Below are 57,671 nucleotides of genomic sequence, written 5' to 3' on the forward strand. Positions count from 1 at the left end.
GACGAACGTACCCGAGGACGCCGTCGACCGCGACGCGCTGCTGACCAACGTCATGCTCTACTGGCTCACCGGAACCGCCGGATCATCGGCCCGGTACTACAAGGAGGGCATGGACACCTGGGGCGAGCCGGAACCGGACTCGCCGGTGCCGACCGCGGTCGGGGTGTTCCCGCACGACATCGCCCTGCCGATCCGCAGGCTCGCCGAGCGGAACCACAACATCGTCCGGTGGACCGAGTTCGACCGCGGCGGCCACTTCGGCGCGATGGAGGAACCCGCCCTCTTCACCGCCGACATCCGCGCCGCCTTCCGCGCGTTCCGTGAACCCCGAGGGGCCTGGGCGCCTGCGCTCTGAGGAGCGAGGTGCCCAGGCCCGGGGAGGGAGGTCGGGTTCAGCCGCGGATGACGGCCTTGGTGCGCATCAGGAACTCCGCGAGGTAGCGGTCGTGCGGGATGCCCGGTTCGAGCCAGTGGGTGGGGTGGTCGCCCAGGTAGACGTTGCTGATGGTCGGCTCCTCGACCAGCCGGTCGACCAGCTCCTCGGGTGCCCCGATGGCCGTGAGCACCAGGGTGTTCCGCAGCGGCGCGACACCGTCGGAGGGCGACCACGGGGCCACCCACACGCACGGGAAGCCGAGTTCCACGGCGAGCTGCGGGGCGTCGGGGCGGTCCACCTGGAAGACCGCGGGGCGGAGCACGGCGCTGCCGTCGCCGAGGTCGTCGGCGACACCGTCCCCGCCGAGCACCGCCCGGGCACCCGCCGCCCGGTCGAACAGGTACTTCTCGATGTTCGCGGCGGTCTCCGCGGGCTGTACCGGCAGTGCGGCGTCCGCGGACTCCGGGCGTCGGCTCGGGATCGAGGCGAGCCGCTCGGCCAGCGCCTCGGCGACCGGCGCCGGGTCGCCGTCGACGAACACGGCGGTGGTGTTGATGCAGCCGGTCCCGCCGTGCAGGGCGACCGAGTCGACGACGGTGTCGAGGTGGGAGCGCCAGTCGCCGCCGCTGAGCAGGATCTTCGATCGGCCCGGCCCTTGGGGCAGCACGGTCGGGTCGGCGGCGTACTTCGCGACGACGTCGTCTCCGCCGTAGACCATGGTCAGGTCGGCCCCGGCGACGATGTCGTCGGCGCCGGTGTGGTCGGTGGGCAGCAGGGCCACCGCGTCGGCTCCGAAGGCCGTCTCGCGCAGGGCGGCCACCAGGCGGTGCGGCGTGAACGGCTCGCGGCGCGAGGGGCGCACGGCGACGCGGTACCCCAGCGCCAGTGCCTCCAGCCACAGCGAGTGGACCCCGGGGTGGTTGGCGGGGGCGAGGACCGCGAAGACGTCGCCGCGGCGGGTCCACAGCGCCCGGCCCCGGCGGGTGAGCGGGTCGCGCCAGTTCTCGACCGCGGCCTCAGGGCGGGCGCAGCGCGTCGACCGGTGGGCCTCGGCCGCGGCCTGGGCGGTCCGCAGGGTCGCGGCGCGCACACCCGGCAGCGGCATCCCGGAGACCCGGCTGACCAGGCGCTCGTACTCTTCGACCGTCGTTCCCGCGACGGTGGCGGTGGCGAAGGCACGGCCGGCTTCGGCGAGCGCCGCAGCGCGCTCGTCGGCGGTGAGGGCAGGGGCCGCGCGCAGCGCGCCGATCGCCCGGTTGACGTACAGGCGCGGCACCTGGCTGAGCTCGGCCACGGGCGTTCCGGCGACGTCGGTGACGGTGAGCCGGTTGCGCGCCCGGTAGGGGCCGGTGGGCGACAGGGCGTCGAGCTGGACGGGTTCGGTGGTCGGGTCGGCCATCAGTACACCCCCTCGATGACGGGCTGGTCGCCGAAGACGGCGACCGGTGCGACGTCGGCGACCGAGTCCCCCACGTGGCCGGCGGGCGGCTCGACGCGCACGGCGGTGTCGCGCTCCAGGTTGTTGGGCAGCAGCATCGCCCGGCTGACGTGGTTCATGACGACCTGCCCGCGCTCGCCGTAGGCGACCGGCTTCCCGGTGCCGGGGTCGACGACGGAGAAGGTGACGTGCGGGGAGAAGGTGTCGAACGTGCACAGGTCCTCGTCGGCGAGGCCGGCCCGCTCGACGGTCCCCGACAGGATCATGGTGCTGCCGTAGTTGCCCCACACGTCGACGTCGGGCAGGACTTCGGTGCGCAGCAGGTGGCGGGTGTCGGCGTCCATGTGGGCGCCGCCCCACATGACGACCTGGACCCGGTCGTTGACGAGCTTGGCGACGCGGTCGTCGCGGACGAGCCGTTCGAGCAGCGGGGGCGTGGTGATCAGGGTGCCGACGGACTGGGTTTCCAGCACGTCGCGGGCCTGGGCGACGAGGTGGTCGGCGTAGCGGTCGGCCTCGTCGTGGCGGCCGTCGGCGATGCACTTCTTCACCCAGCGCGGGTCGAGGTCGACGAGGTACGGCACGCCCCCGCGGCGCCGCGCCATGCGTCGTGTCCACTCCCCGAACATGTGCGGGCCGGTGGGGACGACACCCAGCCAGTTGACGCCGCGGGGGTGTCCGCGGGCCTCCATGTGGAGCTCCTGCCAGTCCTCGGTGCGGGCCATCCATTCGTCGAAGAAGGGGAGCCGCTTGGGGGTGCCGGTGGTGCCGCCGCTCTCGAAGACGCCGACGAACGTGGCCGCGCCCTCGTAGCCTTTGGGCACCAGGTCCCCGGTGGGGACGTGGCGGAACTCGTCGACGACGTTGGGGAAGAGCCGCAGGTCGTCGAAGGTGTGGACGTCGCGGATCGGGTCGAAGTCCAGCGTCTTGGCCCGTTGCAGCCAGTAGGGGGACCCGGTGCGGGGGCTGAAGTGCCAGCGCATGGCGGCTTCGATGAACTCGGTGGGGTCCGGGGGGTCGGCGAGTGGGAAGTCCAGGACGGGGTCCGGTGCGAGTGCCATGATCATCCTCTCGACGGGCGGGTCCGCGCGCGGCGAGCCTGGGGGTGGACGCACGCGAGCGGGCGAGCCGATGATGTACGTCGAGAATATGTTTACAAGTCTGGAAAGTAAAGAAAATGAGCCCGACGGATTCCGCCCGACCTGAAGGGGGAGCCCTGAGACCCGACGACCGATCAGCGACCGGGCGCGACGACGCCCCCGGCCGACACGGAGGCGCGACCGAGGCGGCGTCGAGCCGCGACCGCGGCCGCCCGCGCGACCCGGCGATCGAGGCGGCGGTGCTGAAGGCCGTCCGCCACCGCCTCGCCCTGGACGGCTACGCGCGCATGAGCATCGCCGACGTCGCCGCCGACGCCGGAGTCACCCGCCCCACGATCTACCGGCGCTGGCCGACCAAGCTCGAACTGGTGACGGCCGCCGTCGACTACGCCCTCACCCGGTTCGCCCCGCTTCTTCCGCCCCCCGACGACGACCGCTCGGCCTTCGACGACCTCGTCGGCCTGCTGCGCATCCTCAACGAGGCGATGACCAGCCCCGACGGCGGCTTCGACATGATCAGCGCGGTTCTGGCCGAACGCCGCCAGACCCCGGAGCTGACCGCGATGATGCGCGAACACGGCATCGAACCCCGCCACGCCCTGCTCGAATCGGCACTCCGCCGCGGCCGGGAACGCGGCGAACTGCGCGCCGACCTCGACACCGACATGCTCGCCACCATGCTCCAGGGCAGCCTGCTCCAGTCCTACCTGCGCACCGGCGAGTTCGACCCCGACCTCCCGCACCGCATCGTCACGACGATCCGGCCGGCCATCGCCGCCTCCTGACGCCCCCTCCGCGCCGACCTCGGCGAGGTGCACCGGATACCTGCGAATATTCGGTGCACGTCGCCGAGATCGAAACGCCCCACCTCGGCCTGGAGCTGCGCTGGGACCGCATCCGGCGGCTCCCTTCCGGGTCCGGCGCGCGGTGGGCGGGGGAGGTGGGTCGGACGGGTCACGGCACGGCACGGCACGGCACGGCGCGTGGGCCGACGGCCCGCGGTCGAGGGCAGAGCGCCGGACTAGACCCGGATGACGCAGAGGGAGAGCAGGAGGCGGGTTCCGCTTCGAGGGCGTAGCCGTCGCCGCAGGAACCGGTTGAGCGGTCCGGTCCGCGGAGGAACCGCCCAGGCCGCCGGGATCAGCGCCGCGCCGAGGGCGAACCACAGGAGTGCGGAGGACGGGCCGATGCGGTTGTCCCCGCCCAGCGCCGCGCCGCCATCGCAATGGGGGCCTTCGGCGTGCTCATGCCCGTCGCCCGCGGGGGCACCCGCGGACTCGGCCGACTCCGCGGTGGCGTGCGCGCCCTGCGTGGAGGGTGCGCCGACCGCGGCCTCGGCGTGGCACGTGGACTAGAGCAGTGCGACGGAGACCAGCAGCGCCGACAGCAGCCCTCGGGCCAAGGGCCGCCGTAGCACTGTCACGGTCTGCGCGAACACGAGGCGAAGAATACACAACGGACATGTGGGGCGCGTGTGTCCTACGGGACTTTCGTCGGAGACCACAACGCCCAGCGGCGTCCCCTCTCACCCCGGTCACCCCCGTCACCGCAGGTCCGCGCGGCCGGGATACTGGGGGACCAATGGTCCGATCAGGGATGGGCGAGCGCGGGTCGTCGGCGATGACGACCCGGCCCGGAGTGCGCGCGGCGGCGTTCGCGGCCTTCCTGGCGGCCGCCGTCGTGATCGGCCTGCATGACCCGGATCTCGCCGTACTGACGGAGTGGATCGATGCGGCGGGCGCGGCCGCGCCGCTGCTGTATCTCGTCGGATATGTCGCGGCCGCGCTGGTCTTCGTCCCGCGCCCGCTGCTGAACGCGATGGCGGGAGTCCTCTTCCCCGCGTGGCTGGGCGTGGTGGTGGCGCTCGCCGGTGGCGTCGTCGCCGCCTCGGCGCAGTTCGCACTGGCCCGCCTGCTGGCCGCGGACGCCATCGCTGCGCGCCTACCGCCCACCGTCGTCGCGCGGCTCGACCGCCTCATCGACCGCAACGGCCTGCTCGCGGTGGTCCAGTTGCGCCTGCTCCCCGTCGTCCCCTTCGCGGCGGTCAACTACGGTTTCGGGCTCACCGGGATCGGATCCGCGGTCTTCGTCCTCGGCACCGCGCTGGGAAGCCTTCCGGCGACCGTCGCCTTGGTCCTGCTCGGTGACACGGCCACGGACCCGCTGTCGCCGGGCTTCCTGATCTGCGTGGTGCTCTTCGCGGTGCTCCTGGTCGCGAGTCGGGTCGTCGGCAGGGTGGCCGACGGTCCGCGCCGCAATTCCCCAGATCAACAGGCTGTGGAAGGGGAACGGCCCCAGCCAGGAGGCAAAGGCGACAAAGCGCCGTAGTGCCGCGGCTCTGGCGGATTCAATAACTTATCGGCAACCCTGTTACTCGCGGGTACATTTCGGTGCTGCGGCGACGCTAGGATCATTCCACCTTCTCCCCGGGACGCGCCGCATGGGATGAGGACCCCGCGAAACTCCTCCCCATACCCCGCACGGCCGTGCCCTGGGATTTTTCCCCACGTTCCCCGTTACGGGATCCGAATGTCCCTGGGATGGAATCAATGCGTTCACACCCCCTTCGGTGGCTCGCCGCCGCCGTGGCCCTGAGCCTGCTCGCGAGCGCCTGTTCGCCGGATGACGGCTCCGCGGACTCCCCCACATCCCCCGAACTCACCGAGGTCAGCTCCCGCGCCGACGAGGAGCTGCCCGTCGCCCCTGGCCACGCGGCGCTCGCCCGCACCACCGACGAGGAGACCTCCTTCGCCGGCGAGGTCGCGGTCGACGCCTACGACCCGGACGGCCGGACCGCCACCATCGCCGCCCCCGACGGCACCGTCGACCTCAAGGAAGGCGACGTGGTGGCGCTCACCCCCACCGCGAACCTCCCCGACGGCGCGCTGTTCAAGATCGCCGAGGACGCCGCAGCCACCGCCGGCGGGACGCAGGTCGCCACGGAGGAGGCGACCATCGTCGACCTGCTCGGCGACGCCGAGGCAAGCGTCCGCGGCGAAGTGGACAACATCGAGGTCACGCCGCTCGTCGGCGGCGTCGCAGCGCACACCGACGGCGGATTCGACCCGCCGGAGGAGCCGAAGGGCGAAGCGACCTCGGCCGACGAGCTGATCCCCGAGGCGGCGGCGGGTTCCGGCAGCGGCTCCGGCGCCGGGTCGGAGTCCGAAGGGGAGTCCGGCGGTGACACCGCGCCCGACACCGGCGAACCCCGGTCCGGGCCGAGCGCAAAGCCCGAGGCCGACGAGGCCGACAAGTCCGAGTCCACGGAGGAAGCGCCGGAGCCCGGCGCGGCCACCGACGACAACTCGGGCGCCGAGGACGCGGCCAAGGACAAGGAAGAGGGAGCGGCCTCCGAGGAGAAGTCTCCGGACGAGGAGAAGAAGGACGACGAGGCGAAGGAAGAGAAGAACGCAGCGGAGAAGAACAAGGAGGACGACACCGGCGCCGACGCGGCCGGGAACGGCGACGAGAACGACGACAAGAACGACGGGAAGAAGGCCGACGACGCGCAGCACGAGGCCGCGGACGACTCCGGTGCCGATGACACGTCGGACAAGGCGGACAAACCGACCAAGGGCGGCGACGGCAACGGGCGGCTGACCGTCCCGTCCCCCGCCGAGCACTCCCTCGTGCGCCCCGAGGCGCGGCACGACTGGCAGACCCTCGCGCTCGAACTCGACCTGGAACTGCCGGACTGGGTGAAGGCCACCGACCAGAGCGAACCCACCCTCAAGGGCTGGGTCGAATACACCCCCGAACTCCTCTTCGAGTACCAGCGGCGCAGCTGGATCGACCCGCGCCCGGAGCGGGCCACCATCGGCCTCGGCGGCGCCTACGACTACGGCTGGCAGGTCCACGGCGAGATCTCGGGCACCCACCGGGCACAGAAGGTGCCGTTCGCGGAGGTCCGCCTCGACCGCACCCTGGTGGTCGCGGGCTTCCCGATCGTGGTGTCGGCGGACATGACGTACTACTACACGATCACCGCCGACGGCGCCGTCACCATCGACGTCGACGCCCGCACCGTCGGCTCCTGGGCCGCGGCCGGAGTCTACGAGAAGAGCGCCGGCTGGGACACCGTCAACGAGGTCGTGCAGAACGCGGCCGACTCCACCCACATCAACGGCGCGGCCGACCTCAACGCGGGCGTCGGGGTCGACGCCGAGATCGCGCTCTACGGCTCGGCCGGTGTCGGCGCGGAGTTCAACCCCTACATCCGGGCCGATGTCGCCGCCGAGATCGACGACCGCAAGGCCGACTACGACGTGGCCCTGTACGGCGGCCTGGACCTGCGGGTGCAGCTCTTCCTCACCCTGCGGATCCTGGGCATCACCCTGATCGACGAGCACCTCGACATGGTGCGCCTCCACCGCGAATGGGTCCTGGTCCACACCTCCGACCTGGTCTCCCTGGACGCCTCAGCCTGACCGACCGGTGGGCGGGCCCACCATCGCCCGCCCACCACGCGAATCCCCCCGGCCGGACCGCCCCCAGCGGCCCGGCCGGGGGCGCGATCCGCACGGCCGAGCGAGTCCCGAAAAGCGGCGAGCGGCGGCGTCCGCATCGGGTAACAATGGGTGGTGATGTCCGCCGCAGCAGACCCCAGGACGGCCACCCCGGACGACGCCCCGGAGCAGCCGTCCCGCCATCGCCCCTTCAGCTACCTCACCGCCCCCAACGCCCCCCTGTACCGGGCGGTCATGGGCGTGTTCGTGCGCGAGAAGGAGCGCTACACCGTCCACCTGCGCCCCGAGGAAGTGCACCGGCTCCTGCCCGACGCGCACCGCCCCGACGAGCCGGACACCGTGGTCGACGCGCTCGACCGGCTCACCGAGTGGGGCAACCTGCGGCCCGACCCCGACACCACCCGGGTCACCGCCGTCGAGGACTTCTACCGGCGCCGCTACATCTACCAGCTCACCCGTGAGGGCGAGGCCGTCGAGGAGGCCCTGGCCGCCTACGACGCCGGACTCGGCCGGCGGGGCGCGCTCCAGGCCGTCGCCCTCGCCGACATCGAAGCGCGGCTGCGCGAGCTCCTCGCCCACACCCGGCAGGAATCCCCCGACGCGGCCGTGGTCCACCTCGCCCTGCGCGACCTCGCCGGCCGGTTCGGCGACCTGGCGGACAACGCCCGCGCCTTCATGGGCTCGCTCCAGCGCACCATCGACCTGCACGACGCCGACGTGGCCGCGTTCCTCGCGTACAAGGACCGGCTGATCGGCTACCTCGAACGGTTCATCGGCGACCTGGTCGTCACCGGGTCCGCCGTCGCCCGCCTCCTAACCGAGCTGGAGCGGCCCGGCCTCGACGGCGACCCGGCCGTCGACCGGCTCCTGCGCATCGCGGCCGAGCGCGACGCCGAGGACGCCGCACCGGACGGCCCCGGCACCACCGACCCGGCGGCCCGTCCGGACAGCACCGCACTCGCCGCCGCCCTCGACCTGTGGCGGGGACGCTGGGACGGCCTGCGCGGCTGGTTCCTCCACTCCTCCGGCCACGAACCCCAGGCCAAGCTGCTGCGCTCGGCCGCCCACAGCGCCATCCCGCAGCTGCTCGCCGTCGTCTCCGCCCTCAACGAACGCCGTTCCGGCCGCTCCGACCGCTCGGCGGACTTCCGCGCGCTCGCCCGCTGGTTCGCCGCAGCCCCCGACGACGCCTCCCGGCACCGCCTGTGGCGCACCGCCTTCGGCCTCTACCCCGCCCGCCACCTCACCGTCGACGCAACCACCCTCGACGCCCGGCAGGCCGACCCGGTGCCGCCGAATACCCCCTGGGCCGAGGCGGAACCCCTTCGGATCAGCCCCCAACTGCGCAAGACCGGCACCTACGAGCGCCGCGGCAAGCCCAACAGGATCACCGACCGCACCGCAGAGCGGCGCCACCTCGCCGAGCTCAACCGCAAGCAGGCCGAGGAGATCGCCGCCGCACGCGCCCGCCTCGACACCGGCGGCCCGATCCGCCTCTCCGACATCGGAGAGCTCGACCCCGCTGCCTTCGGCCTGTTCCTCGGGCTGCTCGGCGACGCCCTGTCCACGTGGCGGCCCGGCACGACCCACACCGTCGCCACCAGCAACGACGGCGGAATGGCGATCCGCATGCGCGTCCTGGACAGCGGGGGGACCGCCGAGATCCGCACCCCGCACGGCGTGTTCCGCGGCCCCGACCACCTCGTCGAGATCACCGACGTGGACGGGCGCGCGGCCGAGGAAGCCTATGGGCAGGAGGCCCCGGGGACATGAGCCCGACACGCGCCCCGCTGGAGGAGCGCAACCGCGAACAGCGCCGCGCCGAGATCCGCCGCGCCGCCCGCGCCCTGCTGCGCGAACCGCTGCTGCGCGGCGAGGGCCGCACCGCCGACGACTTCCGGCTGGTCCGGCAGTACGCCCGCGAGCTGCGCGAATGGTTCGACCGCAACACCGGCTGGCCGCTGCAGGTCGACAGCGAGATCGCCCGCCTGCGCAAGTCCCCCGGCGACGTCCACGTCTCCACCCACGCCGCCCGCGAGACCGGCGGAGCCAAACTGCCCTTCACGCGCCGCCGCTACGTCCTGTTCTGCCTGGCACTGGCGGTTCTGGAGCGGTCCGAGAAGCAGATCGCCCTCGGTCGGCTCGCCTCGAACATCGTGCTGGAGGCCGCGGAACCCTCCCTCGCCGGAACCGGCATCGCCTTCACCCTCGAAGACCGCGGCGAGCGCACCGACCTCGTGGCCGTCGTCCGGCTCCTCATCGAGCTGGGCGTACTCGGCCGCGTCGCCGGACACGAGGAGGACTACGTCCGCGACACCGGCGACGTCCTCTACGACGTGCGGCGCCGCGTCCTGGCCGGGCTGCTCACCGGCCGCACCGGGCCCTCCATGATCACCGCCGAACCGTTCGAGGAGCGGCTGGCCGCCCTGGCCGCCGACCCGGCGCTCGACGCCATGGACAGCGACGACCTGCGCAACCGCTCCCTGCGGCATGCGCTGACCCGCCGCCTCCTCGACGACCCCGTCCTCTACCACGCCACCCTCACCGAGGCGGAGGCGCACTACCTGACCAGCCAGCGCGCCGCGATCACCACCCGGATCACCGAGCTGACCGGCCTGGTCGCCGAGGTCCGCGCGGAGGGGATCGCCATGGTCGACCCCGACGACGACCTCACCGACGTCCGGATGCCGGAGCAGGGCACCCACGGCCACATCACCCTCCTGCTCGCCGAGCGCCTGGCCGCCGACGGCACCGCGCCCGTCCCGCTGGCCCGCCTCGAAGCCGACATCCGCGAACTCGCCCGAACGTACGGCGGCTACTGGTCGAAGACCGCCAGAGAACCGGGCGCCGAACGCGAACTCGTGGCGCGCGCCGTCGAGAAGCTCGCGGCGCTGTCCCTCGCGGAGACCGGCACCGACCCGGCGACCGGAGAACCCACCATCGCCCCGCTCCCGGCCCTGGCCCGGTACGCGGTCGGCGAGCCCGTGGTCCGCACGGCAGGGACATCGCGACCATGATCCCATTCCCCCACCGCAGCCCCCACCCTTCCGATGATCTCGGAGATATTGGGGTCTCACGGCCGATTTTTACCCCAATATCTCCGAGATCATCGGAAGGGTGGGCGGACGTGGAACCACCAGCGCAACGACGGCGGCACGACAGGGAGCAGCGGCGATGACGGAGACTCGGACCGACTCGGCGCAGACGGGACCGGCGCCGACACCGCACGCCCTCGCCCCCGCGCCCGGCCTCCCGCACCCGGCCCTGGACCGCTGGCAGCCGCTGCGGATCGGCCTGGTCGACATGTTCTACTACGAGACCGAGGAGTTCTGGTTCCGCGACGGCCGCCTGCTGCTGCGCGGCAACAACGGCACCGGAAAGTCCAAGGTCCTCGCCCTCTCACTGCCGTTCCTCCTCGACGGCGACCTCGCGGCGCGCCGGGTCGAGCCCGACGGCGACCCCAAGAAGCGCATGGAGTGGAACCTGCTGCTCGGCGGCGAGCACCCGCACCCCGAGCGCCTCGGCTACACCTGGATCGAGTTCGGCCGCCTCACGGACAACGGCACCCCGGAGTTCCGCACGCTCGGCTGCGGACTCAAGGCGGTGAACGGCCGCGGCATCGCCCGCAACTGGTTCTTCGTCACCCGCCAGCGCGTCGGCGGGCCGGGCGAGACCGGGCTCCGGCTCGTCAACGACGCCCGCACCGCGCTGACCCGGGACCGCCTCGCCGACGCCCTCGGCGAGCACGGCAGGCTGTACGACGCCGCCCGCGACTACCGCAGGGCCGTCGACGAGGAGCTCTTCGGCCTCGGAGAGGACCGCTACAAAGCCCTGGTCGACCTGCTGATCCAGCTCCGCCAGCCGCAGCTGTCCAAGCGCCCCGACGAGGCGGCGCTGTCCCGCGCCCTGACCGAGGCGCTGCCGCCCATGGACCAGGCCGTCGTGGCCGACGCCGCCGACGCGTTCCGCAGCCTCGACGAGGAACGCGACGAACTCAGAGCCATGCAAGACGCAAAGGATGCCGCCGCGCGGTTTCTGCGGCACTACCGGGCTTATGCCCGCGTGGCGGCGCGCCGCAGGGCGCGGGCGCCCCGCGAACGGAATTCCGAGTACGAGCGGCTGCGTGAGGAGCTGCGCGGTGCCGAGTCGCGGCGCGAGCAGGCGCAGCAGTTGGTGGCCGAGGCGGAGACCGAGCTCACGGAGCAGCGCGAGCGCAGCCTCCGCCTCGGCGCGGAGAAGGAGGCCCTGCGCGCGGGGCCGGAGGCGCGCAGCGCCCGCGAACTGGAGCAGGCCGCCGAGACGGCGCGCCGCACCGCGGGGCACCGGGACTCGGCCGCCAAGGACGCCGAGCGTGCCACGGGCGAGCTCGCCCGCGTCGAGCGGGGTCTGCGGGCGGCGGAGGCACGCAGCGCCACCGCCGCCACCGCCCTGGACACGGTGCTGGGTACGACCCGGGAGCGGGCGCGGTCCGCCGGGATCGACGAGCACCGCGTCGAGGTCGAGGGCCCCGTTCACGCTCTCGTCGCCGCCGACGCCCCCGACGGCGCCCCCGCTGCACCGGGTGGCGGATCGGACCAGGTCCGGCGCGCCGCCGAGGCCCTCGCCGACCGCCGCGAGCGCGCCCTGTGCCACGTCGAAGAACTCCTCGCCGCACTCGACGGGGCCGAGCGGAGCCGGCTGTCCGCGGAGGAACGGCTGACCGAGGCCGAGGAGCAGCTGACCGACCGCGAAGAGCAGAGAACCCACGCCGAACAGGCCCTGGAACAGGCCTCCACCGGGCTGGTCGCGGCCGTGCGCGACCACCTGGCCGTGTGCTCGGAGCTGCGCCCGGCCGACCCCGAGGGCCTGCTCGACCGGCTCCAGGACTGGACCGGTCGGCTCGACGGGCCGAACCCGGCGCGCGCCGCCGCCGAGGAGGCGGTCCGCCAGGCGCACGGCGTCCTGGCCGACTCCGCCGCACAGCTCCGCGTCGAGCGTGGCCGCCTCGTCCGGTCCCGTGACGAGCTGCGCGCCGAACACGACCGGTTGCGCGAGGGCGGACAGTCCGCCCCGCCCGCGCCCTACACCCGCGACACGGCCGCGCGCGACGGGCGCCCGGGGGCGCCGCTGTGGAAGCTGGTCGACTTCCGTGACGGTGTCCCCGAAGCCGAGCGCGGCGGGCTGGAAGCCGCGCTGGAGGCATCGGGGCTGCTCGACGCCTGGGTGGCGCCGGACGGCACCGTCGAGCACGCCGACACCCACGACGCCCTCGTGGTGCCGGGGGATCCCGTCGGCGGGACCTCGCTGCGCACCGCCCTGCGGCCCGCCATCGACCCGGGCGACCCCCAGGCGTCGGCCGTCGCCCAGGAGGCCGTCGAGCGTGTCCTGGCCGCCATCGGACTGGGGGAGGCCGACGGCAGTCCGGGAGCCCCCGCCGCCACCTGGGTGACGCCGACCGGCGCCTTCCGCATCGGCGCGCTGCGCGGCCAGTGGACCAAGGAGCACGCCGAATACCTCGGCGAAGGTGCCCGCGAAGCCGCCCGCCGGGCGCGGATCACCCAGATCGAGGCCGAGCTCGCCGACCTCGGCGCGCAGATCGCCGAGCTCGACTCCGACCTGCACCGGATCGCCCGGCGCACCGACGCCCTCGACCGCGAGTTCGCGGAGTTCCCGCGCGACGACGAGCTGAGCGCGGCGCACGCCCGCCTCGCCGAGGCCCAGCGGCAGTTCGAGGGGATGCGGCAACGCCGCGAAGAACTGGCCGGCACCGCGGCCCGCCGCGCCCAGGAGGCGCGCCAGGCCCAGGGCCGACTCCACCAGGAAGCCGAGGACCTGCGGCTCCCGACCGACGCCGACGTGCTGGGTCGGCTGCGCGGGGCGCTGGTCGACTACCGGATCTCCCTGGCCGACCTGTGGCCGGCGGTGCGCGAGCGCCGCGACGCCGAGGCCGACGAACGGGAGCGGCGCGCAGACGCCGAGCGCCACCGCGACCATGCCCAGGACCTCGCCGAACGCGCCGAGACCGCGCGCGAAGAGGCGGCCGGTGCGGCCGAGCACTTCGAGACGCTGCGCGCCACCGTCGGCGCCGCCGTGGCCGAACTCCAGCGCCGACTGGAGGAGAACGACGTCGCGCAGAAGGACTGCCGGGAACGCCAGGACACGGCGCGCAAGCGGCACACCGCCGCCATCGAGGACCGGGGGCGCGCCGAGGGCCGCATCGAACAGCTCCAGGACGACATCCGGACCGCGGAGGCGTCGCGCGCCGACGCCATCGCGGCGCTGCGGCGCTTCGCCGCGACCGGGCTGCTCGGTGTCGCCCTCCCCGACCTGGAGGCGCCGTCGGTGGACACGGAGTGGGCGGCGCGGCCGGCCGTGGAACTCGCCCGCGCGATCGACGCGGGCCTCGCCGAGACGGACGACGCCGACAACGCGTGGGAGCGGGTGCAGAAGCGGCTTTCCGAGGAGCTGAACACGCTGCGGGACACCCTTTCGGCCCGCGGCCACCAGGCCACCGCGCAGTCGATGGAGGACGGCATGGTCGTCCGGGTGGTCTTCCAGGGGCGCGAGCGCGAGGTGCCGGGGCTCGTGGACGACCTGGCCCGGGAGGTCGAGGAGCGCGAGCGCATCCTGTCGGCGCGGGAACGCGAGATCCTGGAGAACCACCTCATCACCGAGGTCGCCGGGACCCTGCAGGAACTCATCCTGGCGGCCGAGCGGCAGGTCGCGGACATGAACACGGAACTGGAGCACCGGCCCACCAGCACCGGGATGCGGCTGCGGCTCGTGTGGCGCCCCTCGAAGAAGAACGCCCCGCCGGGGCTGGAGGCGGCCACCGCCCGGCTGCGCCAGGACCGGGAGGCGTGGGCGCCCGACGAGCGGGAGGCCATGGGGGCGTTCCTCCAGGCCCAAATCGAGCGGGTGCGCTCCGGCGACCAGAGCGGCGGCACCTGGCTGGAGCACCTGACCGAGGCGCTCGACTACCGGTCGTGGCACGAGTTCGGCGTCGAGCGGCACCGCAACGGGGAGTGGAAGAGCGCGACCGGCCCGGCGTCCGGCGGCGAGCGGGTGCTGTCGATGTCGGTCCCGCTGTTCGCCGCGGCGTCCTCCCACTACGCCAGCGCGGGCAACCCGCACGCGCCCCGGCTGATCACCCTCGACGAGGCGTTCGCGGGCGTGGACGACGACGCCCGGGCCAAGTGCCTGGGGCTGCTGGCCAAGTTCGACCTGGACGTGGTCATGACCAGTGAGCGCGAGTGGGGGTGCTACCCGGAGGTGCCGGGGCTGTCCATCGCCCAGCTGTCCCGGGTGGACGGCGTCCCGGCCGTCCTCGTCACACGCTGGGAGTGGGACGGCCACCGGCGGACCCGGGCCGAGGAGCCGGCGCCGACCCTCGACGCAGCAGCGGCCGAAGTCACGGCAACGCCCGTGCCCGGTGGCGACGACGAGCAGGCGGCACTGTGGCCATGAACCGACCACCGTCTCCCGACGGCTCCCCGGCTACCTCTGCCGCCGGGGACCTGTCGGCGCCCGCCGACACCGCCGCGGACCCGATCCCCGCCACCGGCGCTGGGGAATCGGCCGCGGACCCGACTCGTGCCGACGGCGTTGGGGAAACGGTTGCGGACTCACTCCTCGCCACCGGCGCCACTGGGGAGTCGAACGCGAGCCCCGCCCCCGCCGTCCACACCGCTGTGGATACAGCCTCGGCCGTCGACCGCCCCCGGCTCGATCGCCTCCTCGGCCATCCCGACCTGCGTTGGCTGGTCGACCGCGTACGTCTCCGTCTGGAGCGGGGGGAAGAGCCCACAGGGGTCATCGCCCTCTCCACCGCCACCCCCGACCAGCGCGCCGCTGCCCAGCGCCTGCTCGGGCGGCCGCAGAAACCGGGGCGCTCGCTGCGCGTCTCCCTCGACGCGGTGGACGAGGTGCTCCGGCGGTCCGGGATCAGCCCGAACGGCCTGGCAGCGGCGATCGAAGCCCTCACCGGCCCGATCCAGGTCCGCGCCGATGCCGAGGAGGCCGAAGCGCGGGCATGGGAAGAGGCATTCACCCCGCTGGCCAAGGCCTGCGCACCGCGCCCCGAACTGACCTCCTGGTACCAGGAACTACGCTCCTCGGGCCTGGTCCGCCGCCTGCTCGGCGATGCGGCGTCGGCGGCCCCACAGCTGGCCGTCCTGGCCGGGGTCGTCAGCTCCCTACCGGCCGACGGGATCGGCCTGGGCACCTTCGCGGCCCGAACCTGCGGCGACGCCCACGCCCTCGACGACGGCCGCCCGCTGAGCACACTCGCTCTCGGTGCCGCCCGCGCCCTCACAGGCACACCGGCGGGCAGCGGCGCGGAGTGGCGCCGCGAGGCATGGGCGGCCGTCGGCCTACTCAAGGACGACCTGTCAACCACAGTCCTGACCATCGGCCTTCCGGGCGACACGTCCACGGCAACGGGCCGGGCCTTGGCCGCACTGCACGAGACCGGCCAGCCGTCGGTCCTCACCCTCCGCCAACTGGCCAATGACCCACCACACCCGCTCCCCGCCGGGACACCCGTCCACATCTGCGAAAACCCGGCCGTGGTCGCCGCGGCAGCCGATCACCTCGGCTCGAATTGCCCGCCCTTGGTCTGCACCCAGGGCCAGCCCAGTGCCGCAGCCGTCACCCTGCTCCGCCTCCTCGCGGACAACGGCGCCGACCTCCGCTACCACGGCGACTTCGACTGGGGCGGCATCCGCATCGCCAACACCCTCCTCCGCCGTGTCCCTTGGTACCCGTGGCGCTTCTCAGCCGCCGACTACCAAGCAGCGGCAACCACCAACCATGGCACCCCCCTGACCGGCACTCCCACCCCCGCCGACTGGGACCCCACCCTCGCCCCCAGCCTCCACAAGACCGGCCTCCGCATCGAAGAAGAAAGCGTCCTCGACCGACTTCTCGACGACCTGAGCGGCATCCGCATCTGAGGCGCCATTGACGCTTCATGCCATCCGTGTGTCCTCGGCCTGGCGCCGGGTGAACAGCCCCATCCCTCCTTGCCCCTATCGACAACGAGGACAAGAGCTGGCGCGTGTGACATGACTGCGTTATATAGCGCTAGCGCGACGAACTGCAGCTCCTGACTGATCCATCCCTGGGAAGTGTTTGTCAGCGCTGTACAAGGCGGTGCTCAAGGAAGGCGGCGGTATGTGAGTCTCCGTCACACACGGAAGGATTCGCCTCATGGGCCACGCGAGCTCCACGGAGGATACGGGGTTCGGTGTACAGGGGACAGGTCATTTTCCCACCGGAATCGTTCAGAATTCAATCATAAGTTAGAAGGTCAGCGGTTGCCGACGCCTCCGATTCTGTCGGAGGTTTCGCTTAGCCTTAGTGGACGTGCATCTCAACTGCAAGGCGGGGAGCCAGATGGCAGAACAGCTCACCTCTCCGATCGCGACGGGCGGGGCAGGAGTCGTCTTCGAGTACCGTGTGGCGGCAGTGATGTTTAGCCGACTCTTGCGCGGCGCCCACATCCCACTCGGCCCCCAGCTACCGCTTACGCATGTGGCCCTCCAACAGCGTAACGACGGCTACCCCTTCGACGACATTGTGGCCTACGCCGAGCCCACTGAGGAATCCCCGCGTATCCAGATCCAGGTTAAGCGGAACATCCAGGTGAGGGGGCAGAACGCCGAGTTCGTCAAAGTGATGACGGCTGCTGCTGACGTGTGCCGGACACACACGTCGGAGATCGCCAACGGTTCTCTTCTTATGGGGCTGGCAGCTTCAGCACCCGCTAACGAGCTAGCGGCCCTCGCCGAACTAACGGAGATGGCGCGGGCACACGCCGACGCCGAAGGTCTGGGCAGCCTGCTCCGCGAGGGAGTCACCAATAAAAGCCTGCGGACGCGGTACGAGCATGTCGCAACGGCTGTGGTCATGGCAGCGAACACCACCGACGATGTAGAGACCGCGCTGCTGACGCATCAGATCCTGACGGGGCTGCACGTCTGGCGTGTCCTTGCAGGACCGGATGACCAGGAGTGGAGATCGGAACTTGACGGACTGTCGCCTCTGATAGCAGGAAGTGGAGGGACCGCCGCGGACATAATGGAGCACCTCTGCGGCCTTGCCCACGAATTCGGGCCACGCAGCGGGCTCATCAACGCTGAGCAGCTCCGTAGGGAACTCCGTAGCCGATTTGGCGTGCGCTTTTCCGATCCCGGGGCAGCCTCCACGCGGCAGGCGGCCCGAACTAACGTCGTCAACAACGGCGCCGGCACCGTGATCGTTGGTGAGCACCAGGTGTTTCACGGCCTCAGTATCGGAACCTGATCGCCCCTCTACCTCGCGGAAGGTTGATACCTAGATGACCACCCTGGACGTGGACAACCACGGCCCCGGCACCGTCTTCGCAGCCGAAAGCCAAGTCTTCTACAACGGCGACGAGTTCATCGAGATCCGGCCGGTTTCTGCGGATGAATTCCAAGCGTGTGAAGAAACAAGATTCGTTCCGCCAACTGGCGAGTGGGATGAAACCGCCCGTAAGCTCAGCGAAAACCGCCTCCTGGTCCTGCTGGGTGATCTCGGCAGCGGACGCCGCACAGCGGCGTTGCAACGGTTGCGTGGCCTCTGCGAAACGAGCAGGATCTACGAGCTTGAGCCGGTCTGGTCACGTCCTCGGGATCAACTCCTGCCTCCTGTGACGCGAGGAAACGGCTACCTGCTCGACATGAGCGAACCGACCCCGCATCAGCCTCGCAGCGAATTCTGCAAGCAGCTCCTCCACTGGGTGCAGAAGCAGGAAATCTATCTGATCGTCACCACGACGCCGGAGGTATGGGGGGACGACCGTTGGGCAGCCGGTGCAGAGGGAACTGTGGCACGCCTCGGATCCCCCGACGCCCGATTGCTCGTCGAACGAGAGCTTCGAGCGATCGGCATGGCCAGCCGTGTGGCAATCCTATCGGACTCTGCTTTCGAACCAATATGGAAATCGAAGCCGAAAGCAGAAGGCGCCTGCCGCCTGGCAAAGATCATCACCAAGAAGGCACCAGACACCGACCTGCCCACCGACATCGCCAACGAGTATCTCGACTGGCGTGAATGGATCGACAAGCAACTCCCCGACAACCTTGACGCCCGGGCACTCCTGTGGTCATGCGCCTTCTGCGACGGTGGGAAGCGCAAGTCCGTCCTACGGATGGCGGAGAATCTGCGCCGCAAGTTGGGTCAGAAGCGCACCGCCGCGGACATCCTGAGCGATCGTCCTGCCTCTAAGCGACTGGAAGATGCAAAGATCGAACGCTCTGAAGACGTCGTCAGGCTGGCCCCCAAGCAACACGGACTTCCGGCAGCGGTGCGTCGGCACCTATGGGACGAGTATGAGGACCAGGTGGAGGTCCTCAAAGACTGGATCGTGACTCAGGTCGCCAGTCTTCCCTTCGATGACGCTGAGCGAGTCGTCGACGCTGTGCTCAGCCTGGTGATTGAGTACCGGGACGATGACCTGCTCAAGAAGCTGCGCGACGCGTTGACCGGAGCGCGCCGTCCGCTTGCAGTGCACGCATTGTCCAGGGCTGCCCTTGACCCACGCTTTGGCGCGCACGTACGAGGCCGCCTCTACACCTGGTTAGCGCACTCTCCCTCCCAAGAGCTGGTCGATCTTGTGGCAGAAGTGTGCGGAGGGGCGTTCGGTGAGCAGAAGCCGACCATGGCTCTGGTGCGACTCCGCAGGGCAGCGCTGAAGTCCCAACCCGGAAGCCTCGCCCTGGCGAACGCGTTTACCAACCTGGCAACCCACTATCCCTCACAGGTCCTCGGCGCGATCAAGGACTGGTTTGCTGACTCGTCATCCAGGAAGGCAGCGATCAATGCCTTCCTAGCACTGGCATCTAGGGAGCAAGGCGCGAGGATCATCTTCGGTGTCAGCGCAGGGGGCGTCGCCGAGCCCGACTTCAGAGATTCCCTGGTTTCCTACTTCCAAGCCGCACTCGCCGATTCGGCGGCCAAACAGGCTGCGAACTCGGTGATGGAGGAATGGAAGGTGCTCGCCGAGGAAGGAAAATTGGATAAGCGAACCACGGTTGAGGCATTCGGTATGGCGCTCGCTCCCTGGATAAAGGACAACGTCATGCAGCGTTTCCTTCCAGACTCCACGCAATTGGATATGAATAGCTTCTGGGGGCGCGTGCTGGCTGTGGGAATTCAGCAAACAATGTCGAGTGTGTCGCCAGAAACAAATGCGGATGTTTTGGAAGGCTGAGGGGTGGGGGCTGAGGCGAGGGCGTAGGGCGGACGTTTCCGTCGCCCTCCCAACTAGTATTCCTGGCATTTCGTTCGAAAGTCGGTGTAGAATTTGGTTTCGCTGTAAGCCGGGTGTGCCCAAGAGAGATGTATCTGTTTCGGTTGCGCGCGCAGCCTCGCTGTCTGAGGTGTACGAGATCGCGCAGGGCATCACCGAGAAGTTGTCTCCTTCAGATGCCTTCAAGGCCGAGCAAAAGATCTCTCTCTTGTTCGCATATTGGCAGACGCCAGAACAAGAGAAGGGCATCGAGTTTAAAGGAAAGCTGCAGATCTCTTTGCCTCCAGAAGACGCGGACAGAGCCAAACAGTTCGACGCGGCCCGCCGTGCAGCTCGACTGGACGAAGCTGTGACTCAGGACCGCCTCGCCTTTCTTCGTAAGACAGTGCTTGGGGATCCCTATTCCGCTCAGCTCTGGTGGCTCCACCGTAATTTGGAGGGGGCTGAATCGGAAACATCCTGGAAGGCCTTTGACGCATTTGTGCGTCCTCTGATTACGCATACCGCGGCGGAGGAGGATGCAGAAATCCGGCTTGCTAAAATCATCGCTACCCTAGTGGAACGTATCCACGAAAACCCCGACCGATTGAACACCCTGGCACACATCGCGACTGCGACGCTTACCTCCATGGGGTGGTCTGACCTGGCTGACGACATGGCTCGCCTATCGCCAGATTCCCGATCGCCATCTCACGATAACAGTAGTTTCCAGTCGTCAGCGCAAGAGTCATCGGCGGAAATAGATTAGCGAAATACATTCGCGGCGCGTCTTAAGAGCTACGGTGAAGTCTGTCATGCAGTCAGCTTTCTAAATTGGTGGTACATGGTTTTTCTCCGGATTTTTGTTGAATGCATCTTCAGGAGACGCCAGAACCTACTGGCGCAGGTTCGGTCGAGCCTTCAGCTGATCTGGCTCACTTGGGAGGACCTCCGGCGCCCGGACTATATCCTCGATTGCGTCCGTTCGGCCCAAATCCACCGATAATCATGGGAAGTAATTCGACGAAACGGTCATGGTCCGATGTAATCCCATGATCATCGCTGGGAACTTGTGGCAAATCGGACGCCAAGGCGAAAGGGGCCGTCGGAAAGCCCCGGATCAGTGTATCCGGGAGGCCCCAGGAAATGCCTTTCCTGCAAGCCACCCGCCCGGCCGCGAGATAATAGACGACAAGCAGACCCGGATGCTTATTCAGAAGTCCCGTTCGCGAAGCTCGACCAGTTCATATCTTCTGCTTAAGAGTGTTATGATGCGACACAGGCCGGGCGGTGAATAAGCCTCATGTCATTGTGAATCCAAGGCGTCTAGCTCCTCGGTGGTGAGAGGGGCGCGAGGTTCGGTCGACAGATACCTTTGCATTCCGTGTCTCGGCATAGCGACCATATCCACCTCGATGCATCCAGTTCCGTCTAATCCAAATCCACCGCCGCGTTCGTACATCTGGATCAGTGGCTCGAACATATTTGGGATCCCTGGAAGGGGAGTCCTTGCGCGCCGAAGTGCCGCGAAATGTAGCGCCCAAGTGCAAGTATCGATCACCAAGGGAAGCTGGTGCTGTTCCTCCAGGTGATCCCGTACGCGTTTAACTTGTTCGTCGTCTGCCCGGACCTCGGGGTTTATAAGGATGGCGGCGTCAAAGAAGGGCCATCTATTAGAATCGAGATGCTGCGCCCATAGAGCGGAGCGACGTAGATACTCGCGCATCAGCGCCACTCGGGATCGTGTTCTCTCGAAATCACTCTGCCAGTTCGCAGACAACAGTCGATTTGCGAGATGAGTGACTTCATTCGTCAAAATGTCCACCTGCTTAGAATGTGTTCCGCGAATGCGTCGAGGTTCGACAGGTCGGCAGCCAGGTCAAACGGTGGGCGGCCGTACCCGTATTTACCCCACAATATGAATGGATTGTCATGCTTATGTTCTAGTGGGGCAATGTCATGGGCGCCGTGTCGATCCTTGCTAGGCCAGTAAGTTCCATCCTCCCAAGCGCTGGGATCCCTGTGCCTGTATGGGATGCCAGTCTCCATTAGTCTACTCTCGACTGCTTCGTGCATCACAAGATGGCGGAACCTGGTGGACTCGGATGCGTCCAGCGTTCCCTTCTCGGCTTTGAGCCAGAGGTCGGCGATGTGCTGCATGGGGGCGAATCTGCCGTCCCGCAATGTTCCATCGGGAGGGCCAGCCACTCCATCGTGCTCCCTGAAGAATATATGATTCTTCATGCGATCCAGGACGTTCTTATCGATTCCAGTGTTTCGGGAAATCGACTGGACGTCCCTGCTGCTGTCGCGAATGGCTTCGTATGACCTGGCGGCCCATTCGCTTTCAGGGGTATCGACGAACTTATTCCCGTGCTCATCATAGTAGTTGCCGTTGCTGTCCCTGTGTCCTTTGTCTACAAAATTTCCCTCCTGGTCGTAGTATCCGCGTCCTGAACCCTCCTTCGTGCTATGTGCGTCTAGGGCATCGCTAGGGCTGTGGTGCCCCCCGCTGTGCAGACTGGAGTCTTGATTCTGACTTTCGTTCCTGGTGCCATGTTCAGATCTGGTGGTGTCGCTGGCATCGTTTTCACGGGCGAATGAGGCCGACCTTTGACCGTCACTACCGTGGCTTTGGCCGTTTCCATTCTCGGTGCGCTGCGCATCGGATTCACTAAGCCAGCGGCCTCGGCCTCGATCGCCAAGTGAGGAATCGAAGTGGCCGGGGCCTCCCGACCCAGTGCCGCTGTGTCCAGATCCCCCGGTGTCGCTTGCCTTCCACCGGTTTCCCTCCCACGAAGTATTCCCAGGGGAATCACCCGATCCACCCCTGGACTGGGGGCCACCGCTGTCGCCCGCAGACATCGAGGGTGAGCGGTCACCGTTGCGGGCCGTTGCCCCGGCGCCGACGGGTTGGGGTTGGCGGTCGCGGATGTGCTCGTCGAGGGCGCGGTCGATGTCGCCGTTGTGTCGTTGGATGCGCTCTTCGAGGAGGTCGAGCTCGCGCTGGATCTGGCTGGTGGTCGGGTCGCCGGACGCGTGGCCCGCGTGCTGGGGAGTGCGGGGAGCGGCCGATGTTCCGTGGGACGCCGGACTGCCGGAGCCGGTGTGGGCCGGAGAGCGGTGGGCGCCGCTGCCTGCGGTGGCTCCGGCGTTCGATCCGGGCTGGCTGCGTCCTTGCCCCGCATGCGTGTCGGGAGCAGATCCGGTGGCCGGGGCACGGCCTCCGTCGAAGGAGTTGTGGCCAGGGTTGGGTGCGGAGGGCTGGTGGTGGCTCATCCCCAGCGCGTCTTTGAGGAGATTCTTGAACGCGCCCTGGGCTGCGGGGCCCCACAGGTTCGGGGCCGTGATGATCTCGCCCATCGTGGGCAGGGCGCCCGCCCCCGCCGGGGCGCGGCCAACTTGGCCCGCTGCGCCGAGGGCGCCGGGGCGCCCGTTCCTGGCGGCCCCGGCGGCCTCCTCGGCGGCGCGTCCGGCACGGGCCGCGGCTGCGGCGCCCTTGGCGCCTTGGGCCGCGGACTTGACCGCGCCCACGCCACCGAAGGCCATCAGGCCAAGGTTGACCGCGCCTTGGACCACCGTGTAACCGGGGCGTTCGTCCCACTCCGATACCGGCACGATGGAGTTGCCGAGCTCTTTCCAGGCCTCCCAGGTCTCACCCCGGGAGGTGACCTCTACGTTCGCGCCCCCGGCGGGGTCGTCCTCGATGCGGACGCCGACCAGGCCCGCGACGCCCTTGGCCACCTCATAGCGGAAGTACCCGTAGTTGTCGAACATCTCCCAGGGGTTGGAGGCCCACCCATTGCGGCCGTAGAGCCCGGTCGCCCCGCCCGCGAACTCGCCGACCCCCACAGCGATGTCGACCCCGCCGTCCCATGCATCGACGTACCAGGGGTGATCCACCTTCTGCGGCGAGCCCCACGCGGTTGGGGTGTCCTCCCCTAGCACCCACCAGGCGGCGCCATAGGCGACCTCGCCTGGTTTGCACTGCGTGCCGCCCTGCGGGACGAAGGTGGTGCCGCCGAACACGCCGGTGATCTTGTTGGCGCACTCCCGCTCGGCGTTCTGGTAGGCCACGGTCCGCGAGCCGACCTGGTCGATGAGGTCGTTGTGCTTGGTGACGTTGTCGGGCTCGGAGCGCCAGTCCTCCTGGGAGGCGACGTCATGGACGAAGATCCGGGCCTCTGACTGCAGGCTGAGGAGCTTCTTCTTGATCTTTCCGGCTTTTTCGGCGAAGTCCTGCAGCGCCTCGCCGACCTTGCCCATGGCGTCGGAGAACTCGTCGCCGGTGGTCGCGACGGGGTTGATCGCGGAGACGAGCTCGTCGGACTCGGGTGCGGAGTACACCCCGGCCAGGGCCTGCCAGGAGGACTTGATGTCCTGGCCGGCCTGGGCGACGTCCTTGCCGTCCTGGATGAGCTTTGCGGCGGTGGACTCCAGCTCTTCGGGGGCGAGGTCGGGGATGAAGATGGCCTCGGGGTTGATCAGCGGCTCGTCGCTCAACGCTGTTCCGTTCTCACTGGTGTCCGCTGGCCGGGAAGCAGGGGGGAAGGCGGGGGCGGCCTACAGGTCGGGGTCGGTGACGGTTCCGGCGTTCTTCTGCGCCTCGGCGGCCATCTCCAGGTTGCCGTTGGTGTAGGCGCGGGTGGCGGTGGCGCATCCGTCGATGGCGCTGGCGGTCTTGGCCGTCATGTTCTGCAGCGGGCCTTGGAAGTGGTCGGCGAATTCTGCCAGGGCGGTGTTGACCGGGAAGCTTTTGGCGCACTGGGAGGCGTAGGTCATGTGCTCGCCGGTGCTGGTCAGGGTGCCCGCGAGCCCGCCGGTGCCGTCCTCGCCGCCCGCGTGGTCGAACACCTGTTTCAGTACCGCGTTGACGCCGTCGGGGTTGATGTCCCATGTGCTCATGAGCTTCGGTCTCCCTTCTCCGCGCTGGGATACGCCGTGTCATGGGATGAACTCGGCGAGCTTATCGGGGCAGAGCGACACATGGCAGACGGTGAGGGTGTGATGACCGCAACCGGACAGGAATGGGTTCGTTCAACCGCGAACGCGCGGGGGGTAGGGGGCGGAGTAGGTCCGTCACCCCTCGCACACCCTGAGTTGCGGTGTTGCCGTCACCTCCAACTCCCGTCGCTTGGCGGGGGCAGGGCTCCACTCGGCGAGGGTGGGATCATCCCTGCGGGTGATGAATGGCCACCTGGGAATTCGAAAGGATGATCGAGTCGCGTTGCGCGGGTGCGCCGTGCCTCGACCTGAGTCCCGGAGAACCGCTGCCCCCGATTCTTCAGCACGCGACCGAATTTCTTCACGGTGAAGCCCCTTAGCAAAGAACTGCGTGCCAGTCTCTCGAATCCCCCATTTCCGCATGTCCACTGTTGCCACGGCGAGCCTCGTCGCTCTGGGTCTCGCCACCGGGCCGGCAGCGGTCGCCAACGCCACGGTGGACCCCCGCCCGAACGACCTCCGGACCGCGCTGACCAGCGCCGAACCTGAGACCGTGGAGAACCTGTCCGACGCCCCGGTCACCCAGACCGGGGAGTACGCCATCGCCGTGCTGGAGGACGACGTCTCTGCCACCGTCCCCGTCAAGGCGCGGGACGGCATCACGATCAGCCGGGAAGGCGGATCGGCCATCCGGCTCTCCCTCCCCTTCTCGGAAGAGGCCGATGACGCTGTCGCCGTCATGGACGGCGTCGTCTCCTACGACAACAAGAACGGATCCACCACCGTCCCCGCGGTCAAGGAGGACGGGTCGGTCGCGGTCAACACGGTCATCGATGGGGCCCACGCCCCGCTGCGCTACGACTACGAGCTGGATGTCCCGGAGGGCAGCAGCCTGGAACTGACATCCGACGGCAGCGTCGTCGTCCTGGACGCGCAGGGCGAATTCGTGGGTGGGGTCGCTCCGCCATGGGCCAAGGACGCGCAGGGAACCCCGGTGCCGACACACTACGAGCTCGACGGCACTGAGCTGGTCCAGGTCGTCGAGCACAGGTCCGAGGACGTGGTCTACCCGGTCGTGGCCGACCCGTACCTGGGCATCAAGCTGATCTCCAAGGTGCAGACGGTCAACGAGAAGAAGGGCAAGCGCTACAAGGTGACGCCGACCCTCTATGGTCGGACGATGCCGGTGCTCGCCCACCGACCGGCGTTCCAGGAGGTCCAGGACATCGCGAAGATCAAGTTCCGGCAGAACCTCTACGACCAGTTCCGCTGCCACCCGCTCTCGGGGATCGCCATCGTGAAGGGCACCTGGAACCTGGAGAGCTGGCGGCCCAACGTCGGACTGGCGAAGACCATGGCCAAGAAGTGCAACCCGTAGGCGGCGATCATCTATGAGCAGTCCGGAGATGGCGATGAACGACAAACCATCGGGAAGCGCTCCCAAAGCGCTACTGAGTTCCGCCCTGGGGCTTGTTGGCGTGGCACTGTTCGCGGCGGCCTTGGTCTACGCCTACTCGGCGGGCGTCGCGGCGGATGAGAGCGACGGCGACAACACCATCACCGCCCTGGAGGTCGTCGGCTTCGTCGGCGGAATCGGTGTCGGGCTGGCCCTCATCTGCACCTCCATCGTCTTCTTGCTGCGCATGCGCTAGAAGCCGTAGCTGAACGGCCGGAAGTCCCGGCCCGGGACCACCCGGACTCGACGGTCGATCACAGACCCAAGTCCGGCGTCCCGGGCCGACCTTGGTCCCGCGAAGGGCCGTCCCCACCCCTGATCAGCCCACCACGGTCAGGCCAGTGACCATGGAGACAACTCCTCCACCGACCACAGCCCCACTGAAAAGGGAGCCGACCTCCGCTATCACAGCGACTTCGCCTGGGGTGGCATCCGCCTCGCTAACGTTCTCCGCCGCCGCGTCCCCTGGCGTACGTGGCGCCTATCCCCAGCCGACCACCAAGCAGCCGTCCCCGCGAACCACGCCACGGACCCTGCGGGATCTCCTGCTCCCGGGTGTCACCCGAGGCCAGGAAACTCCCCTCGTCGCTCGCTGAATGCGGCCGGAGCCTCAGCGCTCTTGCACTCGCGCCGCCAACACCGGAATCGCGGCGATCTTCTCCTGCCCCAGGTGTTCCCAGACCAAGCCGTCCGGGCGCCGGGGTGGGGAGCACTCGATCACCGCATCCGGGGTGACGATCAAGTCGACACTGAAGTCGTGTTCGGTCTCAGGAAGCTCATCCTCGACGATCTGCGAGGAATGCACGGTCGTGACGATGGTGGTCTTCGGCCCGATCAAGCCTGCCTCTTGCAACAGGGCAACCTCGATATCGGAGTACCCTGCGCCCTTTCCGAGCCGTACGCCGTTCCGGTTGACGGCCACGCTGCCGCAGACGATGAGGTCGACCGGCTTCATCTCCTCGACGCCGATCTTGCGTGCCACGGTCGCGGCCACCTTGCTCGACGCGGCCTTGTTCGGCGGGACGGTCAGCCTTGCCGGATCGAGGAGGTAGAAGGGCTTCACCTCGGCCAGTTTGGGAACAGCCATGTACACGAGCTTGCCCTCGGTGAGTGCTCTTGCCCGCGCGGGGAGTTGCGCCTTGTCCGGCACCGCCTTGATCACCCGGGCGTCTCTCCACGCAGGCAGCTCGGCCAGCCGATCGGCAGCAGCCTCGGCACCGTAGAAGGCCGGGATCCGGCCGTGTACACCAGGCGGCGCAGCTCGCTCCCGTTCCAGCAACGCCCACACACGGTCACGGATGGCGTGCTTGGCCTGGTCTTTGTCCACGCTGGTCACTGCTGCTCCTTCCTGCGGTCCCAGTACCCCGTCGCAGACAGCCCTCCCCGCTCACGCGTGTCCAACTTTTCAGACCAGCGCGACTAGGCGGAGTCGATGGCCTGCCGAATGTAGTGGAGGACGCGCGGTGAGATCGGCGCGGGCAGGTGGTCGAGGTCGAAGAAGCGGAGAGCCTGGCCCTCTCCTACCACCAGGTCGTGTTCCGGGCGTCGTAGAGTGCCCGGAACACCGCAGGCGGCACTTGCTTGGTGGGGTGGCGGTCCACGTTCACCTCGCTGGCCGCTTCGAGGACGATTCCGGTTGCCTCCTGCACCTCCCGGCGCGCCGCCTGATCCCAGGACTCGCCCGCTTGCCGGCGCGCGCCCGACAGCTCAGCGAGAAGCTCCAGGCCGCCCGCTCGAACAACCGATTCCTCGACAAGCGCATCGCGGGCCTGGAAGCACAGCTCCGCGCTAGTTGACGCGGCTCGGTTGCCATCCCCTGAGTCGTGTCAGTCCTCGTCGTTTGGGCCTTCGCCGTCCATTGCGAGCAGCGTAGTTCGCAGCGCGTCCGTCGCATCAATGGTCTTGACGGGGATGGTCAACTCGCCTTCGTAGACGCGGTGGTGCCCCCGGGCGGTGATCCGCCAGTGCCCGGGGATCTCGGGAAGGTCGGCATCACGGACCACCAGCACGACCTCGTCGTCGTCGCTGTTGTGCGTCGTCTGGGGACGCAGCGCCGGCAGCTCCAGCCGCAGGGTGGTGGAGCCACCGTTTTCGAACGAGATTCCCCGGCGGAATAAGGATGGGCTGGGCACATAGGAAGTGTTGTGGAGAGCCCGATGGAGCCCGGGCAGCAGTTCCGCAGGTTTCGGTCCCCACTCGGTGGGCGGCGATGGGAGCTGCCCCGCAGGGTCGAGATCGTGGGGGACGACCGCCTCGATGGCCTCGACCGGCCCCTCAAGATGGATCTCAACCAGCACATTCTCAGTGAAGGTGCTACTCAGGTTGCAGGTCCGTACGCGTGTGCCGCAGCCCGCGTAGCCTGCTATGTGATCCAGCAAGGCAGGCCAGGCCTGCCCTACCTTGTCTTCCCAGCCCTCGATTTGCTCGACGTACTCCTCATACGAGCGCCATTCCGGCTGCTGCAGGCCGGTCATGAAGTTGTTCATCATTTGGGAAGTCACTGGGGCTTGGATCCCGGCTCGGCCCTCGGGCCGCGCTTTCGCCTGGTGACGACGGTAGGCCTGCAAGAGGCGGTCCTTGTGACGCCTTAGGAAGTCGTGCAGGACCTCGTCGGCGGCTACGACCCGGTAAGCCGATCCCAGCACACTGACCGCGAACTCCGCCGAGCCGGCCGCGGTCTGCCGGACTCGCGCCAGCATGGCTTGGACCTCGTTGCCCTTAGCGGCACGGGTCTCACCGTCGGCGCGGAGGTAGATGATGCCGTTGGCCAACCCGGGGCCGTCCTTCAAACACGGCCACACCATGCCCTCGGGCGGGGCAATGATGACGGCAATGACATCCCGTTCGCCGGAGACCGGGATTCGGACGTAGTCCCAGCTCGGGCCGGGGGTGCCAGTGAACTTCTCCACCGCGCGTTCCAGCTCATGGGCTTCGAACCCGGGGATCCCCGTGACGTCGCCCTGCGCTGCACCGAGGATCATCACCGCCCGGCCGTTGAAGTAGGGTGCGGCGCGGTCCGGGTCGCGGTTGGCCGCACCCAGCACGAACTTTGCAACCTTGGCGCGCCCGTTGGTCTCGTTGAGGTCCACGTCGGACTTCATCTCTAGGAAGTGGCGCTCGACTCGGTCGTCGGTACGGCTCAACGCGTCGATCAACGTCCGCCATTCGCGCTGTCCACTCGGCAGAGCCGAGAAGGTCTGCTCGCTCACCCAGATCCCTTCCCCGGTCGCGATCATCATCAGACAGACTACGGCCGCTCCCCCGACAGTGCCCGGTGCATGCAGGACTGTTGTCCGCACCTCGGCCCGCGTCACTAGGACAGTCTGTTCGGCCGCTGACGCGACTGCTGGTCGCACGCGATGTGACTTACAGCGGCGTTAACAGCCGTACTTGCCCGCCAGCCCGAAGGCACCGAGCCATCATTCGTCCGTACCCCCGTGATCTCTCGGATTCGGAGGTCCAACCAACGCGACAAGCGAGACTGTCTGCCCCCACCGAATGTGCGAAACGGCTCGATTCCGCAGCCGCACCCGACATCACAGCGGAGGACCGACTCGCCCCCGGCGCCCGCGTCACCTGGGCCGACACCCGCCTGCCCATCGGCTGATGAACGAGCAGCACCTCGTACGACCACAGCGGAGCTGAACCCGAGAGCCCTGGAGACCGACCTCGCAGTCGCGCCTCCAGGGCTCTCCTCGCCCCCTCCGGTCCAATCCGACCGGCGACGTCAGCGGGCGCGGCGGGTCGGGATACCCGGAAGGGGGAGGATGCCCGGCCCCCTCCGCCGGGCACCCTTTTCGAGCCGTGCCGCGAGAGGCCCCTCTCCTCCCGCGACACGGCAGTCTTCCTGGGGTGTGGCTGTCGAGCGCTACGACGGCTCCTCAGCCTTCGCGTTGGCGCACGGGCCCCAGCAGTGGCCAGCGGTGTCGATGTGCACGCCCGAGTGGCCGCAGGGTCGGATGCAGGTGAACTGCTGTCGGGCCGTACGCCCCGGGTTCTGGCCGAGCACGTGCGCGGGCATGTGCTGCGCGCAGGCGTCGCCGAGCCATTCGGTGGCGCGGGCGAGTATCGCGAGCGAGGTGTCGCGTGCGCCGGAGAGCCAGTAGGCGCGGTCCTGGGTGGCCTCGACGATGCGGTCGGCGAGCTGCCGCAGGCAGCGGGCTTCGTCAGGGGTGAGGTCGAGCATCGAGCTCACCCCCTGGGGCGCGGTGCGCTCGCGAGGTGGACGGTTCGGGGTCGCCGCTGGGGGAGCGGTTACAGTTCATGACGTGACCTCGTTTCTGGAGTTTCGGGGTTGCCTTCGCTCTGCCGGGTGCTGCAACACCCGGCAGAGCCCTCGGCGCTATGCCGCCGCTGCGGCCATCTGCTGGGAGCCGCGCGGCTGTGGGCGCCGGGCGAAGAGTTCTCTTACCTCCCCCTTCGTGTTGCCGATGAGTGAACGTGCGGCCATCTCGGGGTTGTCCGCCGGGATCGGGTCGCTGTCGCCGGCGATGAACCACCACCTGTCCTGGAGCCGCATGGCCACGACCGCCACGCGCCTGCCATCGGAACGGAGTGCGTAGAGCACGGGGTAGTCGGTGCCACCGAGCGCCATGAGCGCGGGATGCCCCAAGCGGTTGATCGCAGCCTGGAGCTGGGAGAGCAGCGAGTGGCGTGTGTAGTCGGTCGATGTCGATTCGGACATGGATGCCTCCTGAAGTCCGCCTCTAGGAACAAGGCAGACCAGTTGGTGCAGAGGGTGTTGGAGTTCCCGACACCTTCTAAGCTAGGTGCCATGCAGGCAACTTACAAGGCCTGCAAAAAAGAAGGCGTGTAATATGCATAGATGTCTATTTTGTGAGCGGTGAGAAGATGTCTCCAGCCAGCAGCACTGAAGACGAAGGCAAGGCAGAGGAGGAGACGGCCGTGGCCCAGGGCTCTCCGGTGCGTCGGCACTATCTAGTCAGCCAGCTCAAGCGGCTTCGCACCCAAGCGAAGCTCTCCCAGGAGCAGGTTGCCAAGGAGATGGGCTGGGACATCAGCAAGATGTACCGGATCGAGAACGGGAGATTCGTCAGGCTCAGCACTGAGGCTGTTGCCGCGCTCTGCCGCCTGTATGGCGCCGGTGAAGACCTGCGAGAGGAACTCGTTGGGATCGCCAAGGCCGCCCGTCGGCAGAAGCCTTGGTGGTTCCAGTACGAAGATGTCGCGGGGAACGCCTTCTACGGCCTCGAAAACGAAGCTTCCAAGATCCACGAGTACGCTGTCGGACTCCTGCCTGGCCTGCTCCAGCACCCTGACTACATCGCTGCGATGATGTCGCGTGGCCTGGTCGATGATCCCCAAGAGCGACAGCGTCGGACGGATGCCCGGATCGAACGACGCGTGAATGTCTTAGATCGGGACAATCCACCCGTAATGTGGACTGTCATCGACGAGTCGGCCCTCCGATGCGCCGTCGGCGGACCAGGAGTGATGAAGGTGCAGCTGAACCACCTCACCGAAATGAGTGAACGTCCCAACCTGGATATTCAGGTCCTGCCGTTGGCTCGGGGCATGTCTATGCCCTACGGGATCACCCTCCTCCATCTCGGCGAAGCCGATCGAGTCGGATTCATCGATGTTCCCCCTAACGGGCATTTCTTTGAGGGGGCCGACGAGCTTGCCCACCAGGAGCGGACCTTCGAGTACTTCCAGGCTTCCGCTTTGTCGGTGGGAGAATCCCGCGACTTCATCCATCGCCTAGCGACTGAGCTGGAAAAACACTGATGTCGAAAAGAGATCTCACGATGGCCTCCTCCCCGATGCCCCGTGAGTGGCACACATCCACCTACACCCAGGAGAGAGGCGCCTGCGTCGAGGTCGCCGAGGGGCTGTTCACGGGCGTACGGGACAGCAAGAACCGCGATCTTGGCGCACTGTTCTTCGCTGCCCCGGAGTGGCAGGCTTTTGTCACCGTAGTGAAGTGCGACGAGCTTTGATCTGATGCGGCACACGTGGGGACCGTCTTGGGAGCTCGGTTCCCCGAGGTCTCTCCCCCCCGACCAGGAGCTTCTCATGCGATCGTTCGAAGTGCACACTCTTGATGGAGTCCGGCTCGACGCTGTCCTTCACCCAGCGGGAGCCGGTACACGTAGAGGAACCGTCGTCCAGGCGCATGGCATCACGGTCGACAAGGATGAGGGAGGCATGTTCGTCCGCCTGGGGGAGCGCCTTGCCGCGGAGGGATTCACCGCTATCCGCTTCTCCTTCCGCGGGCATGGCGAGAGTGGCGGAGCCACAGAAGGCGTGACCATAGCTGGCGAAATGCTGGACATCCAGGCCGTCATAGCGCATGCGATCGAAGAGGCCCCTGTGCCGATCACACTGGTTGCTGCCAGCTTCGGGGCTGTTCCGGTTGCGCTGATGCTTCCTGCCTTGGAGAAGCAGATTTCCTCCCTCGTGCTCTGGAATCCGGTCCTCGACCTCGACCACACCTTCGTCCACCCCCAACTCCCCTGGGGGACGGAGAACTTCGGACCAGACCAGCAGCTCCAGCTGCACGAGCAGGGACGTCTATTGATTGACGGCGAGTTCCCAATCGGCCAGGTGCTGTGGCGAGAGTTCACACGTTACGAACCGTTGAAGGAATTCAATCGCTCCCATACCCCCGCCCTGGTCATTCACGGAGACCAGGACAGCTACGTCTCCTACGAAATCGCCCGCTCAGCCGCTGAGGCCCGGCCGAACACCGAGTTTCGCACCATCGAAGGGTCCGACCATGGGTTCGATTCCCGTGAACGTGAGGATGAAGCCATTGGCCACACTCTGAAGTGGCTTACGTCGGGCGGTGCCGCGTGAGCATCGACGACCTGTACGGCCCGGTGCATGTCGCGGATGGCGCTCTGATCGGCGAGTACTGCACGCTGGGCTGCCCCAAGGAAGCGCGGCTGCGCGATTATCTGCGGGGAGCGGCACCTGCCCCTCCCCGGGGCACTGGTGCACGTCGGTGCCGGATGCATCCTGATGAACCAGGTGAATTCTCTATGATGGCGTGTCGATTGGGGAGACAGCGTGCGGGCGCAACGTCAGCTTCCATGGCCGGAGCCAGGTTTCTCACGGCACAGGGCGACGAGGTCGCAGCGCTCGCACTGTTCGCCCCAAGCGTTCAGCCGCGGCAGATCGTTGGTCCGTAGCTCCTCGCCTGCTTTGCGGATATCCTCGCGCACTTCTGTGAGCAAAGAGTCCTCGATCTCCTCGCGCGTGGTCTTTCCGGCCTCGTCTAGGTTGAGAACCTCGATTAGATCCGCGTTTTCACCGGTCAACTCCCCATACCCCACGGCGTACACGTGGAGTTGGTCGCGGGTTACGTCTTCGGCCTGCGCTCGATCGGTCGACTTGAAGTCCACAATGGCCAGCTCGTCGGTATCCAACCGGCGGATCAGGTCGATACGCCCAACCACAGTGATACCGGGGGCGACGTGCACCTGGACCTGTTTCTCCGAGTGGACGGTCCGCGGGATCTCCTCGCCGTGAGTGCCAAAGTAGCGCTTGATCGCCTTAGCGGCGGCCTGGGCGAGCTTCGTTCGCAGCTCCGGGTAAGCGAATGGCGTGTGCAGGTGGCGTGCAACGAGATCCTCGGCGTCGGAGGCGTCGAGCAGCTCTCCATCGACGGCCTTCTTGTGCACCTCCGCCAGCGCATCGTGCAGCCCTTTGCCGTAGCCAAGGGCCTCGTGGAGTGGCGGGTTGAAACCGTAGAGGAACCGCAGTTTGAACGAGTAGGGACATTCGAAGAGGTACTTGAGTTCGGAGAAGGAGAAGATCAGCTGCGGGATCTCCTGTCGAGGCACAGGGCAGCCGATCCGGCAGCGGGCGGGTGCTCAGTCTGGTTGACACCCACCTTTGGGCAGAGCAGTGGTCGAATAGCGGTGACCGGTTCCGGTACCGTGAGGAACCTCCCGGCGAGTACGTCAGGTTGAGGTACTTCTGCGCCCGGGTGACGGCCACGTAGAACAGTCGGGTCTCGTCCTCGACCGTGCCCCGATAGCGGTCCGGATCGTCGATCGCTGTCTGCGGCACGACGTGGAAAAGCCCCAAACCTCCGTGCCGCTGTGAGGGAAATCGGTTCTTGCGCAGGCAGGGAAGGAACACTACTGGCCATTGCATCCCTTTGGCCTGGTGCACAGTGGCCAGCATGACTGCGTCCGGTGCTGCATAACCGACGTCGGCGTCAGACTCGGCGTAGTAGCCGGGGGCCTGGTGCCGCAGCCAGCCAACAAATGACTCGTACTTTTCCGCAGGTGAGGTGTTGAAGTAGATCTGCTCGAAATCCGAGATCACCTGGCTGAACTTCCCCAGCTGGTAGAACACGAGTTCGCCGCGGCCCCGCTGCCCCGGTACGGTTTCTTCGCGCAGATTCAGCCTCTCTAGGAAGTCGAGGTAGACCCGCTGGATGTTGTATACGCCGAAGCGGACCCCCTGCTCGAAATCCCGACCCTGCTCCAGTACGTCGAGCGCCGCCGACCAGTTGTGACCATCGGGAAGGAGATCGGCGTCCCGCCACAGCTCCCGCAGCTCATCGGCTGAGATCTCCCGGACCATGAAGCGGAATATCCCGACGACGGCTTGGATCTCCACGCTGTCGAACAGCCGGTTCAACCCTTTGACGACATAGGGGATGCCACGTCGCTTCAGTCCCGCAACCAGCGGGTCTGCGTCTTTAGCGACCGACCGGAACAACACCGAGCAATCGGACCAGGACAGTCCGCGTGGCACGGCGTCGGGGGTGTCCCGGAACGGAACACCGCGCATCTCCTCGATCCGGTCACAGATCCAGACGGCTTTCTGCTCGGCGTCGTCGAAGGCGAGCGCGAGCAGGTCTCCACGCTCCCACTCCTGGGCATTCGCCGAAACCATGCGCTTAGGGAGCCGGCTACCAGCCGGGATCCGTTCGGCGATCGAGCGGCCGAGCTCCACGATGCCCGGGCTAGAGCGGAAGTTGTCCGCCAACGTTACCCGCCGGACCCCGTCGTAGCGGTCGGCGAAAGTCACGATGTTGGAGACCTGGCTCCCGCGCCACTGGTAGATGGTCTGGTCGTCGTCGCCGACTACGCAAAGGTTGGCACCGTAGCGCACTAAGCCCTTGATCAGGCGCTCTTGCAGCGGGTTGACGTCCTGGTATTCGTCAACGACCACGTAGCGGATGTGGCTGTGAACTACCGCTGCGTCCTCATCGTCGTCCGGATCGACTTCGAGGAACTGTACAGCCAAGTTGATCATCTCGGTGAAGTCAAAGCTCGCATGCTCGTACAGCAGCTTCGCGTAAGACTGAAACGATTGGCGGACACCGTCGGGCACTTGCGCCTCGTCGATGGAGTCCTCCCGCAACACACTCATCGCCTGCAGGAACAGGTTAGAGTTCTGATACCGCTTCAGACGGGGCTGTTGTGCCGGGGGCAGAGTCGGACATGTTGTCAGGCCGGACTTCTTGCTGTTCCGGTCCACGAGGAGCCTGGCAGTGATGTCCGTGAGCACCGAGAACTTGAAGGTGTCGGGGACCAACCGCTGCAGCAGGTCCAGGCAGTAGCCATGCATAGTGCCGATGTACATCTCGGCCATTCCCACGACCTCGCCGCGCTGTTCAGCGACGATGCCGAGGATCCGGTCTTTCAGCTCGGCTGCGGCCTTCTCGGTGAAGGTGAACGCAACAACGTTGCGGGGTTCTACCCCCGGCTTAGCGAGGATTGCAGCGATACGCTGGGAGATCACCTGGGTTTTGCCTGAGCCTGCACACGCGATGATCTGCAGCGGCTCTTCCAGACAGTCGATCGCTTCCTGTTGTGCCGAGGTATAGGACGCCATTGTCACCTTCCTGCCGTCTTCGTAATCCCACTTCGCTGATCTGTGGATGTCAACTTACTTCGAAGACCTTCATGACCTCGTCACCGTAGTCGTTGATCACCTTGACAGCGATCTTTCCGGTTGTCGGCTTCGGGAAGGGACGGGAGGAGGTTGCGTACAGCGATGCCCAGGTATCGGGGTCGATCTCGGCTTTGAGCGCAGTCTTGAGCTGCTTGTATGGGTCGGTACTGCCGGTGAAGTAGCAGTGCCGGACGAAGAACGATTCCTCGTTGTAATCAGTGTCGATCATCCACAGCGCGATTCGGCTGGTGTCAGTGCTGCGAATCTCGCCGGTCGTGGGGTCGTAGATGTCCACCCCATTTAGGTGCACGACAGGGCCATCGTCGGTGTCCTCGACGTCGATGTCAGGCTCGCCGAAGACAGTGAACAGGTTGCCTGCGCCGGTCTTCTTCAACTCCTCGCCCATCAGCAGGTCGGCGTTCATCCGGACCATAAGTACCGGTATACGCCCGAGCCTGCGGGTGGCCGCCACGTTGGCGAAGCCGTCGTCTGAGGCTTCTACGGTTACGCCGTCGTCCTCGGTCACCCCCGTGACTTGGGCGTCGAACGCGAAGCCGAGCACGCACAATAGGTCGACACCTTCGGCTTTGATCGCCTCCCGCGCCGCCTTCTTGATGAACGACGGGCTGACCGTTCCGTACTGTGGCCCGATCGCGAGTGCTACCCGCGCCGCCGCACCGTCCTCGGCAAGGCCGCCCCGTTCGCCGATGGCCTGAATGTACTGGCCTGCGTAGCTTTCGAACGAGGCAAAGGTGATCCGTTCCCGGCGTCGCCCATTCTGGATGCCAGCCTTGGCCAGATTATCGAGGATCGAGCGCTCGAAGTCGGGGGCGTTGGCGTCTTGGCTAACAGCAGATTCTGCCGCAGGCTCTTCCAAGCCGCCAGAAAAAGCCAATGAACGGTGAGGGCTGAGCGACTCAACGGTGAAGGGTCCGGCGACCCGGACCTTCTTTTTTTCTTGGTAGGGCCTGTCGTAGAGCAGCTCGTAGTCGGCGTGTCGCTTGATTGCAGCGTCGACCTGCTCGCGGGTCATCCCCTCTTTGATATCGGGGTTGTTTGCGATTGACTTTAAGGTAATGTGCTGGACCCGCTCATAGATGAAACCGTGGCGGATATCGTTCTTGAACTCGGCGCGGGGTAGCACCTGAGCAGTTAGCGACTGTTCCTTCTCGTGCCCCTCAGCGGAGTCAGCAAGGATGTACCAGGGGTAGCGCACGCCCATGATGCGTTGCCGGGCCAGCGCGAGGGCAACCCGGGAGGTGTCGACGGTGATCCAACGGCGGCCCCATTGTTCGGCCACGTGGGCTGTAGTGCCGCTACCGCAGGTGGGGTCGAGCACCAGGTCTCCGGGGTCGGTCGCCAAAAGCATGCAGCGCTCAATTACTTTTGAATTTGTTTGGACCACATAGTACTTGTCGTCCGTGAAGTTTCCAGTGCCGGTATCAGTCCAAAAATTAGTGCGAGCTTGATAGGGGAAGTCATCCGCGTACCGACGGTAACGGATGCTGCCGCTTGCCACATGAATCCGTTTCGCCCATGCCAGGCGATTCATGCCGTCCGGGTAGTTTGCCTTCCAGTGGGAAGTCTGGCCAGGGTGATAGGTCTTACCCTCATATTTGAAGGGCTGAGATCGGTCCGGAGGGCCCTGTGACTGCAGGTCGCCGGGCGAGTAGATCCTAGCTTCGGTGGGTAGTTGGTCGACAGTCTCGCCCCGTTTGAGGCCGCGGGAGGTGCCGTCGGGAAACTCGACCCACCGATACGTCTTCCGATCGTTTGCGGGTTGCCACAGGGTTCGCGACTTTAGGTTTGAAAGGTCCCTAGCATACCAAAGGATGTAGTCGCCATTCCGTCCCAAAGACAAGGCCTGCGTAAAACCGCTTGTCGTGACGAAACTGATCATCGAGGCAAAGTTTTCGGCGCCAAAGACTTCGTCCATCACGGACCGTACGAGGTGCACGTTCTCGTCACCGATTTGCACGAAGCACGATCCGGACTCGGTAAGTAGCTCGCGCGCAACGAGCAGCCGGTCACGAAGGTACGACAGGTAGGAGTGAATCCCAAGTTCCCACGTGTCCCGGAACGCCTTGATCTGCTCGGCTTCCCGCGCCGCGTCCTCGAGTCGACCATCCTTAACATTGCGGTTTCGCGCCGAAACCTGCCAATTCGAGCCGAATTTGATCCCATACGGCGGGTCGATGTAGATCATTTGGACCTTGCCGCGCAGGTGCTCGCGCTCGGCGAGTGAGGACATGACCTGCAGGGAGTCGCCAAGAATCATGCGGTTGGACCAGTTAGCGTCGTGCTTGTAAAAGTCGACCTGGTCGAGCTCGTCTAAGCCATCGAAGTCGTCGAAGAGCGTGAGCTCGGGTTCCTCCTCCGATCGTTCGGCAGTCCGGCGGAGGTTCTCGATCAGCACCCGCGGGTCGATCTTCTCCTGGATGTAGATCGGCGGGGCATCTACCACAAGGTCGTTGTCGTCGCTGCCTTCCTCGCCGACCTGGGGGTACTTGCCCCGCCAGACGAGTTGGGGGTCCAAAGACTCGTCCCGCGTGTGGCGAATTCGGCGGACCTCCTCGATTTCCGGGTCAAGAAAGTCGTGTGCGTCGGCGGTGGGGATGTTGGTTCGCCTGTTGTCGTGCTTGATGGCGTCGACCGGGGTCGGGCCCTTCGTGATCTTCTTACGCGCCACCAGCGCTCCTCACGTGTGCGTCGTAGTCGAGCAGGTCTGGATCGCCGATAATTGGTTTGTCACCGTAGAGCAGTTGGATCGCCTCGGCCAGTCGGGTCTGAAACGAGAGAGGGTGAGTCATTTCGACGTACCCCCAACGGCCGAGCCCTCCGTGGTTGTTCACGGCAACGCACCACGAATCCCGGGCCGTCGTAGCCTTCGCCTGGGTCGGTCCGGGGCTCTTCTGGCTCCCGGAGACTTCCACGATCAGGATGCGATCGAAGTCTTCACCGTCCAGACGGTGCATCCGAACCAGGAAGTCCGGAACGTAGGAATGGGTGCGCCCCCCGTGCACATACGGGATGGAGAAGCCGAGATGATCATTCTTGACGTAGGCCGCGACGTTCAGATTCAGCTCTAACTCAGCCGCGAGCAACTGCTCCCACGTATTTCCATCCGCCCCGTCCAGGGTCACGTGTGAGACCTCGGACTTTTCCGTTGGCACTGTGGCCTTGCGGGTGTGGAAGTAGACCTCTTCGGTCGAGCCCACTGGGTCGAACCTGTTCAGCATTGGCCGTAGGCGAACCCGTCGATCGTTATAGCGGATGATTGCCCCCCAGATCTGCTCAGCTGCCTCGGCCTGCGCCTTGGTGATAGTCATCAGATGGCCAAGGCTGTAGCCTTCATCGACCTTCACCCGTTGCTCGATCCACTCCCGGCAAAACCTGACGAGTTTGGGGAATAGCCAGGGACGCTTGTCCTCCGCGGTGTTGAACTGGGTATCAAGAATGCGCTTCGCGAGCGCGAAGGCCACCTCTTGGGGTCGGTAGGTCCGTTCCTCACCGAGGTCGTGTTCACCCGCACCGACCACGCCCTGCATCTCGACCCAGCGTGGCACTGTATTCGGCCCGACCTCGAACATCGGGGTGGAGTCGAGGTCTAGGTCGATCTCCTCGTCCGGTACCTCGACCCGGTAACCGTCCAGCTTTGGGAAGCTAATGCGCAGATGCTCGCGACCCTCCAGAGCGCCGACCTCCTGGACCGGCTTGGGCGGTAGAGGATCCTTGGTGGGCTTGTCCGAGGGGATGAACTGGAAGGGGATGCCGTAGACGTTGGCGTACTCCGGCTCGAAGAAGCCCTCGTTGTTGACCGCATAAGACCGGCGCCGTAGTCCGCGCCCAACCACCTGCTCGCATAGCAGCTGGCTGCGGAACGCTCGGATGCCCAGGATGTGGGTGACTGTGTTGGCGTCCCATCCTTCGGTCAGCATGGAGACGCTGACAACGCAGCGGACCTGCTCGCCGAGTCGACCCTTCTTGCCGACGGTATTCATCACCTCGCGCAGAAGCTCTTCCTCGGTGATCTTCTCGACGTCGGCGCCCGGGTTACGGCGACGGTACTCCGCTTGGAAGGCGGCGATTTCGGCGGCTGCAGCCTGCTTGAAGTCCTTCTTCAAGCCCTCACCGGATTCGATCGCCCGGGAGTCGATGAGGATCGTGCGAGGTCGGGCCAGAGGCTTGCCGTCGACCACGTTGCTGAGGAGTTCCAGGTTGCCGCGCTTGTGCGCTACAACCTCGTCGTCCTCCACGACCTCCTGGCCGGCGATCCACTCATAGACGAGTTTGCTCACCGTGGTGTTGGGACAGACCACGATGAACACCGGCGGCGGCTCGCCATGTGGCTGCAGCGAGGTCTCCCAGTGCTCGAAGGCCTTCTGGTAGCTGCGGTGCAGACTGCGTAGTGCGCCTTCCAGCTCGGGTTCAGGGATCCAGTCCTTCACCTTGTCCTTCAGCGCCTTCTTGGGCAGCTTGTCGCCGACGAAGTCCCACAACCGCAGGTAGGTGACCTGGTCGTGATCGGCATCGTCGTCTACGGGGGTCCGCGGAACCTTCACGATGCCTGATTCGATCGCGTCCATCAGGGAGAAGTCGCTGACGGTCCAAGGGAAGATGTAGCCCTCGTTGTAGCCCGAGCCCTTGAGGTAGAACGGTGTGGCTGAGAGGTCGAAGATCTGCTTGATTCCGGCGTGCTTGGCAACTGCCTGCAGGCCCTTGAACCAGACGCGGGCTTCCTCGTTGGCCGACTGTTCTTCCTTGCTGAGCTTCTCACCGCCTCCTGCGGCCGAGAGCGGACGGTCCTGATAGCAGTGGTGGGCCTCGTCGTTGAAGACGACGACTTGCTGCTGGCCGGAGCCACCCAAGTCACGGAGCACCCGGCTGACCATGGCCTTGGGGGTCTCCTTGAATGCGTCCTCGGTGCGGTCGCCTTTGAGGAGGAGGCGGGTGTTGCGAGCTACGCCCTGGATCTCCTTGGCGTCCTTGAGCTGGAAGGCGTGGTAGTTAGTGATCGCGATACGCGTGTGGACTAGGCCGCCTTTGAGGTCCGCCGGGATGAGATCGCGCTGGTCGTAGTAGTTCTCCGGGTCTTCAGGGAGCAACACGCGCAGGCGGTCCCGGATCGTGATCCCTGGGGTGACCACAAGGAACCGGTTGCTGAACCGCGCATCACGCGGTGACTGCACCTTATTCAGTGTCTGCCAGGCGATCAGCATCGCCATGACGACCGTCTTACCACTGCCGGTGGCCATCTTCAGCGCAACGCGAGGCAGCCCGGAGTTGTGTGCCTCGTTCTCCGGCTCTAGGCGGCGCCGCCAGTCGGTGTAGCCGTGGCGTCCAGCGACCTCAGTTAGAAAGATCGCAGTCTCCGCAGCCTCGCGCTGGCAAAACAAGACACGGTTGTCACGGTTCGGGTCCGCCCAATGCTGGAGCAGCTTACGGCTGATGGGGGTGACGCCCGAGTACTCGCCTCCGCGCCTCCAGCGAAAGACTTCCCTGCGCAGGTCGTTGATCAGGCTGTTGCGCTCCCGGCGCTCGCCAGTGGCGTCGAAGTCGATCTCGATCTGGTCGAGGCCCTTCTTGCCCTTCTTGGACACCGCGATCGGGATGAACGACTCGCTCGGCCGCCGCCCCTCGCGGATCTCGCCGGTCGGCCCCTGCGGGCCGACCTCGTAGTACCGATCCGGCTGCTCATACGGTGAGTTGAGGATCGGGTTCTCGATCACTTTCGTCATACGTTCGTCGCCCACCCCCTTGGCATGGGCACCATGCTAACGAGAAACAGGTGACACGAGTTCACGGGAAGTCAGGAAATACGGGTGTTCCTGGGATGCAGCCGCCCCGGGCACTCTGCAAGGGCCGGTGCTGGGCTCCAAGCACGACACCCAGTCGACATGCACAGCTGCCAACGCCTGGTGTCAGGACGCCATTGACAGTTCATCGTCGGCGCTGCCGGTCGTGCCCCCTCGGTGTCCCTGCCTCTGATACAGCACCGGGTGGCCGGGCCTGGAGTCTTGCGAGGCCGCACTGTGATCTCGTCCACACCGTGGACACACGGAAGTGGGGCGTCGCCGACACAAGCACGAGGCACGGCAAAAATCACCCCGTGCGTACGCCAGCGACGACCTCACCACAGGGCTGCTGTGGGCGGCGAGCTCCCTGGGGCAAGGCTCTCCTGTTCAACGATGCGTTGATCGCCGAGCGCAAGTCCGAACTCGGCAGGGCGGCGTTAGTGGGTTCCGTAGATCAGGGTGGTGAGGAAAGCCTGGGTCTCCTCGTCGGTCGAGTACACGATCGTGCCCCTCATGCCTCGGGTCAGCAGGACCTTGTAGATGTTGCGGATGAGCGCGGCCGCCTCGTCGTCGCTCATCTGCTTGCGGAGGTCGGGGTCCTTGTTGGCTGTGCGGTCGATGACCAGCTTCCCGTCGCGGAAGAGCAGGTCGGGGCCGAGGATGACGCCGGACCAGTCGTACTCGAAGCCCTGTGCCGTGTACACGCACCCGACCTGATCGAAGCCGCCTTTTTCGGTCGCCCACAGCGCACTGGGCGGGGCGCCGTCGGTTTTCCGGTCACCCTTGTTGTTCCAGGGACGGTGCCAGTCCCCGATGCGTACATCCTTCACGAGTGAACCGTCCGGTTGCACCTTGCTCCATGGCCAGCAGTAGCCGGCGCTGATTCTGGCGGATTCCCCCCTGATCAGAGTGGGGCGAAGGCGCGTCTCGATATCCTCCGGCGATTCCCCGACGGCGAGACGGAACCTGTCGTTGTCCCCTTCCCACGGGATGGGGCCTCCCGGGGTTAGGCCGAGCAGTCGGAGTACCCACTCTTCGTACTTGGCGCTTCCACCGCAGCGGAACTGGCCATTGAGCGAGATGTGCTCGACCTTCAATCCCCTCGACTCGGCATGGGCGCGGATCGCCTGAACCGTTCCCATCTCTTGTGGGCGGACGACCTGATGTTCGTCGAGGAGGAAGACCGGGACCCGGGCCGCCGAGACGAGTTCGTCGATCTGCGGTCGCCCGCTCCGATCTTGGGAGCGGGTGTATCGATTCTCCGACGTTTCGCGGATTCGGTGTGCCTCGTCGCAGATCAGGACGTCGAGTTCGTTGTCGTGAGGTGCCCCGAGGTTTCCGGACAGGGACCCAATAAGATGGTCCCGTAAGGAAACGAGGGGAAGAATTGAGCAGGGCAAGCAAGTACTCGCCGGAGTTCCGCGAGGAAGCAGTACGAATCGCGATCGAGTCCGGGCGTCCGATCGCGCATGTCGCCAAGGAACTCGGTGTCAACTCCGAAACCCTGCGCACGTGGGTCAAACGCCACCAAGAGAGCCGCGCCCCCGAAGAACCCGGACTCGACCTGAGCGAGCGCGCCCGCCTCCGGGAACTCGAACGGATCAACCGCGAACAGGCCAAAGAGATCGAGTTTCTAAAAAAAGCGGCCGCGTACTTCGCGAAGGATCGTCCGTAAGCGACAAATACGAGTTCATCGAGACCATGCGTTTCGATGACACCGCGAAGTACGCCTTCACCGTCGACTTCATGTGCTCCCGCCTCGACGTGTCCCGATCGGGGTACTACGAATGGCGAGCCCGACCGGAATCAGCAACCCATCAGCGGCGAGAACACCTGAAACTCCTCATCGAAAAGGCCTTCGACGACTCCGAGGGAACCTACGGCCACCGGCGGGTGCACGCCCAGCTCCAGCGCTGGGATGTGCAGGCCGGCCCCGAGCTGGTGCGCCTGCTCATGCGACAGATGGGCCTGGAGCCCTGCCAACCGCGCCCTGCCCGCGGGTGCCTGACCGACCCCGACGGCACCGCCGACATCCCCGACCTGGTCCAGCGCGACTTCACCGCCCCGGCGCCCGGTATGAAACTCGTCGGTGATGTCACTTACATTCCTACGTGGGAAGGGGGGCTGTACCTGGCGACCGTGATCGACTGCTGCACCAAGGAAGTCATCGGATACGCGATGGGCGACCACTACCGCACCCCGCTCATCATCCAAGCGCTGAAGAACGCTCAGCGAAACGGAAAGGTATCCGCAGGCGCAATCTTCCACTCCGATCGTGGCAGCAACTACACTTCACGGGGTTTCGGCGAATTCCTCGCCGAACACGGATTTCAGCGCTCGGTCGGCCGAACCGGGATCTGCTACGACAATGCCCTGGCCGAGTCGTTCTTCGGTGCGCTGAAGAACGAGCGGGTGAACCGCATGGTGTATCCCACTCGTGAAGGCGCCCGGCGCGACATCACTTGCTATATCGAGCACTGGTACAATCATAGGCGCCTGCACTCCGCGCTGGGATACAACACGCCCGCGGAGGTATACGCAGCCCATCAGGAGATGCGATTGGCCGCGTGAAATAGCCGGTTCAAACCCTGTCCGGCAACAGCGGGACCCCTCAGTCGGGCCTTCATGTAGCTGTTGAAGTAGGTGAACAGCTTCTGCACGCGGGTCGACCCTTTTCCGGCGACCTTACGCATGGTCTGGGTGAACGATCGCGATCCGAACGTTCCAGCGCGCGACGCGACGCCCGCCTGAAGATCACCGTTTTGCCGGTGTCCTACGACGGTCGCCTCATCGTCACCGATCCGGCGGCCTTCACCGCAGCACTGAAGGAAGGCATCGGGCGTGCAAAGGCCTACGGCTGTGGCCTCCTCAGCCTGGCGCCCGACCGTCCTCGCCCGGGGATGAGCTGAACGCGGACCAGGCGACCGGGGTCGGCGAGCGCTCTGGCGATGCTGCCGTCCCGGTCAATGGTTCCATCTTGGGAGCGGGTGTTCGTGGTCGCCCTACCCGACTACGGCGAGGCGCTGGGTGTGCACGTCGAACACCTCATCGCAGGCGTCGCGTACGTCGTCGTTGTGGGTGGCGACCACCACCGCGCACCCCTCGTCGGCCATTTGGCGCAGCGTGTCGATGACCATGCGCCCATTGTCCTCGTCCAGTGCACCGGTCGGCTCGTCGGCCAGGACCAGCGAGGGCTTCTTGACCATGAGGCGGGCCAAGGCGATGCGCTGCTGCTCACCGCCGGACATGCGGTGGACCTTCTCCCGCTCGCGCCCGGCCAGGCCCACGCGCTCCAGTGCCCGGGACTGGAGCTGCTGGTCGCGCCCGGCCACGTCCAGGTTCTGCTTGATGGTGGCGTTCTCCATCAACGCGTAGTTCTGGAACAGATAGCCCAGGTGGGCGCGGCGGAAGCGGCGTCGTCCCCCTGCGCCCAGGCGGGTGAGTCGCTTCCCGTCGTGGAGAATGTCGCCGCCGCTCGGCTGCTCCAGCAGCCCGAGGCAGTTGAGCAGGGTGGTCTTGCCCGAGCCGGAAGGGCCTACGAGGGCGAGCATCTTCCCGGTGGAGACTTCGAGGTCGACGTCCCGCCACAGTGTGCGCTCACCGAAGGACTTGGTCAGCTGGACGGTGCGGATCATGGGTGGACTCCTTAGGCCTGGGAGGCGCCTTCGCGGACGATGCGGCGGTGGAAGAGGACGAGCGCGCCGATGGTGATCGCCAGCGATAGCAGGGCGATCCCGGCCGCGTAGAACGGTTCGGCCCCGCTGGTCGTCATCGCTCCCGGCGGTGCGAGTCCCATCGGGTCGTTGGCTGCGGCGAGCCTCGCGAGGGTGTCCCATGTGGCCCAGCCCGTGAAGGCCACCGCGATGAGGGCCTCGACGGCGAGCAGCCGCCGGTGAGTCGCCAGGAAGGTCCATCCGCTGATGTGCCGGGCGACAATGGTCTGGGCGCGCGTACGCACGTGGATGATGCATGCCGCCACGGCGGTCAGCACCAGCACTGCGGCTGCGCCCACGAGGTTGAAGGACTCGGTCCGCAGCGTGGCCAGCGTGGTGGCGTGCTCTTTCAGCGCGCCGGTGGTGAGCATCTCGACCATGGAGATGTAGCGGGAGGCGTTCGGGTTCTCCGCGCGGAACCCCTCGACCACCTCGGGGTCGGGGAACACTGTTGCCTGGCTGGTCATGTGGTTGACGTAGGCGGTGTCGGACAGTACCCCGCCGTTGGGCAGGGCGATGATCACCGGGTCGCGCATGAGCGGCAGGAACCGGGGCCCGTTGAAGCCGCCCGAGCCGTAGGTGAACAGGGTCTGGCCCTCAGCGGACGGCAGGACCTGCACGTCGAAGTCTCGGTCGGATCCGCTGTTCACGTCGAGCCAGTTGTCCTTGAGCCCCCTCGCCAGCTCGTCACCGTAGGCCGATGCCGAGTCCGGGAGGATGATCCGGATGTTCTCGCCGGAGCCGTAGCGCTGCCCGGACGGGGCGAGCACTTCCTGCTCGGCCAGGTAGGTGTCGTTGACGACGAGGATCGGGGCGTCCGGCCCGGGCGGTCTGTTCTCGGCCGGGTCGACGGGCAGCAGTTCGAACGGTGATACGTCGATGGCCAGGACCATGTCCCCGTCGCTGTCGACCTTTCGCAGCCACGGCCCCAGCTCCCGGTCGACCGCGTCGTCGTCCGACCAGCCGTAGTTGGCGCTCAGAGCAGGCCGGGAGGTGTCCCCGTACTGCTCGTAGACGTCCAGGCCGATGGCCTGCTCGCGGGCGTCGTGCGCCGCGGTGACCAGGCCGGTGGCGATCACCAGGGTCAGTACCAGCACGGGTACGCGCACCAGATAGATGGCCGCGGTGCTGCTGCGCACGGGCAGGCGCCCCTTGAGCCCGGGAAGGATTCCGGTCGCGTGTACCAAGCCGAGCATGCCGGCGTGCACCAGCAGGCAGGGCACGGCCAGGATTCCCAGGAACACTCCGGCCAGGGGCAGATAGAAGCCGAGCTGGTTCCACCCGTTATACAGCCCGAGAGCACCCAGAACGACGACAGCGGCCGCGGGTAGGACCAGCGTGTACAGGAGTGCGACCCTGGCCAGTTCGTTTCGCAGGATCGCCGCATAGGAGTGGCCCTGAAGTCGCATGACCGCGTAGTCGCGCGAGGCCAGCAGGACCCCGGCGCCGACGGCGGTCACGCTGGCCAGCAGAGCCACGGCCGCGAGGTTGAACAGGTGCCCGCCGGTGAAGAAATGCCACAGCTGGGTGATCTGCGTGCCCGGGGCCTCGTATAGGCCCTGATCGGCCAGAGCCTCCCGCAGGGCGGTCTCAGCCTCCGGCGGACCGAATACCAGATAGTGCCCCTTGGGGCCCACTTCTCCGAACTCGCCGATGGGGTGAGTCTCCACCGTGAAGCTGCGGCTGAAGGACGGGTAGCCCTCTTCCAGCCAGTCGGCATAGCGGGAGTCGGGGTCGGAGACCGCCAGATACATGTGGGCTCGTGAGGACGGCTCGTGGACGTCCAGGACGGTGTAGCCGATCGCCGCGCCGTACTCGTCGGCGACTTCCTGGACGCTGCGCGCGACCTCGCCGTTGTCGTGGATCCCCTCGTCCTGGGTGATCCACACAAGCTCAGCGTCGTCGAGGACATAGAGGGTCTGTTCAGCGGTGGCCGCGAGCAGGAAGGCGATGAGCGCAGCGAAGGCGACACAGGCCGAGTAGGCGAAGGTGAGAATGCGGTTCGGCACCGAAAGGTCCTGAAAGATGAAGAGGGGGCTCGTCAACGGATTCACATCGACGAGCCCGCTGCGCGGATGAAGATCAGCAGCTGTTGCGCCAGTAGGTTTGGTTATTTCCCGCGGCACGCAGGGTCGTGGCGTTGGACCACAGCCCCTGTCGAGCTGAGGCACGCACCGTCGTGACGCCCACAGCGGTGGACCCGTGGCACGTGGAGGGGTGGTAATAGTTCGACCAGACCGGCCCCGACCTAGGGAGACCGCTGACGCCGTGATCCCACTTGCCCCCGCCGACCTTTTCAATGGCTGCTGCAGCACCAGCGGTGCCGACCACAATGCCTGCAGCCATAAGTACGGCTATGGAAATCCGTTTAGCTGAATTCATGTATCCTCCTCAGCTCAGCAGGTGTTGCGCCAGTAGGTCTGGTTGTTCGTCCACGCCTCAGGGGCTTTGGCCCGGGACGTGCGGCCAGCATTGGCCTCGGCGCGGTCCACGTATTTGCCCACAGCGGTGGAGCCATGGCAGACGTCGCGGTGGTAGTAGTTGGAGTAGACGGTGCCCCCGGAAACGCCGTGGGTCCACTCGCCGCCCCCGATTTCTTTGAAGGCAGCCATAGCGGCACTTGCACTTCCGATCGTCAGGCCGACGGCGAGAACCGCTGTCGTCGCAGCGCGCCTGGCAGAACTTTTCATGGGGAATCCTCGGTAGGTGACAATACATGGTTGGCCGCAAAGATCGGACAACGGCGGAGGATCCTAGCAAGCATCGCCAAAAGTGCACAATCGTCGTTTTCCTGCACTTACTCCCAGGTTCGGGCGATAGGTGGATTTCATATTGTGATGCCAAACACAACGGTTCTGGCTAGGGGGCGAAGCGAACCGCACAAGGCCAATGCCTGACGGTCGATGCGCGCGAGGAAAGCGCAGACAATCCTGGTCTGAACCCCGACCTGCGCCCCTCAGCAGGCCAGGTCATCCGGCCTGAACCATGCCCTCCAGGCCGCGCGTGAGTAGCCGTCTGATGCTGGAGCGCATCGTCGGCCCGGTCGACCGCCGCTCGGGGAAGACGCTGAGCATCACTGGCGAGGAGGTTGACTGGGGCGCTTCGTACTTGCGGTGCGGGTATTCGGGCAAGGCCCGCCTGGCGGTGCCAACCTACGAGGGGCGAGGGCATCGTGGGGAGCCCGGCTGTCCGTTAGCAATGCTGAATCCGGGTCAATGCACGGTCTAACCCCGGTTGTTCAGCGGAACCAGAGCCCCTTCCTAATGGCAACACGAGAGGTGCCCTGAACTGCAATGATGCGAGTGCCGAATTCGTATCCGCAGCAGAATCAGGAGCACCCATCTCGTGAGCGGGCCTAAACGCGGGGAACGCGGCCTGTCCTCCACAGGCCGAGGGCATGGCGGGCACGCTACTCGGGGCCGCCGACAAAACCCGACCGCCCTCGTGCCACGGGGTTTCCTCCCTGGCTGCCACTCAGGTCGACTACAAGATCAAGGTCACCAGCACCAGCAGCCTCTTCATCGACACCGAGGTCGAGGTGCCAGAGGTCCCGCTCGTGCGCGAGTACGTCGAGAACCTCCTCCGATTCAAGTCACACACGGAGTACACCGTGTGCGACATGGATGACCTGGTGCTGGCCGAGCCCGGTGAGGAAGCCCCCGGCGTGGAGTGCCGTGCCTGGCAGCCCTACGAGAACGGCGGAGGGCGGCTGTCCACGGCGACGGTCCTCCCCGACGCGAACGGCGGCGTCCATGGGTTCAGCTTCGGCGACCCCGTGACCGACTGACCGACAGCCTCTGGAGGGGCCGAAAGGGTCAGTCGTCGGTGTCGGGCCGGGTCTGGTCGCCGTCGTCGGTGGCACCGTCGTGGAAGTGGGCGACTCCGGCGACCTCGGCGAGGAGCTGGGCGAGGTCGGTGAGGGAGCTGCGGACCTGGTCGAGTTCGCGGCGCAGCTCGTCGGCGTGCTCCCAGGCGCGCTCGTGTGCGACCGGGTCGCCTCCCTCGGGCAGGGTGGCCTCGTCCGACGTCAGGGCCGGGTGCCACCGGGCGAGGAAGGGGCGCAGAGTGCCGTTGAGGACGGCGACGGCGATGGCGCCGAAGGACAGGCGGCCGGGTGCGCGTCGCGGTGCGACTTCGGGGCCGTAGCGGCGGAGGATCTCACGGGTGCTGCCGAAGAGCGTGTAGACGGACGCCAGGGCTTCGCGCATCAGACCCTCGTCCGGTCGCAGATCGACGACCGTGACACGGGTGATGAGCTCCACGTAGAGCTCCCAGGCCGCGCGCCGTTCGGCGTCGTCCGGCTCCCAGACCCCGTTGATCTCGCCGAACAGCGGAATCGACAGCTTGACGGACACCTGAGCTGGCTGCGGCACGGGTACTCGTCCTAACTTGATCCGGGCGTTGTCCGACCTACGATTCCGCAATCGGTTCCACCGACCCATCGGATCCCTTCGCCTCTGCCCCAGACAGTACGGTACCCACTGCGGGGCCGGGCTTCAGGGCTGGAGCCCGGGTCCGTCCCACCCGCCTCCGCTGGAATCACGAGGGACCGTCCGGACTATCCTTCTCAGCGGCGTCCGTGGGCGAGGGGAGGAAGCTTGGCAAGCGCCGGCTGGGACGTCTTCTTCAGTTACCCCCGCGCGGACTATCCCCTGGCCGCACCACTGATCGCCGCGTTGAACGCACGAGGACTCCGTACCTTCGTGGATCGCAGCCATGTTCGCGACTTCACCAGCATCAGCGGTGCCCTGGCCGACAACCTCGCCCGCTCGACGCTCCTGGTCGCCTTCTATTCGGAGCGCTACCTGTTCCGGAGATCCTGCAACTACGAGCTGACCGCCGCGTTCGTGGCGGGGCAGCGCGAAGGGGACCCCTGCCGCCGGATCGCGGTGGTGAACCCGCACGCGAGCTTCGACCACATCCACCCCACCGAGTTGCGGGACCGGCGGTCCCTGGCGCTGTACGAGTACAACGACCGTTTGGCGGAGCTCGCCGGGATCATCGAGGACAGGGTGCGCCGGGTCGGCGGTGTCATCGGCACTCCGCCGGATGCGGCACGGACACCGTGGTATCCCCCGCCGCCCCCGGTCGGTTCCGTGGGGGTGCAGCCGTATCGAGGGGAACTGTGGGCCGCCCACAGCGCCCTGCGCCCGGGAGCGGCCGCGTACCACACGGGCTCCTGGGAAGGGGGAACCGCGCGTGTCTGCGCCCTCGACCAGCCCACCGCCACCGCTTTCGCGCAGGATTACGCCCTGCAGTTCAGCGCGGCCTACCCAGGCGGTGTCTTCTGGTTCTCCCTGGCGGAGCGGCCGGGGGAGCACGCCCCCGACACGTTCGCCCGCAGGCTCGCCACCATGGGCGACCTGGTCGGTGTCGGCGGAGGTCCGCCTGAGGAGACCGCCCGCCGCCTGGCCGGCATCGCCGAACACGTGGAGCGTGCGGACGGGCCGTCCCTGTGGGTGCTGGACGGACTGCGCGGCCCCCACGACCGGGAGGCGCCGTGGATGCTTCGGAACCCGCAGGCGCGCGGCTCGACGCTGATCACCGGGCAGGTGACGCGGTACGACGGCCCCGGCACGCTCGTCGACATCACCGAACCGGACGGTGAGGTGGCCAGGGCGGTGCTCCTGCAGGGCGGCCCTCCGCTCGTCGCCGGCCGACCGGGTCAGGAGGTCTTCGCCGACCGCATCGTGCGCCACGTCGGCGGCCACCCCGCCGCGCTCGCCGCCGCCCAGAGGCTGCTGAACGCCGCCGACCCGCCGGACCTCGCCTACGAGAACGTCCACCGGCAGCTGGGCGATCCGCAGGTCGACGCGCTGGACTTCGACGCTCGCTACTCGCGCCTGACCGCGCGCCTGGCGAACGAGGTGTCCGCGCTGGGGGACGGGGCGCGGGCGGCCGTGGTGTGGGCGTCGCTGGGCACGACATGGGCGGTGTCGGCGGAGACGGTGGCCCGAGCGCTATCGCTGCTCGACGGTGCCGGAAAGCGCGGACCGATGGGCGTCCTGGCGGTCCTGGGGGAACAGCCCTACGCCCGGCTCGAATCGGGAAGGCTGCGCGTCCACCCCCTGCTCGCCCGGGCGGTCCGGTACCGCATCGCCGACTCCGAGCTGATGAAGGAGCTCAGCGGGGTATGGGAGGAAGCCTCCCGGCGGTGAGTCGTTAGCATGGGCGGGAGACGGATGAGGGGGCGACGCGGCATGGCGCAGAGCAGCGGGCGGCCGGGAACCGCCGCCGACCGTGCGCACAGTGCCGCGTTCGCGATCCAGATCGAGCTCAGCACGCGGATCGGGGCCCGCCGCCTGGGCGACTCGGAGGGCATCCTGCGTGAGGCGCTGACCTCGCTGCGCCTGGTCTCCGAGACGGTCCAGGAGGTCATCGGAGAGCTGCAGGAGCCGGACCTTGTGGCCGGCGGCGGCGATGCCGACGCCGACCGTGTCCGCGCGTGCGCCCGGAGGCTGGACGACGTTGTCCTGCGCCCGTTCCTGGACCGCTGGGACCCCCTGCTGGCCGAACACGAGCGGCTGCGCCCGCCCGGCGGGACACTCGTCGCCCATGAGGCGCGCTGGGCGCAGGCACAGGAGTTCCGCTCGGCGCTGCGTGACCTTTCCGAGCCGCTGATCCGGATCAATAGGGAGCTCGCCGACATCACCGGCGCCGATCTGGAACCTCCGCTCCCAGAAGTCCAGCCGCGGACCGCCGGGCCGCGCGACGGCCGAACCACGCCGTAGCCTCCGGCTCCGCCCACCGTCGTCGATCCTGCGCTCTTCGGGGTGGATGCCGTGGGTGCCCCCGCGCCCACGGCATCGTGCTGACCCCGATGAGATCGCCGACGCGGACGGCCTCGCAGCGTCGCGCGTGCCGGTCGCCGGGGATCGGCTGCCCATTGGCGAAGGGCGACCTCGCCCCCTGCCCGCGCTGCCTTCGCGTGACCGGCGGGGAGTGCCGGGGCGCGTCAGCTGTGCGGCCGGAGGTGGAGGTCGAGGCCGCCGGTGCCCACTGTTTCGACGTCCGGGCGCAGGCGCATGTCGTGGTCGTAGTCGCCGCCGTTCAGTGTGCGGAAGCCGATGGGCTCGTCGGTGAAGAGGCGGTCGAGGCGGTGGGCGTATTCCCGCTTCGCGTCCGCGAAGCGGCTCTCGGGGGCCTTGTTGACGTCGTACATGGCGAACGGTTCGAGCGGGGCCAGGCCGGTGAACCAGAACAGGCCGTGGTGGAGCGGGAAGAGGACGTCGTTCAGCCGCCCGTGGACGCCCCGGTCGGAGAACGACGGTTCCTCGGCGCCGAGCGTGACCGACGCCATCGCCCGCCGACCCGCGAGCCCGCCGTTGCTGTAGGGCGGGGGGTGCCCTGGGCCGTGGGCGAAGCCGAAGGTGAAGACCCGGTCGATCCAGCCCTTGAGGATGCCCGGGACGGAGAACCACCACATCGGGAACTGCAGGATCACCGCGTCCGACCACAGCAGCTTCTCCTGCTCGGCGGCGATGTCCGCGGACAGCCGCCCCTCCGCGGTGGCCCGCCCCGCCGCGTCGAGCACGTCCAGGCGCTCGTCGGCCGGGTGGTCGGGGTAGTCGTCGGCGTCCAGGGCCGCCTTCCACTTCATCGCGTACAGGTCGGAGGTCCGCACCCGGTGTCCTGCCGCGGTCAGGTGCTCGGCCGCGAAGTCGGAGAAGGCCGCGTTGAGCGAGCGGGGCTCGGGGTGGGCGGTGACGATGAGGACGTTCTTCTGCGGCTGCTGTGCGCTTTCGGTCATGACGCCACCCTGGCCCGAGCGCGGGAGGCCAACCAGTACCCCGTTTGACCGGAGGTATGCCGATCCTGGTACTGGCAGGGCCACGCATACTTGAGCACATGGACACCGTGGACCGCACCACCCGACACCGAGACCACGTGGACAGGGCGGACAGAGCGGATGGGATCGACGGGATCGGCGACCCGCGCCGGGCGCTCGGCGCCTTCCTGCGCGCCCGGCGCGGGCGCGTTGCACCCGAGGACGTCGGGATCAGGGCGAACGGCCGGAGGCGGGTGCGCGGGCTGCGCCGCGAGGAGCTGGCCCAGCTCGCCGGGATCAGCGTGGACTACTACGTGCGGCTCGAACAGGGGCGTGCCGTCCAGCCGTCCGACGGGGTGCTCGACGCGCTGGCGCGGGCACTCGGCCTGGACGCGGCCGAGCGGAAACACCTGCGGACCCTGGCCTGCGCCGAGCCCGCCCCCGCGCCGCGGCTCCAGGTCAGCCCCCTGCTGCAGCGCGCCCTGGACGCCATGGTCGGCTTGCCGGCCTACGTGACCGACCACCGCCAGGACGTGGTGGCCTGGAACGTGCTGGGCGCCGAGCTGCTGGGCGGCCTGGGCGACCCGGGGCGCCGCGACCCGAACAATGCCAGGTTCCTCTTCCTCGACCCCGCGTCGCGCGACGTCCTGCCCGACTGGCAGGACCGCGCGGACGAAACGGTCGGCCTGCTGCGCGTCGCCGCGGGCCGCTACCCCGAGGACGGGCTCTTGGCCGCGCTCATCACGGAGCTGTCGGAGCGCAGCGAGGACTTCCGCCGCGTCTGGGACACCGGCGAGGTGGTGATGTGCGGCGCGGGCCGCAAGCGGCTGCGGCACCCGGCGATCGGCGAGATCGCCCTGGAGTACGAGACCCTGCACGTTCCGGAGTCGCCCGGCGAGACCGGCCTGGTGGTGCACGTACTCAGCGCCGAGGAGGGAAGCGCGGAGGCCGCGGCCCTGGCCTGCCTGGCGGCCGAGTGCTCCGCTCCGTGCCGCGGGTGAGGCGCCGGGGCGGCGCGGGGTAGCGTTGGCTCGGTGCGTCACCACTCGGCGAGAGGAGACCGACCATGGCACGGCTCGCGCGGCTGCTCGGTGCGGCGACGGCGGCGTTCGGCGCGGCCACCGCGGCCCGGCCGGAGATCATCGCGCGGCCGCTCGGCCTGGCCGAGGACGACGGCACGGTGTCGCCGCGGACGCGGCTGCTGATCGAGCTCATCGGGTTCCGGGACGTCGCCGTTGGAACGGGCATGGTCCTTGCGCCGCGCGGCGCCCCGCTGCGGTGGCTGATCGCCGCCCGCACCGTGTCGGACCTCGGGGACGCCTACTTTCTGGGCCGGTCTCTGCCGACCCCGGCGTCACGGGCGCTGGGCGCCGCGATGGCCGGCGGGTGGGCCGTCCTCTGTGCGGCCAGTGCCGCCACCGCCGGGCGTCGGGCGCCTCGCGGCGAGTCCGGCGTGCCGGTCAGGCCAGGTCCTTCTTGAACCCGACGTGGGTGGGGCGGAAGCCCAGCCGCTCGTAGAAGCGGTGCGCGTCCGTCCGGGCGGCGTCGGAGGTGAGCTGGAGGATGGTGCATCCGCGTGTGCGCGCCTCGCGTTCGGCCCACTCCATGAGTCGGCCGCCCAGGCCGCTCTTCCTCTCGTCCCGGTGGACGCGGACGCCTTCGACCTGTGCCCGGGTGGCCGCGCGGCGGGACAGGCCGGGGACGAACGTCAGCTGGAGGGTGCCGACGACGTCGTCGCCCCGCTCGGCCACGGCCAGGAGCTGGTTCGGGTCGCTGTCGATGGCCGTGAACGCGGCGTGGTAGACGGCCAGGTCCTCGACGTCCTCGCGGAGCCGTCCCAGCGGATCGTCGGCGAGCAGGGCCACGATCGCCGGAACGTCGCCCGCCTCGGCCCGCCGGATCCGCGATTCCCGAGCCAAGCTGTGACCTCCCTTTCCCGTTCTGCCCATGCGGGCAGCGCCGCAGTGCTCGCCGTCGTCGGTGAGTGCCGTGCCGCCCTCCGGGAACTCTGCCACGAGGACGTGGGCACGGTCGATGCCCGCGGAGTGGTCCGCCCGCGCCCGCGCTCCGCGCCGTGAAGGGTGAGGGAGATCGCGCGGGCCGCGCCGACCATGGATCGGGTGGCCGGTCGTTCCCAGGCCCGATACGCCGCCTGCCCACGTCGTTCGCGGGCGGGTGTGTGCGGCGGGTCGGTCACCCGAGCTGTCGATATGTCGGAAATGTGGTGGTAGGCCGGTCGGTTGCCCTATGTCATGGTCACCCCGGTGTTGAGTTACCTGGCCGGAGTGGGTAGGTTCATGGCCCTGGTCTCCCCCAAGTGCCGCGATTCGGCACGGTGCGCACTGTGTTCCGTGCTGCCTCGGTTCCTGACACCCCCCGTGGGAGCGCCGTCTTACCTCCTCCCACCGCGTCGACATCCACGCGGGCGCCGTCCGCTTGCCCCACCCCGACCAGACCAGGGGAGCTGATCGATGTCAGCACACACACCCGCCGACGACCAGCGCCTGCCGCCGCCCGGCAGACTGGCCGGATACGTCCTCCTCGGGGCGACGGTCGCCATCGCCCCGGTGTGGACGTGGGTGACCCTGTCCGTGCCGTGGTCGGTTCGGGCCCCCGTCCTGGTCGGCGGCATCGCCACCGGCGCGGTCGCGGTCGCCGCCCTTGCGGCGGCCGCCTACTTCGCCGCCACCGCGCGCCGGGAGCGCGAACGGGCCGCGTACGCCGAGACCGGTACCGCCCGACTGGAGCGCGAGGTGCTCCACCTGTCGAACACCGCGCTTCCCGCCCTCGCGGGCCGCGTGCGCGAGGGAGTCCCGGCCGGGTCGGCGCTCGCCGAAGCCGACCTGCCCGGACACCACGCGCTGCGCCACATGGCCGAGCACACCGCGCGGACCCTGGAGGAGAGCGAGCGCCGGGCCACCGCCGCGCGAAACGCGCTCGCGGAGATGGAGAGCGAAGCCGCGGTCCTCACGGACGAGACGCTGCCCGCCCTGGCCGCGCGGATCCGGGAGAGCCGCTCATCGTCGGTGGACACCGCCCTCGCCGACGTGGTCCGGCCGACCAACGGCGAGCTGCGCCGCGCCGTCGGGCAGACCGCCCGCGCCCTCAGCGAGGCCGAGCGCAGGAGCGGTGCCGCCATGGCCGGCTGCGCCAGCGCCGCGGCCCGCGTGCAGGCCCAGGTCACCTCGCTGCTCGCCCGGCTTCGGGAGCTGGAGGACACCTACGGCGACCAGGAGGAGATCTTCGCCGACCTGCTCGACCTCGACCACAGCGTCTCGCAGACGGGGCGGCTGGCCGACAGCTTCGCGCTCCTCAGTGGCGGACGCTCCGGCCGCAGGTGGACCAAGCCCATCACGATCGAGAGCGTGCTGCGCGGCGCCATGGGACGCATCAACGCCTACCGGCGCGTGCGCGTCCACTCCGCCAGCACGGTCGCCGTCGCCGGATACGCCGCCGAGGGCGTCATCCACGCCGTGGCCGAGCTGATGGACAACGCCGCCGCGTTCTCGGCCCACGACACCGAAGTCCACGTGTACGTGGAAGAGGAGAACACCGGTGTCACGGTCATCATCGAGGACAGCGGCCTGGGCATGCGAGCCCGCGAGCGGCGCCGCGCCGAGCAGCTCGTGTCCGAGCCCATGGACCTGGCGACCCTCCCCGGGACCCGCCTGGGCCTGGCGGTGGTGGGGCGCCTGGCCGCCAAGTACGGCCTGACCGTCAGCTTCCGCCCCTCCTCGCGCGGGGGGACCGGCGCCGTGGTGCTGATCCCGCAGCACCTCATCACCCAGCCCCGAGCGCAGGCCACCGAGCCGGCCGCGCCCCCGTCGCCGGCGCCCGAACCGGCCCTCTCCAGGGCCGGCGCCCGGCCCGCCGAGGCCCGGGACGGCGGCGGCCGCGACGGCCTGCCCAGGCGCCGCCGGGGCGAGACACTCGCGGCCGCGAACGGGTCGGCACCCCCGCCGCCGGCGGCGTCGGTCCCTCGGGAGCGCCGTGACTCCGGAGCCCGGTTCGCGGCCTTCCGCCAGGCCGGCCGCGGCCGCGGCCCGTCCGAGACGGGTGAGGGGGACCGTCCGTGAGCGCGTAAGACCGCCCCAGCCCCCGTAGCACCCCTGGGCCTCCCGCGAGAGGCCCGCACCGTTCCCCCGGCCCGGCGCCCCCGGCGGGCCGCCGTACCCGCCCCGAGAAACCGACCGAGAGAGCAGGAGGCAGGGGCCTGCCCGGTCCGTACGCCCCCGGACCGCGCCCCGCGATCGCGATGAGCATTCCCGACCCGCCCGCCAGCAACGCGAACCGCGGCCTTGGCTGGCTCCTGGACAACCTTGTGGAGAAGACGCCCGGCGTCCGGCACGTCCTGGTGCTGTCCAGGGACGGACTGAAGATGTGCTTCACCCCGGGCCTCGACGAGGACAAGGCCGACCAGCTCTCCGCCGTCTCCGCGGGGATCCAGAGCCTGTCCCTCAGCGCCTCGGCCGAGTTCGGCGACGCCCTGGGCGCCGGGCAGGCC

44 protein-coding genes and 2 pseudogenes (2 of these 46 cut by a window edge) are annotated in these 57,671 nt (G+C 67.7%); 26 read left to right on the forward strand and 20 right to left on the reverse strand.

What is annotated here, in order from left to right:
- Window positions 1–355 carry the 3' end of an epoxide hydrolase family protein gene (locus HNR23_RS24435; protein WP_184079122.1) on the forward strand. The gene continues 830 nt to the left of window position 1, outside the view, so 355 of the gene's 1,185 nt are visible here — the last part of the coding sequence; its start codon lies beyond the left edge, outside the window; its stop codon occupies window positions 353–355.
- A 37-nt stretch (window positions 356–392) separates the two neighbouring features.
- Here the strand turns inward: HNR23_RS24435 and HNR23_RS24440 are convergent, their stop codons facing one another.
- Window positions 393–1,775: an aldehyde dehydrogenase family protein gene (locus HNR23_RS24440; protein ID WP_184079124.1), complete on the reverse strand. Its 1,383-nt coding sequence runs from the start codon at window positions 1,773–1,775 to the stop codon at window positions 393–395.
- Window positions 1,775–2,875, reverse strand: coding sequence for an AMP-binding protein (locus tag HNR23_RS24445; protein WP_246421849.1), 1,101 nt, complete (start codon window positions 2,873–2,875; stop codon window positions 1,775–1,777). Before HNR23_RS24445 ends, HNR23_RS24440 begins: the two co-directional genes overlap by 1 nt.
- A 116-nt stretch (window positions 2,876–2,991) precedes the next feature.
- Here HNR23_RS24445 and HNR23_RS24450 point away from each other — a divergent pair, with 116 nt between their 5' ends.
- The 10 genes from HNR23_RS24450 (at window position 2,992) to HNR23_RS24495 (ending at window position 20,381) form a co-directional block, all read left to right on the forward strand.
- On the forward strand, window positions 2,992–3,699 hold the full coding sequence (locus tag HNR23_RS24450; RefSeq protein WP_184079128.1) for a TetR/AcrR family transcriptional regulator: 708 nt from the start codon (window positions 2,992–2,994) through the stop codon (window positions 3,697–3,699).
- A gap of 796 nt (window positions 3,700–4,495) precedes the next feature.
- On the forward strand, window positions 4,496–5,242 hold the full coding sequence (locus HNR23_RS24455; protein WP_246421850.1) for a TVP38/TMEM64 family protein: 747 nt from the start codon (window positions 4,496–4,498) through the stop codon (window positions 5,240–5,242).
- A 221-nt stretch (window positions 5,243–5,463) separates the two neighbouring features.
- Window positions 5,464–7,341 (forward strand): putative sodium/potassium/calcium exchanger, encoded by a 1,878-nt coding sequence (locus tag HNR23_RS24460; protein WP_184079130.1) that lies wholly within the window; start codon window positions 5,464–5,466, stop codon window positions 7,339–7,341.
- Window positions 7,342–7,497: 156 nt separating this feature from the next.
- Entirely contained in the window at window positions 7,498–9,153 is a 1,656-nt protein-coding gene (locus HNR23_RS24465) for a TIGR02677 family protein (protein WP_184079132.1), read from the forward strand.
- The gene (locus HNR23_RS24470) at window positions 9,150–10,397 is read left to right on the forward strand and encodes a TIGR02678 family protein (protein ID WP_184079134.1); all 1,248 of its coding nucleotides are present in this window, start codon (window positions 9,150–9,152) and stop codon (window positions 10,395–10,397) included. Before HNR23_RS24465 ends, HNR23_RS24470 begins: the two co-directional genes overlap by 4 nt.
- Before the next feature lie 157 nt (window positions 10,398–10,554).
- A complete protein-coding gene (locus HNR23_RS24475) occupies window positions 10,555–14,826 on the forward strand; it encodes a TIGR02680 family protein (RefSeq protein WP_184079136.1) in 4,272 nt (1,423 codons plus the stop codon).
- A gap of 224 nt (window positions 14,827–15,050) precedes the next feature.
- A complete protein-coding gene (locus tag HNR23_RS24480) occupies window positions 15,051–16,313 on the forward strand; it encodes a TIGR02679 family protein (protein ID WP_343070702.1) in 1,263 nt (420 codons plus the stop codon).
- Window positions 16,314–16,755: 442 nt separating this feature from the next.
- Window positions 16,756–17,664, forward strand: coding sequence for a hypothetical protein (locus HNR23_RS24485; protein ID WP_184079140.1), 909 nt, complete (start codon window positions 16,756–16,758; stop codon window positions 17,662–17,664).
- A 34-nt stretch (window positions 17,665–17,698) separates the two neighbouring features.
- Window positions 17,699–19,594, forward strand: coding sequence for a PWI domain-containing protein (locus tag HNR23_RS24490; RefSeq protein ID WP_184079143.1), 1,896 nt, complete (start codon window positions 17,699–17,701; stop codon window positions 19,592–19,594).
- Window positions 19,595–19,763: 169 nt separating this feature from the next.
- Window positions 19,764–20,381 carry a hypothetical protein gene (locus tag HNR23_RS24495; protein WP_184079145.1) on the forward strand — a complete coding sequence of 206 codons (618 nt, stop codon included), beginning with the start codon at window positions 19,764–19,766 and terminating at the stop codon, window positions 20,379–20,381.
- A 1,043-nt stretch (window positions 20,382–21,424) separates the two neighbouring features.
- On the opposite strand, the gene HNR23_RS24500 is transcribed toward HNR23_RS24495, so the two are convergent.
- Window positions 21,425–24,115 (reverse strand): hypothetical protein, encoded by a 2,691-nt coding sequence (locus HNR23_RS24500; RefSeq protein WP_184079147.1) that lies wholly within the window; start codon window positions 24,113–24,115, stop codon window positions 21,425–21,427.
- Between the two features lie 60 nt (window positions 24,116–24,175).
- Complete coding sequence (locus HNR23_RS24505) at window positions 24,176–24,517, reverse strand: DUF6507 family protein (protein WP_184079149.1); 342 nt, start codon at window positions 24,515–24,517, stop codon at window positions 24,176–24,178.
- A gap of 460 nt (window positions 24,518–24,977) precedes the next feature.
- Between HNR23_RS24505 and HNR23_RS24510 the strand changes: the two genes are divergently transcribed.
- The 3 genes and pseudogenes from HNR23_RS24510 to HNR23_RS27750 form a co-directional block, all read left to right on the forward strand.
- Window positions 24,978–25,934 (forward strand): DUF2599 domain-containing protein, encoded by a 957-nt coding sequence (locus HNR23_RS24510; protein WP_184079151.1) that lies wholly within the window; start codon window positions 24,978–24,980, stop codon window positions 25,932–25,934.
- 100 nt (window positions 25,935–26,034) lie between these two features.
- Window positions 26,035–26,208 carry a hypothetical protein gene (locus tag HNR23_RS24515; RefSeq protein ID WP_184079154.1) on the forward strand — a complete coding sequence of 58 codons (174 nt, stop codon included), beginning with the start codon at window positions 26,035–26,037 and terminating at the stop codon, window positions 26,206–26,208.
- A 198-nt stretch (window positions 26,209–26,406) separates the two neighbouring features.
- Window positions 26,407–26,550 (forward strand): annotated as a pseudogene (locus tag HNR23_RS27750) (DUF2399 domain-containing protein); the annotation flags it as partial.
- Window positions 26,551–26,622: 72 nt separating this feature from the next.
- Here the strand turns inward: HNR23_RS27750 and HNR23_RS24525 are convergent.
- The 4 genes from HNR23_RS24525 to HNR23_RS24540 all read right to left on the reverse strand — a co-directional run bounded on the left by HNR23_RS24525 (window position 26,623) and on the right by HNR23_RS24540 (window position 30,696).
- Window positions 26,623–27,348: a 5-formyltetrahydrofolate cyclo-ligase gene (locus HNR23_RS24525; protein ID WP_343070703.1), complete on the reverse strand. Its 726-nt coding sequence runs from the start codon at window positions 27,346–27,348 to the stop codon at window positions 26,623–26,625.
- 490 nt (window positions 27,349–27,838) lie between these two features.
- The gene (locus tag HNR23_RS24530) at window positions 27,839–29,221 is read right to left on the reverse strand and encodes a hypothetical protein (protein ID WP_184079156.1); all 1,383 of its coding nucleotides are present in this window, start codon (window positions 29,219–29,221) and stop codon (window positions 27,839–27,841) included.
- 659 nt (window positions 29,222–29,880) lie between these two features.
- The gene (locus tag HNR23_RS24535; RefSeq protein WP_184079158.1) at window positions 29,881–30,198 is read right to left on the reverse strand and encodes a hypothetical protein; all 318 of its coding nucleotides are present in this window, start codon (window positions 30,196–30,198) and stop codon (window positions 29,881–29,883) included.
- 156 nt (window positions 30,199–30,354) lie between these two features.
- Window positions 30,355–30,696, reverse strand: coding sequence for a hypothetical protein (locus HNR23_RS24540; protein ID WP_184079160.1), 342 nt, complete (start codon window positions 30,694–30,696; stop codon window positions 30,355–30,357).
- Window positions 30,697–30,848: 152 nt separating this feature from the next.
- Between HNR23_RS24540 and HNR23_RS24545 the strand changes: the two genes are divergently transcribed.
- The 3 genes from HNR23_RS24545 to HNR23_RS24555 all read left to right on the forward strand — a co-directional run bounded on the left by HNR23_RS24545 (window position 30,849) and on the right by HNR23_RS24555 (window position 32,831).
- Window positions 30,849–31,760 carry a helix-turn-helix domain-containing protein gene (locus HNR23_RS24545; protein WP_343070704.1) on the forward strand — a complete coding sequence of 304 codons (912 nt, stop codon included), beginning with the start codon at window positions 30,849–30,851 and terminating at the stop codon, window positions 31,758–31,760.
- Window positions 31,760–31,972, forward strand: coding sequence for a DUF397 domain-containing protein (locus tag HNR23_RS24550; protein ID WP_184079163.1), 213 nt, complete (start codon window positions 31,760–31,762; stop codon window positions 31,970–31,972). Before HNR23_RS24545 ends, HNR23_RS24550 begins: the two co-directional genes overlap by 1 nt.
- A 76-nt stretch (window positions 31,973–32,048) precedes the next feature.
- Window positions 32,049–32,831 (forward strand): alpha/beta hydrolase, encoded by a 783-nt coding sequence (locus HNR23_RS24555; protein WP_184079164.1) that lies wholly within the window; start codon window positions 32,049–32,051, stop codon window positions 32,829–32,831.
- Between the two features lie 227 nt (window positions 32,832–33,058).
- On the opposite strand, the gene HNR23_RS27050 is transcribed toward HNR23_RS24555, so the two are convergent.
- The 5 genes and pseudogenes from HNR23_RS27050 to HNR23_RS24575 form a co-directional block, all read right to left on the reverse strand.
- Window positions 33,059–33,820, reverse strand: coding sequence for a RecB family exonuclease (locus HNR23_RS27050; protein ID WP_343070705.1), 762 nt, complete (start codon window positions 33,818–33,820; stop codon window positions 33,059–33,061).
- Between the two features lie 124 nt (window positions 33,821–33,944).
- Window positions 33,945–35,831: pseudogene (locus HNR23_RS24560) on the reverse strand (ATP-dependent helicase); the annotation flags it as partial.
- 49 nt (window positions 35,832–35,880) lie between these two features.
- Window positions 35,881–38,580, reverse strand: coding sequence for a DNA methyltransferase (locus HNR23_RS24565; RefSeq protein WP_184079166.1), 2,700 nt, complete (start codon window positions 38,578–38,580; stop codon window positions 35,881–35,883).
- A complete protein-coding gene (locus tag HNR23_RS24570; protein WP_343070707.1) occupies window positions 38,570–41,644 on the reverse strand; it encodes a BPTD_3080 family restriction endonuclease in 3,075 nt (1,024 codons plus the stop codon). Before HNR23_RS24570 ends, HNR23_RS24565 begins: the two co-directional genes overlap by 11 nt.
- A gap of 479 nt (window positions 41,645–42,123) precedes the next feature.
- A complete protein-coding gene (locus HNR23_RS24575) occupies window positions 42,124–43,086 on the reverse strand; it encodes a DNA/RNA helicase domain-containing protein (RefSeq protein WP_246421852.1) in 963 nt (320 codons plus the stop codon).
- Between HNR23_RS24575 and HNR23_RS24580 the strand changes: the two genes are divergently transcribed.
- Window positions 43,074–44,257, forward strand: a protein-coding gene (locus HNR23_RS24580) for an IS3 family transposase (RefSeq protein WP_246421853.1) whose coding sequence is annotated in 2 segments (ribosomal slippage) — window positions 43,074–43,320 and window positions 43,320–44,257 — 1,185 coding nt in all. Because the reading frame shifts where the segments join, the coding sequence is not laid out codon by codon here. The two genes, HNR23_RS24575 and HNR23_RS24580, sit on opposite strands and share 13 nt — an antisense overlap.
- Window positions 44,258–44,454: 197 nt before the next feature.
- Entirely contained in the window at window positions 44,455–44,595 is a 141-nt protein-coding gene (locus tag HNR23_RS27055) for a type I-E CRISPR-associated protein Cas6/Cse3/CasE (RefSeq protein ID WP_343070708.1), read from the forward strand.
- A gap of 93 nt (window positions 44,596–44,688) precedes the next feature.
- On the opposite strand, the gene HNR23_RS24590 is transcribed toward HNR23_RS27055, so the two are convergent.
- The 4 genes from HNR23_RS24590 to HNR23_RS24605 all read right to left on the reverse strand — a co-directional run bounded on the left by HNR23_RS24590 (window position 44,689) and on the right by HNR23_RS24605 (window position 48,089).
- Window positions 44,689–45,321 (reverse strand): ATP-binding cassette domain-containing protein, encoded by a 633-nt coding sequence (locus HNR23_RS24590; RefSeq protein ID WP_184079170.1) that lies wholly within the window; start codon window positions 45,319–45,321, stop codon window positions 44,689–44,691.
- An 11-nt stretch (window positions 45,322–45,332) separates the two neighbouring features.
- Entirely contained in the window at window positions 45,333–47,408 is a 2,076-nt protein-coding gene (locus HNR23_RS24595) for a hypothetical protein (protein ID WP_184079172.1), read from the reverse strand.
- A 73-nt stretch (window positions 47,409–47,481) separates the two neighbouring features.
- The gene (locus HNR23_RS24600) at window positions 47,482–47,781 is read right to left on the reverse strand and encodes a lactococcin 972 family bacteriocin (protein ID WP_184079174.1); all 300 of its coding nucleotides are present in this window, start codon (window positions 47,779–47,781) and stop codon (window positions 47,482–47,484) included.
- A gap of 14 nt (window positions 47,782–47,795) precedes the next feature.
- Complete coding sequence (locus HNR23_RS24605; RefSeq protein WP_184079176.1) at window positions 47,796–48,089, reverse strand: lactococcin 972 family bacteriocin; 294 nt, start codon at window positions 48,087–48,089, stop codon at window positions 47,796–47,798.
- A gap of 707 nt (window positions 48,090–48,796) precedes the next feature.
- Between HNR23_RS24605 and HNR23_RS24610 the strand changes: the two genes are divergently transcribed.
- On the forward strand, window positions 48,797–49,186 hold the full coding sequence (locus HNR23_RS24610; RefSeq protein WP_184079178.1) for a hypothetical protein: 390 nt from the start codon (window positions 48,797–48,799) through the stop codon (window positions 49,184–49,186).
- Window positions 49,187–49,214: 28 nt separating this feature from the next.
- Here HNR23_RS24610 and HNR23_RS24615 read toward each other — a convergent pair whose 3' ends face one another.
- Window positions 49,215–49,772: a hypothetical protein gene (locus HNR23_RS24615; protein ID WP_221308240.1), complete on the reverse strand. Its 558-nt coding sequence runs from the start codon at window positions 49,770–49,772 to the stop codon at window positions 49,215–49,217.
- A 225-nt stretch (window positions 49,773–49,997) separates the two neighbouring features.
- On the opposite strand from HNR23_RS24615, the gene HNR23_RS24620 reads away from it, so the two are divergent.
- Both HNR23_RS24620 and HNR23_RS24625 read left to right on the forward strand, forming a co-directional pair.
- Window positions 49,998–51,557 carry a toll/interleukin-1 receptor domain-containing protein gene (locus HNR23_RS24620; RefSeq protein ID WP_184079180.1) on the forward strand — a complete coding sequence of 520 codons (1,560 nt, stop codon included), beginning with the start codon at window positions 49,998–50,000 and terminating at the stop codon, window positions 51,555–51,557.
- A 42-nt stretch (window positions 51,558–51,599) separates the two neighbouring features.
- On the forward strand, window positions 51,600–52,130 hold the full coding sequence (locus HNR23_RS24625) for a hypothetical protein (protein ID WP_184079182.1): 531 nt from the start codon (window positions 51,600–51,602) through the stop codon (window positions 52,128–52,130).
- A 224-nt stretch (window positions 52,131–52,354) separates the two neighbouring features.
- Here the strand turns inward: HNR23_RS24625 and HNR23_RS24630 are convergent, their stop codons facing one another.
- Window positions 52,355–53,149, reverse strand: a complete 795-nt coding sequence (locus tag HNR23_RS24630) for an NAD(P)H-dependent oxidoreductase (RefSeq protein ID WP_184079184.1) — start codon at window positions 53,147–53,149, stop codon at window positions 52,355–52,357.
- A gap of 98 nt (window positions 53,150–53,247) precedes the next feature.
- Here HNR23_RS24630 and HNR23_RS24635 point away from each other — a divergent pair, with 98 nt between their 5' ends.
- Window positions 53,248–54,168, forward strand: coding sequence for a helix-turn-helix transcriptional regulator (locus HNR23_RS24635; RefSeq protein WP_184079186.1), 921 nt, complete (start codon window positions 53,248–53,250; stop codon window positions 54,166–54,168).
- 65 nt (window positions 54,169–54,233) lie between these two features.
- Window positions 54,234–54,647: a hypothetical protein gene (locus HNR23_RS24640; RefSeq protein ID WP_184079188.1), complete on the forward strand. Its 414-nt coding sequence runs from the start codon at window positions 54,234–54,236 to the stop codon at window positions 54,645–54,647.
- Here the strand turns inward: HNR23_RS24640 and HNR23_RS24645 are convergent.
- A complete protein-coding gene (locus tag HNR23_RS24645; protein WP_184080843.1) occupies window positions 54,628–55,116 on the reverse strand; it encodes a GNAT family N-acetyltransferase in 489 nt (162 codons plus the stop codon). The genes HNR23_RS24640 and HNR23_RS24645 overlap by 20 nt on opposite strands.
- Window positions 55,117–55,638: 522 nt before the next feature.
- Between HNR23_RS24645 and HNR23_RS24650 the strand changes: the two genes are divergently transcribed.
- Together HNR23_RS24650 and HNR23_RS24655 are read left to right on the forward strand one after the other, a co-directional pair.
- Window positions 55,639–57,243, forward strand: a complete 1,605-nt coding sequence (locus tag HNR23_RS24650) for a sensor histidine kinase (protein WP_184079190.1) — start codon at window positions 55,639–55,641, stop codon at window positions 57,241–57,243.
- 179 nt (window positions 57,244–57,422) lie between these two features.
- A protein-coding gene (locus HNR23_RS24655; RefSeq protein WP_184079192.1) for a roadblock/LC7 domain-containing protein crosses the window boundary here: on the forward strand, window positions 57,423–57,671 show its 5' portion. 186 nt of this gene lie beyond the right edge of the window; only the first 249 of its 435 coding nucleotides appear in the window; its start codon is at window positions 57,423–57,425; its stop codon lies beyond the right edge, outside the window.

Source organism: Nocardiopsis mwathae, assembly GCF_014201195.1.
Lineage (GTDB): Bacteria > Actinomycetota > Actinomycetes > Streptosporangiales > Streptosporangiaceae > Nocardiopsis_C > Nocardiopsis_C mwathae.

Excerpts from the sequence above, each read along its gene's own strand:
- HNR23_RS24440 (WP_184079124.1), bottom strand. The coding sequence starts at position 1,775 with ATGGCCGACCCGACCACCGAACCCGTCCAGCTCGACGCCCTGTCGCCC.
- HNR23_RS24445 (WP_246421849.1), bottom strand. The coding sequence starts at position 2,875 with ATGGCACTCGCACCGGACCCCGTCCTGGACTTCCCACTCGCCGACCCC.
- HNR23_RS24450 (WP_184079128.1), top strand. The coding sequence starts at position 2,992 with ATGAGCCCGACGGATTCCGCCCGACCTGAAGGGGGAGCCCTGAGACCC.
- HNR23_RS24455 (WP_246421850.1), top strand. The coding sequence starts at position 4,496 with ATGGTCCGATCAGGGATGGGCGAGCGCGGGTCGTCGGCGATGACGACC.
- HNR23_RS24460 (WP_184079130.1), top strand. The coding sequence starts at position 5,464 with ATGCGTTCACACCCCCTTCGGTGGCTCGCCGCCGCCGTGGCCCTGAGC.
- HNR23_RS24465 (WP_184079132.1), top strand. The coding sequence starts at position 7,498 with ATGTCCGCCGCAGCAGACCCCAGGACGGCCACCCCGGACGACGCCCCG.
- HNR23_RS24470 (WP_184079134.1), top strand. The coding sequence starts at position 9,150 with ATGAGCCCGACACGCGCCCCGCTGGAGGAGCGCAACCGCGAACAGCGC.
- HNR23_RS24475 (WP_184079136.1), top strand. The coding sequence starts at position 10,555 with ATGACGGAGACTCGGACCGACTCGGCGCAGACGGGACCGGCGCCGACA.
- HNR23_RS24485 (WP_184079140.1), top strand. The coding sequence starts at position 16,756 with ATGGCAGAACAGCTCACCTCTCCGATCGCGACGGGCGGGGCAGGAGTC.
- HNR23_RS24490 (WP_184079143.1), top strand. The coding sequence starts at position 17,699 with ATGACCACCCTGGACGTGGACAACCACGGCCCCGGCACCGTCTTCGCA.
- HNR23_RS24505 (WP_184079149.1), bottom strand. The coding sequence starts at position 24,517 with ATGAGCACATGGGACATCAACCCCGACGGCGTCAACGCGGTACTGAAA.
- HNR23_RS24510 (WP_184079151.1), top strand. The coding sequence starts at position 24,978 with ATGTCCACTGTTGCCACGGCGAGCCTCGTCGCTCTGGGTCTCGCCACC.
- HNR23_RS24535 (WP_184079158.1), bottom strand. The coding sequence starts at position 30,198 with ATGCTCGACCTCACCCCTGACGAAGCCCGCTGCCTGCGGCAGCTCGCC.
- HNR23_RS24540 (WP_184079160.1), bottom strand. The coding sequence starts at position 30,696 with ATGTCCGAATCGACATCGACCGACTACACACGCCACTCGCTGCTCTCC.
- HNR23_RS24550 (WP_184079163.1), top strand. The coding sequence starts at position 31,760 with ATGTCGAAAAGAGATCTCACGATGGCCTCCTCCCCGATGCCCCGTGAG.
- HNR23_RS24555 (WP_184079164.1), top strand. The coding sequence starts at position 32,049 with ATGCGATCGTTCGAAGTGCACACTCTTGATGGAGTCCGGCTCGACGCT.
- HNR23_RS24590 (WP_184079170.1), bottom strand. The coding sequence starts at position 45,321 with ATGATCCGCACCGTCCAGCTGACCAAGTCCTTCGGTGAGCGCACACTG.
- HNR23_RS24600 (WP_184079174.1), bottom strand. The coding sequence starts at position 47,781 with ATGAATTCAGCTAAACGGATTTCCATAGCCGTACTTATGGCTGCAGGC.
- HNR23_RS24605 (WP_184079176.1), bottom strand. The coding sequence starts at position 48,089 with ATGAAAAGTTCTGCCAGGCGCGCTGCGACGACAGCGGTTCTCGCCGTC.
- HNR23_RS24610 (WP_184079178.1), top strand. The coding sequence starts at position 48,797 with ATGGCGGGCACGCTACTCGGGGCCGCCGACAAAACCCGACCGCCCTCG.
- HNR23_RS24625 (WP_184079182.1), top strand. The coding sequence starts at position 51,600 with ATGGCGCAGAGCAGCGGGCGGCCGGGAACCGCCGCCGACCGTGCGCAC.
- HNR23_RS24630 (WP_184079184.1), bottom strand. The coding sequence starts at position 53,149 with ATGACCGAAAGCGCACAGCAGCCGCAGAAGAACGTCCTCATCGTCACC.
- HNR23_RS24635 (WP_184079186.1), top strand. The coding sequence starts at position 53,248 with ATGGACACCGTGGACCGCACCACCCGACACCGAGACCACGTGGACAGG.
- HNR23_RS24640 (WP_184079188.1), top strand. The coding sequence starts at position 54,234 with ATGGCACGGCTCGCGCGGCTGCTCGGTGCGGCGACGGCGGCGTTCGGC.
- HNR23_RS24645 (WP_184080843.1), bottom strand. The coding sequence starts at position 55,116 with ATGGGCAGAACGGGAAAGGGAGGTCACAGCTTGGCTCGGGAATCGCGG.
- HNR23_RS24650 (WP_184079190.1), top strand. The coding sequence starts at position 55,639 with ATGTCAGCACACACACCCGCCGACGACCAGCGCCTGCCGCCGCCCGGC.